Genomic DNA, 52,857 nt, shown 5'->3' with positions numbered 1-52,857 from the left:
GACCTCCCCGGCGCGGTCGGCCGCGCCGCCGCGGAGGGGCTCGTCTCGTCCGAAGTGGACGCTCAGGAGGCGTCGTACTTCCTGTCCCGCGGGGCGTTGCGCCGCACCGACGGGCCGGGGATGAGCCACTGGCGCAAGCAGCTGTTCATCGTGCTGGCCCACAACGCCGGCGACCCGGCCGAGTTCTTCGGACTCCCCCGCAGCCGCACCGTCGTCATGGGTTCCGACGTCGACGTCTAGGTCGACCTAGTAGAAGCTCAGGCGCGCCAAGGGCTCCACGAGCTCGCGCTCCTCGTACGCGAGGTGGCTCAGCAGCGTGTCGGTCAGCAGGTCCGCGGCCGCGCGCAGCTCCTTGATCCCGTCCGGCCCGGCCACGAACGCGACCAGCGCCCGGTCGACCTGCTCCAGCACGCCGTGGATCGCGACGTGCTCCTCCTGCAGGCGGTCGATCACCGGGACCAGCCGCGGGTCGGCCCGGCGCAGGTGCGGGAAGACGCTCTGGTCCTCGATCGTGTGGTGCGTCGTGACCACCCGGCAGTACGACTCGCAGTAGACGCCGACGGTCCAGTTGTTCTGCCGGATCGTCATCTGGTTGATGTGGTCGCGAGCCACGCCCGGGTCGGTCGCGCCGGTGGAGACCTGCTCGATGAGGTCGCGGATGCGGGTCAGTTCCTCACGCAGGCCGTCGTGGACCTGGATCAGGTGCCGGCCGGTGGCGATCTCGTGCGCGGTGTACTCGCGGGCGGGGTCCGGGTTCGGGCCGGCCGGCCTCGCGGACTCGTCCCACACCCGCAGGTCGGACAGCCGTACGCCGTCGTCCGGGGTGGGCGTGACTCGAAAACCGTCCGCATACAGCCGCTCCGCCGCGGCTGTTGCCGGGATCGACTCGGCTGCTTGCCCGACAGCCTGCCCGTCGGCGTCCTCGGCCGACTGCCCGACGGTCTGCCCGGCTGGCCGCCCATCGGCGTCCCTGGCTGACTGCCCAGCCGACTGCCCGGCAGACCGCTTGGCCGACTGCCTGGCGGGCTGCCCGGCAGACCGCTTGGCCGACTGCCCGGCTGGCTGCCCGGCGGCCTGCCGGTCGGCTCGCTCGGCCGCGACCCTGTCGGCGGCCGGCTCGGCCGCCAGCCCGTCGGCTTGCCGGGCCGCCTGCTCGGCGGCTTGCTCGGCAGCTTGCTCGGCGGCGTGCTCGGCGGCTTGCTCGGCGGCGACGAGCTCGCGGACCGCGGGGACGACCTCGCCGGCGTACCGGCGGAGCAGTTCGGGATCGTCGCCCATCACGATGAAGCCGGTGAACCGCTGGGTCAGCGCGAGCTCGGCCAGTTGCTCGGCCCACATCTCGGCCGGCCCCTGCAGGAACCCGGTACCGCGCGGCGCGAACGTCCCGGCGATGTTGTAGAGCCGCCGGATCCCGGCCGGGTCGCGCCCGGCCTCCTCGGCCGCCTCGTCGATCGTGCGGTTCATGCCCGGCAGCACATCCGGCGCCGCGTACGGACTGCTGGGCAGCCAGCCGTCCCCGAGCCGCCCGGTCAGCCCGAGCATCCGCTTCTTGTACGAGCCGATCCAGATCCCGACATCGTGCGCCGGAGCCGGCCCCGGGTGCGCACCCCAGACCCGGTAGTGCTCGCCCTCGAGACGGATCGTGCCGCCGCCGACGTCCCAGACCGCACGGATGATCCGGATGCCCTCGTCGAGCGCGTCGACCGCGGACTTCGCGGTCAACCGCGGGCCGCCGACGGCCGCGATCGCGTCGTAGAACCCGCCGGCGCCGAGGCCGAGCTCGACCCGCCCGCCGGTGAGCAGGTCCAGGCTGGCGACGCTGCGGGCGAGCACCGCCGGCGGCCGCAGCGGCAGGTTGGCCACGTTCGGGGCGACGGTGATCCGCTGCGTGCTGGCCGCGATCACCGACAGCAGCGTCCAGGTGTCCAAGAACCGGGCCTGGTACGGATGGTCCTGCACGCTGACCAGATCCAGCCCGAGCTGCTCGCTCAGCTGCGCCAGCGCGACCACCCGATCCGGGTCGTCGGCGGACGGGGTCAGGAAACTGCCGAACATGAGATCCACACCGAGATCGTATGCCAGACAGACGAGTGGTCGCACAGAACGTCTTCTTGATAGCCTGATCACATGCTCGACGACGACCTCGGCTGGTCCCTCGGCGTGGTCTTCCGCACGTACGTCCGCACCGCCGAGGCGCTGGTCAGCGAGCTGCCCGGCGGCCCGCGCGGGTTCCAGGTGCTGGCGGCGGCGGCGCAGGAGCTGCCGGTCGCGCAGGGCGTGCTGGCTCAGCGCCTCGGCATCGACCGGACCGTGATGACATACCTGGTGGACGACCTGGAGGCGGCCGGCCTGGTCGCCCGCCGGCCGGTGCCCGACGACCGCCGCAACAAGCAGATCGTCGCGACCGAGGCGGGCCGGGCGCGCTGGGAGCAACTGCGGACCCGGCTGGCCCGGGCCGAGGACCACGTCCTGGCGCCGCTGACGGGCCAGGACCGCGACCGCTTCCGCACGCTGCTGCGCACGCTGGCGCTCCGGGCCCAGGAGCTCGACCCGGTCACCGACGCGTGCGCCATGGTCGAGGACCTCGACGGCGCCCGCCCCCGCCACTCCGCCCGCCACTGACCCCGTCTCCGCCACTGACCCCGTCGCCGCCACTCACCCGTCGCCGCCACTGACCCCGTCGCCCGCCGGCGCCGCCTCTCACGCCCTCGGCCGCCTGCGCTGAACACTGTCGTCAGGTCTGCGCGCCGGCGCCGCGCGACGCTCACCGGCCGGGTGTCTGCGGGCGAACCGCGCGCTGGCGGGCGGCCTCGTAAAGGACGACCGTGCCGGCGGTCGCGGCGTTGAGCGAGCTCGCCGCGCCGGTGATCGGGATCCGCGCGGTCGTCTGCGCCGCCTCGCGCCACGCTGCCGACAGACCGTTCGTCTCGTTGCCGATCAGGACAAGCGTGGGCCCGGTCAGGTCGACATCGGCGAGATCTGCGTCGCCATGCTCGTCGGTCGCGACGACACGGGCGTCGCTCCATTCCAGCACTTCGCGATGGCTCGGCACCCGCACCACCGGGATCGCGAACAACGAGCCCGTACTCGCCCGCACCGCCCGAGGATCGTACGGATCGGCGGCGTGCCCGGTCACGATCACCCCGTGCGCGCCGAACGCGTCGGCGGAGCGGACCAGCGTGCCGATGTTGCCGGGCGTGGTGGGACGGTCGAAGACGACCACGAGCAGGTCCGGCCGCGGCGCGATCCGGTCCAGGCGGTCCGCCCGCAGGCCGACGACCGCGATCAGCTCCTGCTCGTCCTTGCCGCCGAGCTCCTGCAACATCTCCGGCGCGAGGGCGACGTGCTCGTACCGGGCCAGCAGGTCCTCGGCCCAGCGCGACCGCGTCCCGCCGGCGTGCAGCAGGGTCCGGATCTCCCACCCGTGCTCGGCCGCCAGCGTGATCGGACGGACGCCCTGAACCAGGAACTCACCCGCCCGCTGCCGCTTGGTCCGGTTGGACAGCAGCGCCTGCCACTGTTGGAAGGCCGCGTTGCGGGTGGTGATCCGGCGCACCGGCCCATTCTGTCGGTGCGGCCCGGCAGGATCCGCAGCATGTTCGCCGACGAGTTCGACGCGCCGGACCTCGACCTGTCCGTCTGGTTGCCGCACTACCTGCCGGCCTGGAGCTCGCGGGCCGAGACCGCCGCCGTCTACGAGCTCCGCGACTCGTGCCTGCGGCTGTTCATCCCGCCCGAGCACGGACCCTGGATGCCGGCCGAGCACCCGACGCCGCTGCGGCTGTCCGGGATCCAGACCGGCAACTTCTCCGGCCCGGTCGGCAGCACGATCGGCCAGCAACCACTCGAGGGCGGCTCGGTGGTACGGGAGGAGCAGGAGTTCTTCGCCGGCTTCACCCCGCGCTACGGCCGGCTGTCGATGCGGGCGCGGATGACGATCACGCCGCGCTCGATGGCGGCCTGGTGGATGGTCGGCCTGGAGGACCAGCCGGAGCGCTGCGCCGAGATCTGCGTCTTCGAGGTCTTCGGAGACGCGGTGCAGCCGGGCTCGGCCGCGGTCGGCATGGGCCTGCATCCGTTCCGGGATCCGAACATCACCGAGGACTTCGAGGCCGTACGACTCCCGATCGACGTGGCCGAGTTCCACGACTACACCGTGGACTGGACACCGACGGCGGCGACCTTCTCCGTGGACGGCGCGGTGATCCGTAGCTGCCCGCGGCCACCGGACTACCCGATGCAGATGATGGTCGCGGTGTTCGACTTCCCGGACCGCTCCGCCGGCGACGACGCCGACGCCGTCCCCGACCTCACCATCGACCACCTCCGCGCCGACTGAGCGGTGCCTCCGCCGGCCGGCAGGTCCTGCTGCCTACTCGTCGGGGTCGAGGAGGGGAAAGAGGCGGGCGACGACCGCGACCGGGGCGGCGCCAGGTGGCCGGTGGGCCGGTGACTCCTCGCGGTCGCCGTACCGGGCGACGGCCCGGCGGATCACGGCGCCGACATCGCGCAGCTCGGCCGGGGTGAGGTAGAGGACCTGGCTGAACGCCTCGTCGTGCTGCCACCGGCGCGGTGCGCGGTCGCGGGCGGCGAGCCAGCGCTGGTAGCTCTCGTCCTCCAGCCCGCGGGCGAGCAGGTCGAGGTCCCGGCGGCCCGATTGGTCGGCCGGGTCCGCGTGCTCGGGGTGGCCGGGACGACTCGGGTCGACCAGGCGCCAGGGCCGTCGACGGCCGGTCCGGCCGGGCACCTCCTCGACCAGCCCGTACCGCTCGAGCTGCCGCAGGTGGAACGAATGCAGCCCCGAGTTCCCGCCGAGCTCGCGAGCCGCCTCGGTCGCGGTCACCGTGCCGACGCGGGTGAGCAGCTCCAGCAGACGGGCCCGCACCGGGTGATCCAGCAACGCGGCCACGGCCCGGTCCCGCGGCTGCACCCACCGCTCCCCGGATCCCACGTTGCAAACTATGCTTGTTTGCAAACCTGCCGTCAAAGTGGCTCCGAGGAGGAGTGTCGATGACCATTCTGCCGATCCGCCTGTTCGGGGACCCGGTGCTGGCGACGGCGGCGGATCCGGTGGTGGCGTTCGATGCGGAGCTGCGGCGGCTGGTCCGCGACCTGCACGACACGCTCTACGACGAGCAGGGTTCGGGCCTGGCGGCGCCGCAACTCGGTGTTGGTCTGCGGGTCTTCACATTCCACGTCGACGGCGTCGAGGGCGGGCTGGTCAACCCCGAGCTCGACTTCCCCGACGACGAGGAGCAGGACGGCCCCGAGGGCTGCCTCTCGATGCCGGGGCTCTACTTCGACACGATCCGCCGGCAGAACGTCGTCGCCCGCGGCTTCTCCGACCGCGGCGACCCGCTACAGATCGTCGGGACCGGACACCTGGCGCGCTGTCTCCAGCACGAGACCGACCATCTGGACGGCGTCCTGTTCATCGACCGGATGGACACCGCCCGCCGCCGCGCCGCCCTGCGCGCCCTACGCGAGGCGTCCTGGGCCCAGGACGGCGTGCCCCGTGTGAAGATCAGCCCGCACGCAGCACCCAACCCGTTCCGCTGACGGGCTCTCGTCAGAGGAGATCGAGGAGCGGTCCGACTTCCTGGTTGGCGTACCAGAGCAGCTCGTAACCCTCGGCTCCGTCGACCACGAACTTCGCGTCGTCGCTGCCGAGGTCGGCCTCCAGCACCACGGCCACCGCCGCCGCCACCGCCTTCTCAGCCTCGGTGCCGTCGATGTGCACGGCCGCGACGAGCTTGAGCGGCACGGTCTGCGACACCCGGACCACCGCCCGGTCGAGGTCGGGCCGCAGCGTGACCTCCTCCTCCGGGATGTCCGCGGCCACAACTGCCCGCCGCGGCACCGCGCCCGGATCCTGGTCGAGCAGCCGGAGCGAACCCCGGGCGGCGTCCAGAAGAGCCGCATACTCCAGCTCGTCCAGGTCGCTGTCCCGATACCACTCCCGCAGCTGCGGGGTCACCGCGAAGCCGGTCAGCGGCGCCGGCCCGAGCTCGCCCGCGTCGATCAGCTCGCGCAGCGTCTGGGTCGTCGCCGGGAAGTAGACCCGCATCAGCTCACCGCCCCCGTTCTCAGTTCCGGCCCGCCATGGCGCAGAGCCGCCGCGCTGGTGCGCAACGCCGTCGCCAGCACGGCTTGGCGCCGCCGCGGGTCCATCAGGTTGGCCCCGATCGACTCCAGATCCTCCGGCCCCGGCCCGAGCAGCGTCACCGCCGTACCCGACCGGCGCAGCGCCTCGGCGTCCGCCAGCACCCGCCTGGTCACCAGCCGCCGCCAGCGCCGCTCCGCCCGCGCCATCGGTGAGCGCGGCCGGTCGTAGGCGAAGGACGCCATCGGCGCCAGCACGTACGCCTCGTCGAGGCCGGCGCCGGTCAGCAGGTCGAGCGAGGTCGGTGACAGCGTCCCGCCGTCCACGTACGGATCCCCGTTGATCACGACCGGTGCATACCACCCCGGGATCGCACAGGAGGCGGTGACCGCGTCAGCGAGCGTGGCCGGCGGCGATCCCGGCCGCCCGAACGCCGTCCGGATCCCGGCGCCGTAGTCCATCGCGACGATCCAGGCCCGCGGCATCGAGGGCCAGCCACCGGCGTCGAGCGGCGCCGAGACATGCTCGATCATCCGGTGCAGCGGCTGGAGGGTGCCGCGCCCGCGCGGCAGCGCGGCCGAGAACGCCGCCATCGGCGGCACCCGCCGCGGGTGCCGGGCGGCCTCAAGCAGCAACCGGGGTGAGCCGACGCCGAGACCCGGCCGAGGCGGCACCGCGCCGCCGCTGTCACGGTCGTAGTCCCAGCTGATGTCCGGGTCGGACGGCAGCGGGGTGCCCTGCTGGTGGCGCAGCGCCACGTCGACGCCGATCCCGCAACCGAGCAGAGCCGCCATGACCGAGCCGGCCGACGTCCCGATGCAGACTTCGACGTCCCGGGCGTCGAAGCCCTCCTCCGCCTCCAGTGCGTGCAGCGCCGCAGTCATCCAGGTGAGGCCGAGCAACCCACCCGCGCCGAGAACCAGACCGCGCCGCACGCCGTCACCCTTCGCCGTCATTCGACCGTGTCCACGAGCTCGGACAGCGACTCCTCCAGCAACGACCCGATCACGTCCACGTCCGGCAGCGAGTCCCGGTCGGCATTGAGCCCGTAGTAGACACGGCCGTTGTAGGACGTCAGCCCGATGCTCAGGCCTTGGCCCCGGGCCAGTGGAACGACCGGGAACAACTCCAGCAGCTGCGCTCCTCCCGCATACAGCGGGAACTGCGGGCCAGGGACGTTGGTGACGACGAGATTGAAAAGGCGGCGGGTGAACCCGTTGGCGGCCCGGGCGCCGAGCGAGTGCAGCGTCGGGGGCGCGAAGCCGCCCAGCGCGACCAGCGCGTCTGCGCCGACCGACTGGCCGGACTCCTTGTGCGCCTTCATCGCGAAGCTGACCTGGGACAGCCGGACCACCGGGTCCGGCTCCCCCACTGGCAGATCCACCAGGTAGGACGAGACGCGGTTTCCCGCCGTACCGCGCTGCTCGTCGGTCCGCACCGACACCGGCACCAACGCGCGCATCGTCGTGGACGCGGTCACCGCCTCGCCCCGCGACAGCAGCCAGCCCCGTAAGGCGCCGGCCACGGTCGCGAGCACGACGTCGTTCACGGTCCCGCCGTGCTGCTTGCGGACCCGCTTGTAATCGTCGAGATCCGTTCGCGCGACGCCGAAGCGACGCTGCTCGCCGATGGGCACGTTCATCGGCGTGGACGGCGCCGGCCGGGCGGCGACCCGGGCCGCGGCGGCCAGACCGCCCACGGCGCCGATCAGCTTCCCCGCAGTGCTGCGGATGTCGAGCACGCCCATCCGGACGGTGTCGGCGACCGCGGTCGGCCGCCGGACCAGCTCGGTCACGGCGTCGGTGACCAGGCCGACCATGCCGGGCGGCGGAGCCGGCATCCAGAGGTCGTCCGGCAGGTCCCGCGGGGTCGGGGAGACGTCCAGGATCACCTGGCCGATGTCGACCGCGCTGACGCCGTCGACCATCGCGTGGTGGGTCTTGCTGATGACCGCGATCCGGCCACCCTCCAGCCCCTCCACCAGGTACATCTCCCAGAGGGGGCGGTTGCGGTCAAGCCGGCGGGACATCAACCGGCTCACCAGCTCACGCAGCTGCGCGTCCGAGCCCGGCCGTGGCAGCGCCGAGCGCCGCACGTGGAAGGTGACGTCGAAGTCGGCGTCGTCCACCCAGACCGGGTTGGCCAGGTGACCGGGCACCCAGCGGATCTTCTGCCGATAGCGCGGGACGAGGTTGATCCGCTGCTCGATCAGCTGCACGAGGCGGTCGTAGTCGAAGCCCTCGGAGGGTGGTTCGAAGACCAGGAGGCCGCCGACGTGCATCGGCGTGGTCGGCTCCTCCATGTAGAGGAAGGAGACGTCGAGGGCGCTCAGGCGATCAGGCATGGGACGCCCCTCCTCGCAGTCCGCCGCGGACCGGATGGCCCGCTGAAGCACGACCATCGTGACATGCAGGCAGGAAGAGCGTCGGTGGCCGTCCACAAGCTGCGAAGTTGTCCACAGATTGCGTATCGATACTTGCAACCGCATGTACCGGTCGAGCACCGTGACGTCCGAACGCCCTCACCGTGCTTGCAGATTGGATTGCGATGACGACAGCGGCACAGCCCCAGGTGGAGACCGACGTCCTCGTGGTCGGGTCCGGACCGGCCGGCGCGGCCGCCGCGCTGTTCCTGGCGACCTACGGGACCTCGACGATGCTGGTCACCAAGTACAACCGGCTGTCGGACAGCCCCCGCGCGCACATCACCAACCAACGCACGATGGAGACGATGCGCGACGTGGGCGTCGAGGCCCGGTTGATGCGTGAGGCGACGCCCTGGGAGCTGATGGGCAACACGACGTTCTGCACGAGCCTGGCCGGCGAGGAACTCGGACGGATCCCGTCCTGGGGCACCGACACCATCCGGCACGCGAACTACGAGCTGCAGAGTCCGTGCACCATGCTCGACGCGCCGCAGACGATCACCGAGCCGGTGATGATGCAGGCCGCTCAGGAACGGGGCACCCGGGTCCGGTTCGACACCGAATACCTCAGCCACACGCAGGACGCCGACGGTGTCACGACGATCGTGCGGGACCGCCTCACCGGTGGCGAATACGCGATCCGTTCCCAATACCTGGTCGGCGCCGACGGCGCGCGCAGCAAGGTCGCGGCCGATCTGGACCTGCCCTTCGAGGGTCCGGGCGCGGTCGGCGGCTCGATGAGCATCGTCTTCGAGGCCGACCTCTCCCGCTTCGTGGCGCACCGCCCGTCGGTGCTCTATTGGATGCTGCAGCCGGGCGCCGAACGTGAGGGCGTCGGTCTGGGTGTGCTGCGGATGATCAAGCCGTGGAACGAGTGGATGCTCATGTGGGGGTACGAGGTGGCCGCCGGGCCGCCGAGCTTCACCGACGACTTCATCCGCGAGCTCGCCGTCAACCTCGTCGGCACCGAGGACTTCGAGATGCGGGTGCAGTCCGCGTCGCCGTGGACGGTCAACCACCAGTTCGCCAAGACCATCGGGCGCGGACGGGTGTTCTGCGCCGGCGACGCCGTGCACCGCCACCCCCCGACCAACGGGCTGGGCTCCAACACCTCGATCCAGGACGCCTACAACCTGGCCTGGAAGCTCGCACACGTGGTGAAGGGCGTCGCCTCCCCCGGTCTGCTCGACACGTACGACGTAGAGCGTGCGCCGGTGGCCCGGCAGATCGTCGAGCGGGCGAACAAGAGCATCGGCGACACCGGCAAGATCCTGGCTGCGCTGGAGCTGTCCGACACCACCGACGTGGCCAAGCTGCAGCGGCAGCTCGACCTGCGTAAGGCGCCGGGTCCGGAGGGCGAGCGCATTCGCGGCGCGCTGCGGGACGCGATCGCGTATAAGGCGTACGAGTTCGATGCGCACGGTGTGGAGCACAACCACCGGTACGCCTCGGCCGCGGTCGTGCCCGACGGCTCTCCCGAGCCCGACTTCACCCGTGACCGCGAGCTGTTCGCGCAGCCGACGACCTGGCCGGGCGCGAAGCTGCCGCATACCTGGGTGACGGAGGGCGGCCTGCGGACCTCGACGCTCGACCTCGCCGGGCACGGCGCGTTCAGCGTGGTCACCGGGATTGGCGGCGAGGCCTGGCTGGAGGCGGCGGGCCAGCTGGCCGACAAGCTCGGTATGACGATCACGCCGATCTCGATCGGCCCGGGCCAGCCGTACGAGGACCCGTACGGGACCTGGGCCGACCTGCGCGAGATCGACGACGGCGGCGTGCTGCTGGTCCGGCCGGACCTGCACATCGCGGCACGCGCGCTGACCGCTCCCGAGTCGGCACAGCACGCGCACGGCTGGCTGTCCGACGCACTGGCCGCCGTCCTGCAGCGGGAGGTCTAGCGCAGAGACGTGCCGAGCAGGATCTCCAGTTCGCCGACGGTCGTGTCGACGTCGACGTGGTGGACGCCGACCATGCCCGCGGCGGCCGCCGCCCGGACGTTGGGCCGCAGATCGTCGACGAAGACGATCTGCTCCGCCGGCAGCCGGAGCCGCTCGGCGGCGAGCACGAAGATGGCGGGGTCGGGCTTGCGCAGCCCGACCTCGCCGGAGATCACGACTGCGTCGAAGAGCGTGTCCCAGCCGTCGCGGACGTAGTCCAGGCCCCAGGAGTTCGACAGCAGACCGGTGCGGATGCCGGCGACCCGGGCCGCCCGGACCGTGTCGATCATGGTCGGCACGACCTCCATACCGGAGAACATGCGGGTGAGCATTCCGGCCGTCCGGTCGGCGTCGGCCGGGGACGACCCGGCCAGCTCGGCCGCGAGCAGCCGTTCGAACTCGGCCGCGTCGACCCGTCCGGTCTCCAGGTCGTGGACGGGGTTGCTGGTGGAGTCGGGGCCGAGCCAGCGTCGCATCAGCTCGGAGAACCGGTCGGAGTCGACGCCCTCCCGCCGCGTCCACGCACCGATGAACTCCGACAGCGGGTTGGTCAGCACGCCGCCGTAGTCGACGAGCAGGCCCCGCAGCTCAGCAGCCACACCCTCACAACTACCTGACGACCGTCCCTCGTGGACAGCCGGGGTCGGCTCATCTGGCCGGCGCTCGGCTGAGCAGCCGGCGACGTTTCGGTGCCGGGTCGGGTGCGCCGGTCAGCTGCCGGGCGAGCTCGGCCATGGCCCGACGCAGCGGGCTCACCGGGGCCGCCTCGGCCAGCGTCGCCCCGGTCCGCATGGCCAGATCAAGCACCGCCGGCGCGGCCGGCAGGTAGGCGGCCGCGTCGATCCCGGCCCAGCGCTGCAACGCGGCGGCGATCTCGCGCTGCGGCTCGCCCGGGAGCACCGTCGCCCGTACGCGATTCACCACGACCAGCGGCGCGGCTCCGGGCAGCACCTCCCGCAGTTCGTCCAGCGCCCGGATGAGCCGCTGCAGCCCGACCGGATCGGCCGCGCCCACGCACACCACCGTGTCGGCCGACTCCAGCACGGCCAGGGTCGAGCCGTTCCGCCGCGGCGCGGCCGTGTCGTACGAGAGTTCCTCGTCCTGTTCCAGGCAGAACCCGCAGTCGACGACGGTGAGCGCGGACAGGTGCCGGGCCTGGGCCAGAGCGGCCTGCACGGCCACGGGCGGCAGCTCGGGCCAGCGGTCGGCGCGGGTGATCCCGGTCAGCGCGCGCAGGTTCGGCCGCAATTGGCGGCTCTGCTGGGCCAGCCGGGTCGGATCCAGCCGGCCGGCGACCGCATCCCGGCAGGCCAACGCCAGCCCGGCCGACTCGTCCAGCAGTCCGAGCGTCTGCGCGACCGTCCCGCCGTACGGGTCGGCGTCCACGAGCAACGTCGAGACGCCGAGCCGGGCGGCTTCGTCGGCGACGCCGATCGCGACCGTCGTACGCCCGGGCGCGCCGGTCGGTCCCCAGACGGCCAGCACCCGGCCCCGCCCGCGAGCCGGCATCGGGGTCCGCGCCGGCGGACCGAGAACGGGCAGCGCGGCCGCCGGATCCGCGAACCAACCGCTGTCGGCGGCGACACCGTCGGCGACCGCCTCGATGACCACCCGGGCCACCTCGGCGGCACCCGCGTCGATCGGCAGCACCCGCGGTACGCCGGCCCGCCGCAGCCGGGTCTCCGCAGCCGCGTCGCCCGCGGCGGTCAGCCCGATCGCGACCACCCCGGAGGAGCCCAGCCGGCTCACCGCCTCGCGGTCGAGCCCGCCGAGGTCCGCCGACAACAGCACCGCCCGGGCCGTTCCGACGGCCGCCGAGGCCAGCAGCTCGGGCAGGTCCACACAGCGCCCGACGACGGTCACACCGTGGTCCCCCCTCTCCAGCGCGACCACCAGGTCCGGTTCCCAGGGTGCGCCCGGCATCGCCGTGACGACCGGTATCCGCATCACGGCTGGGTCCCGCCGTCCCGGTCGCAGGGCGTGACCGATGCGCCGGCCGGTGCACCGTCGACCACCACCAGCCGGATCGTGGAATCGACCCCGAGCACCGCCAGCAGCCGGTCCGCATCCGCCCGGCCGACCCGGAGGACGACCTGCAGCAGCCCGGTGCCGGTAGCCAGCGCGCCGGAGCCGTCGGTGCGGACGTCCTGGACGGCGGCCGAGGCCAGCACCCGGCGCGGACCGCAGTCCTTGGTCCCGGCCCAGACCTCGACGGCCTGGCCGCGCTGTAGGGAGGGCGCGTTCTCCGGCCGGACCGGCAGGTTGACCACGAGCGCCGGGTCGCCGGTCCGTACCGCGGTGACCGGCAGCAGCTCACCGGCGGACAGGGCCCGGGTGACCGTCCGTCCGGCCGGGGACCGCGTGGTGCTCAGGTAGCGCGGCGCGGTGTCGAACAGCCGCACTCGGGCGGGCCGGACGTCCTGGGCCGAGAGCACCGTGCTGGCGGCCACGTCCCGGGTCAGCGCCCACACCCGCACCGAGCGGTCCGCCGCGGTGACGGTCGCCGAGCCCGCGACCACAGAGCCAGCGACCAGTAGGACGCCGACGATCACCCGGGCGTTGATCCAGGTCGGTGGGCGCAGCCGGCGGGCGGGAGGCGAAGGCGGCGGGGTGTCCAATGAGAGCTCCTCTCCGGTGAGTCAGGGATGTTATACACCGGTACGATCCCTTTTGCGTACTACGTCGGACTGGACCGCGGCGACGTCGCTCCGTCACCAGAGCGGCGTCAATGCCACACTGAGCGTGGGTCGACCCGAGATGTCGCCGGAAGGATGCGATGACCCCCGACCGCTTTCTCACCCTCAGTGATGTCGCCGAAGTGTTGAACATCTCCGCGTCGCAGACGTACGCACTGGTCCGCAGCGGTGCGCTGCCCGCCATCAAGATCGGCGGCCGCGGACAGTGGCGGGTCGAGCGCCAGCAGCTCGAGGGCTACATCGAGCGCATGTACACCGAGACCCGCGCCTTCGTCGAGGCCCACCCGCTCGGACGCGACGAGCCACTGCCGCCCGACTGACCCGCGGCTCACCATCGGCGCAGGGCCGCCACGCCGGCCAGCGGCACCGTCCGGACGCCCCGGATCACGCCCGGCCGGCGCGGCTCACCCAGGGGATGCTCGGCGATCTCGACGTAGTCCGCGCCGACGCGATCGAGCGTCCCGTCGACCGGCGTGCCGTCGGTGAGCACCAGCCGGACCGGCGACCGGTCCCGGACGACCCCGCGCAACGCGGAGCGCAGGCCGAGCTCGACCGGGCTCGTCTCGACCTCGGTCGAGTGCCGTCCGAGTCCGCCGACGCCGAGCAGCGACCACATGGGCACGAGCGTCTCGAGGCCGCTCGGCTCGGTGATGAGCAGCCAGTCCCGGCCGACCTGGTCGAGGCGGCCGTTGCAGTGCCCGAGTCCGATGCAGCGCAGGGAGATGGCGTGGCCGACCGCCCCGGTGAGCCGGGCTAGCAGGGTGATCCGGCCGGTCTCGATGCGAACGCGCTCGGCAACCTCGCCGTCACGTTCCGCCTTCGCCGCCGCTGCCGCTTGGGCTTCGAGGTCCGCGAACAAGTACATCCAGCGCATGGCCTTCCACTTTCGTCCGGATTTACGCAGTATCACCCTTGACGAATGGCTTTGCCCAGCCTACAAAGCAAACAGACGCAAACGCATCCGTACGAGGGCAAGCGGCACAGTCGCCCGCCGACCTCGCCACCCGTGGAGGGCTACGCCGTGTCCATGCCTGCGATCGATCCCGCACCGGCCGACCGACCGCGCCGCCCGACCGTCCGGCGCGTGCCCCGGCTCGAGCCGCCGTACGACGACGAGATGCCGGAGGGCCCACTGCGCGTCATCCGGCAGCGGGAGGAGTTGCCGTTCGAGGAGCCGGCGCCGCGCCGGTTCGAGCACGAGATCGACTTCTTCGACCCGCAGCCGACCTCACGGCGCGACCTGCCCGAGCCGGAGGCATGGGCGACCCGGTTCCTGCAGGCGGTGATCGAGACGCTGGCCGGGTCGCGGCCGTCGGCGCAGTTGCAGGAGTGGACGTCACAGGCGGTGCGCGCGCAGGTCTCGCGGATGCGCTTCGACAGCCGGTGGCAGACGCCACCCGGGACGGTGCCGCTCATCCGCTCGGTGCGGGCCAGCGAGCCGGCTGACGGCGTCGCGGAGGTGTCCGCGGTCGTGCTGCGCGGCGCGGCCTACTCGGCCGTCGCGACCCGGCTGGAGGGCTTCGACGGGCGGTGGCGGGCGGTCGCGCTGGAAATCGGGTGAGCCCATAGACACCGCGGCCCCGGACCGTACGGGTCCGGGGCCGCGGTGGCAGCGGTCAGTGGGCGGCGGCCGGAGCCCCGTGGCACCGCTTGTACTTCTTGCCCGACCCGCACGGGCAGGGCGCGTTGCGCCCGGGCTCGTCCCCGGAGACGGAGGCACCGCCCGTCGCGCTCTTCTCCGGCTCGGACGCGTCCAGCGTCGGCGCCGAGTACTGCAGGTTGTCCGAACGGTGGGTGTTCTGCAGGCCCTTCGCGGTCAGCGCCGGTGCGGGCCGGGCCGGGGGGGCCTCCACCTCCGGGACCGCCGGAGCCTGCCCGTCGACGGCGGCCTCGGCCGGATCCTCCTGCTCGACCGGTTGCTGGATCTCGACCGGTTGCTGGATCTCGACCTCGACGTTGAAGAGGAAGCCGACCGACTCCTCCTTGATCGCCTCGAGCATCGCGTTGAACATGTCGAAGCCCTCGCGCTGGTACTCCACCAGCGGGTCGCGCTGCGCCATCGCCCGCAGGCCGATGCCCTCCTGCAGGTAGTCCATCTCGTAGAGGTGCTCGCGCCACTTGCGGTCGAGCACCTGCAGGACGACCCGCCGCTCGAGCTCACGCATGACCTCGGAGCCGAGCTCCTCCTCGCGGGCCTCGTACGCGGCGTGCGCGTCGTCGATCAGGAGCTCGCTGAGCTGCTCGGTGGACAGGCCGTTGCGGTCGCCGCCGGCCTCCTCGATGACCTCGTCGACGGTGACGGAGACCGGGTAGAGCGAGCGCAGTGCGGTCCAGAGCTGGTCGAGGTCCCAGTCCTCCGGGTAGCCCTCGGAGGTGGCGCCCTCGACGTATCCGCCGGTCACGTCAGTGATCATGTGCTCAACCTGGTCCTGCAGGTCGGCGCCCTCCAGAACGCGGCGGCGCTCGTCGTAGATGACGGTGCGCTGGCGGTTGAGGACCTCGTCGTATTTCAGGACGTTCTTGCGGATCTCGAAGTTCTGCTGCTCGACCTGGGTCTGCGCGGACCTGATCGCGCGGGAGACCATCTTCGACTCGATCGGCTCGTCGTCCGGCATGTTCAGCCGGGTCATGATCGCCTCGACCGCGGCGGCGTTGAACCGCTTCATGAGGTCGTCGCCGAGGGAGAGGTAGAAGCGGGACTCGCCCGGGTCACCTTGCCGGCCCGAACGGCCGCGCAGCTGGTTGTCGATGCGGCGGGACTCGTGCCGCTCGGTGCCCAGCACGTAGAGACCGCCGACGTTGACGACCTCCTCGTGCTCCTTCTTGACCTGCGCCTTGACGTCCTCGAGGGCCGTCTCCCACCCCGCCTCGTACTCCTCCGGCGTCTCCGTCGGCGACAGTCCGCGCTCGCGCAGGTGCATGTCGGCCAGGAACTCCTTGTTTCCGCCGAGCTCGATGTCGGTACCGCGACCGGCCATGTTGGTGGCGACGGTGACCGCACCGGCCCGGCCCGCGAGCGCGACGATCGTCGCTTCCTTCTCGTGCTGCTTGGCGTTGAGCACCTCGTGCGGGATGCCCTTGCGCAGCAGCATCGAGGACAACAGCTCGGACTTCTCGACGCTGGCGGTACCGACGAGCACCGGTTGCCCGGCCTCGACGCGGTCGGCGATGTCCTCCACCACGGCGTTGAACTTGGCCGTCTCGGTCTTGTAGACGACGTCGGCCTGGTCCTCGCGGACCATCGGCCGGTTGGTCGGGATCGGCACCACTCCGACCTTGTAGATCTGGTGCAGCTCGGCGGCCTCGGTCTGCGCCGTACCGGTCATACCGGCGAGCTTGTCGTAGAGGCGGAAGTAGTTCTGCAGCGTGATCGTGGCGAGGGTCTGGTTCTCGTCCTTGATCGACACGCCTTCCTTGGCCTCGATGGCCTGGTGCATGCCCTCGTTGTAGCGCCGCCCGTGCAGCACGCGGCCGGTGAACTCGTCGACGATGAGGACCTCACCGTTGGTGACGATGTAGTCCCGGTCCCGCTTGTAGAGCTCCTTGGCCTTCAGCGCGTTGTTGAGGTAACCGACGAGAGGCGTGTTGACCGCCTCGTACAGGTTCTCGATGCCGAGTTGGTCCTCGACCTTCTCGACACCGGCCTCGGTGATCGCGACGGTCCTCTTGCTCTCCTCGACCTCGTAGTCGGCGTCCTTCCTCAGCATCGGCGACAGCCGCGCGAACTCCTGATACCAGCGCGCGCTCTGCTCGGCCGGGCCACTGATGATCAGCGGCGTCCGGGCCTCGTCGATGAGGATGGAGTCGACCTCGTCGACGAGCGCGAACTTGTGCCCGCGCTGGACCAGGTCGTCCTTGCTCCAGGACATGTTGTCGCGGAGGTAGTCGAAGCCGAACTCGTTGTTCGTGCCGTAGGTGATGTCCGCCGCGTACGCCGCCCGGCGCTCGACCGGCGGCATCTGGGACAGGATCATCCCGACCTCGAGGCCGAGGAAGCGGTGGATCCGGCCCATCCATTCCGCGTGGTACTTCACCAGGTAGTCGTTGACCGTCACCACGTGCACGCCGTCGCCGGACAGCGCATTGAGGTACGCCGGGAGCGTGCTCACCAACGTCTTGCCCTCACCGGTCTTCATCTCGGCGATGTAGCCCATGTGCAGCGCGGCGCCGCCCATCATCTGGACGTCGAAGTGCCGCTGTCCGATGACGCGCTTGGCAGCCTCACGCACGACCGCGTACGCCTCGGGCAGGATGTGGTCCAACGTCTCGCCGTCGGCCAAACGCTCGCGGAAGACGTCCGTCTGCGCTTGCAGCTCGGCGTCGGTCATCTCGGCGTAGTCGGGCTCGAGCGTGTTGATGTGCTCGGCGATCGCCTTGAGCCGGCGGACGATCTTGCCTTCCCCGGCGCGCAGGATCTTGTTCAGTACCACGGTGCGACGTCAGCTCCCTCGAAACGGCTCCACACCATCGTAGGCGGCTGGATGACACACCACCCCGGGTGTCGAACGGACGGATGGTCCCTTCCGTGCCGGAAGTAGGGCTCGCACGGCTTCCGCGCGAGCGGGACGAGGAGGAAGCGTGACCGGGTACGCGGGGGTGGGCTGGTCTTCGGCGCAGGTGGAGACCCCACGGCTGCTGCTGCGACCGCTGCGCGCCCAGGATGCCGATGAGCTGCTGCTGGTCCGCGGCGCGGAGTCCTACGGCCGTTCTGCGGCCGACCGGGGAACGGCCGGGGACGGCGGCCGGATGCGGACGGCGGTGACCGAACGCACCACCGGCCGCCTGATCGGCGCGGCCGACCTCTGCCTCGATCCCGCTCGGGCGACGACCGCGCGGCTGGACGTCTGGATCGCCGACTGGGCCCGGCGGCGCGGTCACGGCACCGAGGTGGTCTCGGGGATGTGCGGTTGGGCCTTCCGGCACGGAGTGGTCCGGGTGGAGCTGCTCGCCGCGACCGCGAACGAGCCGGCCCAGCGGGTTGCGTTGGCAGCCGGCTTCCGTCGGGAGGGCCAGCTGCGCGCCGCGCTCCCGGCCGGCCGGACCAGGTCGGACGCGATCGTCTTCGGCCGGCTCGCGAGCGATCCCGCGCTTCCGGTGCGACGGGGGCTGCCGGACGTCGGTGAGATCTCGGACGGGGTCGTCGCGGTCCGGCCGCTGCGTCCGGGCGACGAGGACGCCCTGCTCGACGAGCGGCTGGACCCGGAATCGCAGCGGTGGTCGACCACCACCCGGCTGTGGACGCAGCAGGACGTCCGGCTGTTCGTGGCCGGCACCGCAGCGGCCTGGCTGGCCGGCAACGAGGCCCGGTTCGCGATCGTGGATTGCGCGAGCGGTGCCTGCGCCGGCTCGCTCGGCCTGCGGATGACCGTCCCGGCATTCCGCATCGCCGAGATCGGCTACGGACTGCGCGCCGGATGGCGAGGGCGCGGCCTGACCACCCGGGCCGTCCGGCTGGTCACCGACTGGGCGTTCTTCCAGGCCGGCATCGCCCGGCTGGAGCTCGGCGCCGCGGTCGGCAACCACGCCTCGCAGCGGGTCGCCGAACGGGCCGGCTTCCGGCCGGAAGGGACCGCCCGGATGCGGCTGCCGACCTCGGACGGCGGCCGGACCGACGAGGCCCGTTACGGCCTGCTGCCGCCGGGTTGACCGGCGCGTGCTCAAGTGATCTCGAGCAGCTTCTCGCGTACCGCGTACACCACCGCTTCCATCCGCGAGTGCAGCTGCAGCTTCTCCAGGATGTTGCGGATGTGGTTCTTCACGGTGTTCTCGCTGATGAACAGCTCGCGGGCGATGTCGCGGTTGTTCATCCCGCGTGCCACGAGCCGGAGCACCTCCATCTCCCGGGCGGTCAGCCGCGGGCTCGGTGGTACCTGCACGGTGTCGCCGCGCTTGGCCATCGCGGCGAACTCGGTCAGCAGCTTCGAGGCCAGGGACGGGCTGATCAGCGACTGCCCGGTCATCACCTGCCGGATCGAGTGCGCCACCTCGTCGATCGGCAGGTCCTTGAGCAGGTAGCCACTGGCTCCGGCCCGGATCGCGTCGTAGAGGTCCCCCTCGTCGTCGCTCATCGTGAGCATGACGATCCTCGCCGACGGCACCGCCGCCTTGATCGCCGAGCACGCCTCGATCCCGCCACGACGGGGCATCCGGACGTCCATCAGCACGATGTCCGGCAGCGTCTCGATCGACCGCTCGACCGCCTCGGTCCCGTCCCCTGACTCCCCCACCACGACCATGTCGGGTTCCAGGTCCAGCGTCACCCGTAGACCGCGCCGGAACAGCGCATGGTCGTCCACCAGCAGCACCCGGATTGCCTCCGGCCGGCCAGCCGAATCCGGCTCCATGTCCTCGGTCACCGATCGCCCCCGCATCGTGCGACTCTGTCGCGCCGGTCACCCGGCGCCCCCGAGACGCAGTCTGCCAGAACCAGGGCATCGCGACCTCGACCGGACCCTGGAGCCGGCCGGCCGGAGACGCCCAGGTCAGTCGACGAGCCGGATCACGCCGTAGTCGTAGCCCTTGCGCCGGTAGACCACGCTCGGTCGCCCGTTCTCGGCGTCGGCGAACAGGAAGAAGTCGTGCCCGACCAGCTCCATCTCGAACAGGGCACGGTCGATGGACATCGGCTCGGCCGGGTGCTCCTTCTCCCGGACGACGAGACCGCCGAACTCCTCGCGCTCCTCGGCCTCCGCCCGTTCGAGTGTCGCCAGGGAGGCGTCGCCGTTCGCCCCGAGACCGCCGGTCGCGGCGGCCACGGAGGTGGGGGTCCGTGAACCGCGATGCACTCGCCGCCGGTCGGCGGCTCTCCTCATGCGGCTGTCCAGCTTGGCGACCGCGGCGTCCAGTGCGCGGTAGAAGTCGGAGGCACAGGCCTCCGCCCGTATGACCGGCCCGCGGGTCGCGCAGGTGACCTCGACCCGTTGACAGGATGGCGACTGACGTGGGTTGCGCTCGTGGTAGAGCTCCACGTCGACACGAATTATTCGGTGGTCGTACCGCTCGACTCGTTCGATCTTCTCCGCGACGTGCTGCCGGAAGTGCTCCGGCACCTCCACGTTGCGGCCCCTGACCACGACGTCCACGCGACCTCCTGTGCGGTGATGGACGCCCGCCGCTCTCGGCTCCGCACCGCGACGAGTTCCGCTCGCCGCGGGCGGCACACCACCGGTACCAGAGCCGGTTACGGCGTGACGCCTCCTCTACCCAGGTCCTGCTTGACGGTAGCCGAGCCGGGTCGGGTGAGAACACCCCCCGGCCGCCCAGATGCGCTACCCGGCTCGCGCTCCTCCTACGCGCCATCTGCCCTCGAAGATGCTGAGAACTTGATGTTGTGTACGGTCTGACAGCCACGAATAGTAACGCCTCGCGGTTATTTGGATACCCAGGGTTCCTACGTTGGGTGCCCGCGACCGCAGCGCCGCCGGCCACCGCGAGTCCCGCCGTCCGCAACGCTCGGGCGGCATCCGCGATGGTGCTGCCGGTGGTCACCAGATCGTCAACGATCACCAGCAGCCGAGCAGTTCCGCCGATAGCCGCGACTCGCTGAGGGTCAGCGGTGAACTTGCCGGCCGCGGCAATCTCCCGCTCCGCCGCGCTCAGGCTCGCGGTGTCCGGCCGGACTGCGGTGAGCCGGAGCAGCGGCGCGACCTCGACGACCATCCCGGTGCGGCCGAGGATCCGGGCGGCGCCCGCGGCCAGCCGCTGCACGTGCTGCCCGCCGCGTTTCCGGGCGACCACCGCGGCCGAGGGCACCGGCACCAGCCAGACCGGCCCGTCGGCCAGCTCCTGTACGGACAGGGCCAAGGCGCCAGCCAGGACGCCGGCCAGGTCCCGCCGGCCCCGCTCCTTATAGGCGAGCAGGGCGGCGCGAGCCGGTCCGGCGTAGTCGGCGGCAATGGCCAGTGGCGGCAGTCCTTCCGGTGCCGGATCTGGCCGGTGCCGCCGCGGCCGGCACAACGACGGCTCGCACCGGACGCACAACGGCCCGCGGGCGTCGACGCATCCGGCGCAACGGCTCGGGAGGACCAACTCGGTCAGAAGCGAGATCACGCGATGACCGTCGCCGTCGTGCGCCGGCCGCGGAAGGCCGGATCCGCGATCTGTGGATGACGCTCCGGCCTGTGGACAACGGTTTGGGGCCGTGACACGGGGTTGGTACTACTGGTCCTGCGAGCGACGTGAGGAGGTGCGGGATGAATCGGATACGGCGGTGGGCCGACTCAGCCGGGGTACGCGGGCGCCGACTCGCCCGTGCGCTTCTCAACCGCCCTCGTCCAGGCGTCGTCCGTGGTCGGGGTGCGCCACAGCCCGTCCGCCGCGATCGTCAGCAGCGGCAGCGAGGGGCCGGCGGCGATGGCATCAGGCGGACCGGGGAGACCGGTGGTGGGGATCAGCCTCGGATCCGTCGCGCCACTGACGTCGACGGAGTAGAGGCTGCTGTCCTGGCCGCTGGTGTGTGTCAGCGCGACGACGCTGAGCGAGTCCGACCAACTCGCGTCGATGACAGGATCGTCGCCGACGTTCATCTGCCGGGCCAGGTCGATCCGGGTCTGTCCGCCGCCCCGGATGACCACACCGATCCAGAGCCTCTCCTTGCCCTTGGCGCCGCCGACGATCGCCACCCGCGAGCCGTCCCGGGACAGCGCCAGCGTGCGGATGTTGCCGATCTGGTCGAGCCTGGTCACGTCGACGCGGGCGGCCCCCCCGCTCAGCGGAACCAGCAGCACGTCCCGGCCGTCCTTGACGGTCCAGACCTCCCGTGTGCCGGGACCCCACGTCGGTCTGGTCAGCGACTTGCCGATCACGGTCGTCGGATGCAAGGAACCGGCGTCGCCCACGTAGAGCACCTCGCCACCGGACGTCTTCCGGACGATGGCCAACGAACGCTGGTCGACCGACACACCTACGGAAAGTGCATCGAACGTGCTGCGTCCGGCCGCACCGGAAATCGGCTTGTCCGCCGTGGTCCACACTGCGCCGCCGCGGATGTAGTACCCGATGGCGGCGGCGCTCAGGCCGTCCGGGTTGAAGGACCGCCAGTCGCTGAGTTGTTGCATGGTCCGGCCGGGCGCATTCCGCGGGGCCAGCAGCCGGCCGTCGGAATACACCTCGACACCGCCGACCCCTACCTGGTCGAGCGTCCAGACCAGTTGCGCGAAGCCGCCGGCGGTCAACGTGTCGGCCTGATCGTCCAGGCCCGTCAGGTAGACCTTGACCCGGTCGCTCTCCTGCTCGATGTTGTTCTTCAGGACGATGCCGGCCAGGTCGGACAGGACCGCCGACTGGAGCCACTGCGAGGGACCTCGCTCGATCGCGGTCACGAGCAGGCTCGGCAGGGTGTCCTGGGCCGCGGCGTACCAGCGGACGTCGGGGACGACGTGGGTGCGGGTCGAGTCGAGGAAGTAGATCTCGTAGGGGCGGTAGGCGACGTCGAAGGTCGCCGACTCGATGAGGAGCCCGGGCGGTGGGTTGTCGATCCGCCAGTTCCCGTTGACCTTCTTCAGCCGGAAGGAGTATGGGTACGGAGCGGTGCCCGGGACGTACGAGCCGGCGTCGTCCAGGCGCCCCTGCTGCTGGGCGGTCATCAGGACCGCGCCGCCGTTGCGGGTGTCGAGATACGGCGCGTCCTCGAGGATCGAGGCGCCGCTCCCGTCCTTCCAGCCGGCGTTGGCGACGCTAGTGAGATACGCCCGGGCTCGCGCGTGGTTCCGGTCGAAGCTGCCGCTCGCCCGCAGGAAGTCGCGGACGATGTCCTCGGGCGTCTCGCCCTGCCGCGGCACGATCTCGTCGTAGCGGGGATCGTCATCGACAGTCGGCGAGGCCGCGGGCACCGACTCGGCGATGACCTGCGGCCGGGAAGAACTCGGGATGCTCGCGCAGCCGGTGCTGACCAGCATCGCTGCGACGAGGGTCAGCAGCGCGGCGCCGGCGCGGCGACCGGCGAGGTGCCGGCTCATGCCGGCCACGGCGCGATGATCCGCCGGCCGGGGCCGGTGGGGCGGGTGACGTCGGCCGGCTCGATGGGCAGCGGCGAGGCGACGACCTTCTCGCCGCTGTGCACCGGCAGCGTGAGGCGGAACTGCGCACCGTGTCCCGGACGTCCCCAGGCGTGCAGCCAGCCGCCGTGCAGCCGCGCGTCCTCCAGGCTGATCGAGAGGCCGAGGCCGGTGCCACCGGTACGCCGGTCCCGGGACGGGTCGGCCCGCCAGAACCGGTCGAAGACCAGCGCGGCCTCGCCCGGCCGCAGCCCCACGCCGTGGTCCCGCACGGTCACCGCCACCGCCTGTCCGTCCCCACGCAGCGCCACTTCGACCGACCCGCCCTCGCCGTGCTCGACGGCGTTGACCAGGAGGTTGCGCAGGATCCGCTCGACCCGCCGGCCGTCCACGTCCGCGACCACAGGACCGTCGGGCATGTCGACGTGGACCTGGACCGACGCGCGCTCGGCGACAGCGGCCACCGCGTCGACCGAGCTGCGGACCAGGCCGCGCAGGTCGATCGGATCAGGTTCGAGGACGGCGACGTGCGCGTCGTACCGGCTGATCTCCAACAGGTCGGCCAGCAGCGACTCGAATCGGTCGAGCTCGGCCTGCAGCAGCTCGGCCGAACGGGCGACGTGCGGCTCGAAATCGGACCGCGCCGCGTGCAACAGGTCGGTGGCCATCCGGATCGTCGTGAGGGGGGTGCGTAGCTCGTGAGACACGTCGCTGGTGAAGCGGCGCTGCAGCCGCGACATCTCCTCCAGCTTGGTGATCTGGCCCTGAAGGCTGTCCGCCATGTCGTTGAATGCCGCTGCCAACGCCGCCAGGTCGTCCTCGCCACGCACCTGCATCCGCTCGCGCAGCCGGCCGGAAGCGAACTGCTCGGCGACCTCGGCGGCGACCCGGACCGGCCGGACAACCTGGCGGGTCACCATCAACGCGACCGCGGCGAGCAACACGACCAGCAGGATCCCGGTCAGCAGCACGGTGTTGCGGACCAGCGTGAGCGTCCGCTGCTCGGCCTCGAGCGGGAACAGGTAGTAGAGCTGCACCGAGTCGGGCTGCCGGGTCACCGGCGCCCCGACGACGAGCCCCTTGGTGAAGGTGCCGTCGCCGGCCTGCACCGGCGAGTACATGTCGGCGAAGCGACCCTGCTCGACCTGCTGACGCAGGTCCTCGGGTATGTCGCCGGCCGAGGCGAAGCCAGAGACGTACGGCGGGGAGCTCTTCGAGATCACGACGATGGAGAAGAGGCCGGCGGCGGCACCGCGGCTGGCGACCGAGCTGCGGACCGCTTCGCCGGAGCGGTCGAGGCTGCGGCTGTCCTGCGGCGCCGAGGCGGCCAGCTGCCCCTGCGCCACCCGCACGCCGTTGGCGACCTCGGCGTGGGCGGCCTTCCGCTTGCCGTCGAGGACGCCGGCGCTGATGGCGCCGACCGAGAGGATGCCGACGACGACCACCACGAAGCCGGACAGCAGCACTGTCGTCGCGGCCACCCGGAGCTGGAGCGACCGGCGCCAGCGCTCGACCGCCCAGCGAACCCAGTTGGCGACCGTGTAGCGGGTGGCGATCCACGCCCGCCGGAGCCGCGATGCCGGTCGGTCCGCATCGGGATCGCCGAGCACGTCGATCCGCGGCGGTCGGGCCGCCGTCGTACCACCGAGAGCCGAGAGGGAGCGCACGATCGACAGGGCGGCCTCGAGCGGAACCGTCCGGCCAGATGGCCTGGACGCCCCAGGTGGTTGTGGAGGCACCGGGTCGGCGTCCGCCCGCGGCTCCACGGTCATGGCGGGCCGGCTTTGTACCCGACGCCCCGGACGGTGAGCACGATCTCCGGGTGCTCGGGGTCGCGCTCGACCTTCGACCGCAGCCGCTGGACGTGCACGTTGACCAGCCGGGTATCGGCCGCGTGCCGATATCCCCACACCTGCTCGAGCAGCACCTCGCGGGTGAAGACCTGGCGCGGCTTACGGGCCAGCGCCACCAGCAGATCGAACTCGAGCGGCGTCAGCGGGATCGGGACGCCGGCCCGGGACACCGAGTGGCCGGGAACGTCGATCGCCACGTCCCCGATCGCGAGCGACTCGGCTGGCGGCTCGTCGGTCCGGCGCAGCCGGGCCCGCATCCGGGCGACCAGTTCCTTCGGCTTGAAGGGTTTGACGACGTAGTCGTCCGCCCCCGACTCCAGGCCCAGCACGATGTCGACAGTGTCACTCTTGGCGGTGAGCATGATGATCGGTACACCGGACTCGGCCCGGATGAGCTTGCAGACGTCGATGCCGCTCAGCCCGGGCAGCATCAGGTCGAGCAGTACCACGTCCGGCTTGACGTCCCGGAACGAGTTCAGGGCACGGCCACCGTCCGCGACGAAGGCGGGGTCGAAACCCTCACCGCGCAGAACGATGCCGAGCATTTCTGCGAGAGCTGGGTCGTCATCGACGACCAGAACGCGTCCCTTCACACCTACATGTTGTCACCCGACCGCCCGGGTGTGTCGGACTACACCGCAGCGGGGTGCCCACGGGCTGCCTACGGAGGTCAGCGGCAGCGTGACACCATGGTCCGACCGGCGCCCAGGCGCACCGACCGGCACGGGAGGCGGAAGAGCGCCGATGAGCCAGGAGCAGGGCCTGGACGGTGCCGTCCACGGCCCGGATTCGGCGTCGCCGGCACCCTGGTCGGCGCCCGACACCAGCGGCGCACCCGGGGCAGCACCAGGCGGATTCCGGCCTTCGCCCGGTTCGGTGCAGGCACCCGAACCGATCTATCGCGCCCAGTCCGACGCCATCCCGCTGCGGCCGCTCAGTATCGGCGACATCCTCGACGGGACTTTCACCACGATCCGCCGCAACCCGCGGGCGACGGTGGGGCTGGCAGCGCTGCTGGTGACCGTCCAGCAACTCCTGTCGCTGGTGGTCGAACTGGTGACCAACGGGCTGCCCACCTTCGGCAGCTTCGAGGACCAGGCCCTCTCCATCCAGGCGATCGGCGGGTTCGGCGGGATCGTCGGCACGCTGCTGGCTGCGGTCGTCGGGGCGGTGCTCACCGGGATGCTGGTGGTCGTCGTCTCCGAGGACGTCCTCGGCCGGAGCGTGAGCGCGGCGGACGTCTGGCGCCGGATCCGGCGGCGGGTAGGCGCGCTGGTCGTGGCCGCCGCGATCGCCGGGATCCTGCCGTACGTCGGGCTGATCGTCCTCCTGGTGCCTGGCTTGATCCTCTGGGCCGCGTGGGCGCTCACCACGCCGGCCCTGGTGCTCGAAGGCATCGGCCCGTTCGCGGCGCTGGGCCGGTCCTGGCGGCTGGCCTGGCCGAGTCTCATCCGGGTGTGGTGGGTCAGGACGCTGTCGGTCCTGATCGGCTTCCTGATGAACTTCCTCATCGCGGTGCCGTTCGAGATCGCCGGCGCCATCGTCGTGTTCGCCACCGGGGCGGACGACGACGACCAGCCCGTCGTGACGGTCGTGGTGCTCGCGCTGACGGTGATCGGCGGGATCGTCGCCGGGATGATCACCGCGCCGTTCCTGGCCGGTGTCCTCGCGCTGCTCTACATCGACCGCCGGATGCGCGCGGAAGGGCTCGACCTGGTGCTGCGCCGGCAGGAGCGCATGGTGGCAGCGCGCCGGCCCGCGCCGGGTGGTGCGCCGTGAGCTGGGCGGGGATCGCCGCGCAGGTCGCCGCCGCCGCGCCGGTCGGCCGTGACGAGGCCCGGCGAGCAGCCGAGCGGGAGCTGTCGAAGGGCATCTACCACCAGAACGAGCCCGGGCCGATCGACCGCGCGATCAACGCGGTGATCGACTGGATCTCGCGGCTGCTGGATCGGATCACCGGCGCGACCCCGGGCGGTTCCCTCGGGCTCCTCGTCCTGCTGGTGATCGTGGTCGCCGTCGCGGCGATCGTGATCTGGCGGACGGGACCCGTACGGCGCGGCGTCCGAGCGGGGTCCTCTCTCGTGGAGCTGTCCGGGCATCTGGATGCGGCCGAGCACCGGCGGCGGGCCGACGAACACGCGGCCGCCGGCCGGTTCGCCGAGGCTGTCCGGGAACGGATGCGCGCGATCGTCCGCGAGCTGGAGACGCGAGGAGTCCTCGAACCGCGACCCGGCCGGACGGCGGACGAGGTCGCCCGCGAGGCCGGCACGGCGGTGCCCGCCATCGCCACCGACCTCCGCACGGCGACGACCGTCTTCGACGAGATCTGGTACGGGGGGCGCGCGGCGACCGCGCAGGCTGACGCGCTGGTCCGGCAGGCCGACGACCGGATCCGGGACGCGCACCTGGTCGTCACCACCAGCTCCGCACCGGCCGTGGCCGGCTACCAGGCGCCGCGATGAGCATCCAGGAAGCGCCGCCACCGGCGATCGAGGACCGACCCGTCGAGGAAGAGTCCGCGGGCGGCGCCGCGCCGACCGTCACGGGCGCGTCGACCCGGACGCTGTGGCGGCGGTACCGGGTGGTGGTCGTGGTCGCCGCCGTGATCATCATCGTCGCGACCGCTGTCGCCCTGGCGCAGTCGCGTGGCGCCGGCGGGCGCCTCGATCCGGAGGCCGCCGGTCCGGACGGCGGCCGGGCGCTGGCGACGCTGCTCGGCGACCGCGGCGTACAGGTGCGACGGGTGACCGATCCGGACGCGGCCGCGACTGATCTCGGTTCTGGTGACGCCGTGTTCGTCGGCATTCCGGGCCAGCTGACCGACAGCACGGCGCGGGTGCTCGGTGACGCCTCGCAGGGGACCGTCGTCCTGGTGAGCCCCTCCACCGACGTGCTCGACACGATCGCCGGCGGGATCCGGACGTCCTCGTTCGAGACGACGGACGTCCGGTCGCCCGGATGCGACGACGCGGCCGCGACGGCGGCGGGAGACGCGCTGATCGGCGGGCGTACGTACGAGTCGGAGACCGGCACCCGCTGCTACGGCGACGCGGACGCGGCGCCGATGGTCGTCGCGGCGACCCGTGGTGGTGCGCGGCTGGTCGTGCTCGGGACCGGCGAGATGCTCACCAACGACCGGCTGGACGAGGACGGAAACGCCGCGCTCGGGCTGAACCTCCTCGGCGGTGACGGCAGCGCGAACCAGCTGCGTTGGCTGGTCCCGTCGCCGGGCGCGTCGTCGGACGGGGAGTCGACGTCGTCGATTCTCCCGGACTGGGTCCTGCCGGCCCTGCTGGAACTGGCGTTCGCGGGGTTGCTGCTCGCGCTCTGGCGCGGACGTCGGCTCGGGCCGCCGGTGGTCGAGCCGCTGCCGGTCGTGGTTCGAGCCGCGGAAGCGGTCGAAGGCCGATCCCGGTTGTACCGCCGGGCGCAAGCACGAGACCGGGCCGCTGATGCGCTGCGCTCGGGCGCGCTGGCGCGGATGGTGCCGCGGCTCGGCATCGACGCCCCGACCGGTGCGGAACCCCCGCCTGGAGCCGTGGTGGCCGCGGTCGCTTCGCGGTCGGGCCAGCCGGATGCCGCCGTCTTCGCCACCCTGTTCGGACCGCCGCCGGTGGACGACGCCGGGCTGGTGGCGCTCGCCGACTCACTCGACTCGATAGTTCGCGACACGCTCGACCCGGAGGGACCGCACCAGTGAGCCAGCAGCCGACCTCAGGCCACGACGCCTCGCCCGACCCGTTCCGGGTCGGACAGGCGACGCCCGCGACCGGCGCGACACCGGCGGACGGAAACGGCAGTGCCGCGGCCGGCGGAACGGGGTGGTCGACGGGCGGGACGCCGTTGGGTGGGACGACGACGGGGAGAGAGACGAGCAACGGCGGACAGTACGGCGGGACGAATCCGGGAGATGGGTCCGGTTCGCCCCAGACCGGGTCGGTGCCGGCGGCCGCGTCCGGCTCCGGCCCGAGCGCAGGCCGCGGTGGGGAGGCGGACGGACGGGGTGCGTACGGCGACGGCGCCGCGCCGCCCGCAGGCACGGGCGGGTACGGAGGTACGACGCAGCCCCCGGCCACGGGTGGCGCGTCGGCCCGGCCTCCGGCGACCGGCGGTGCCGCGGCGCCACCGGCCGCCGGTCCGTACGGCGGCGCGCAGCCCCCGACCACCGGTGGTGCTGGCGCGCCCTCGGCTGGCGGTGCGCACGGCGGAGCGCAGCCCCCGACCACCGGTGGTGCTGCGGCGCCCCCGGCTCCCGGCGGGTACGGCGGCACACGGCCCTCGACCACCGGCGGTGCTGCTGCGCCCTCGGGCGTCGGTGGGCATGGCGGCGCGCAGCCCCCGACCGCCGACGGGTACGGCGGCGCGACCCAGCCCCCGTCGTACAGCGGATCCACGGCGGGACAGCCGGCGGGAGCGCAGGGCGGGTACGGCGGCACCTCCGGCGCTGCGGCCGCGGACAGCGAGCGGGCGCGGGCGGCGCTGAACCGGTTGCGGGCCGAGGTCGGGAAGGTCGTCGTCGGTCAGGACGCCGCCGTGACCGGCCTGGTGATCGCGCTGCTCTGCCGCGGGCACGTGCTGCTCGAGGGCGTACCGGGGGTCGCGAAGACGCTGATGGTGCGGGCGCTGTCGGCGTCGCTGGCGCTGGAGACCAAGCGGCTGCAGTTCACCCCGGATCTCATGCCCGGCGACGTGACCGGCTCGCTCATCTACGACGCCCGGACGGCCGAGTTCTCGTTCCGGCCCGGACCGGTGTTCACCAACCTGCTGCTGGCGGACGAGATCAACCGGACGCCGCCGAAGACCCAGGCTTCGCTCCTGGAGGCGATGGAGGAGCGGCAGGTCTCGGTCGAGGGTGAGCCGCGGATGCTGCCGGACCCGTTCGTGGTGGTCGCGACCCAGAACCCGATCGAGTACGAGGGCACCTATCCCCTGCCCGAGGCCCAGCTGGACCGGTTCCTGCTCAAGCTGACCGTTCCGCTGCCGTCCCGGGACGAGGAGTTCCGAGTGCTCAACAACCACCACCGCGGGTTCGACCCGCGCGACCTGCGGGCCGCCGGTGTGACCAAGGTGGCCGATGCCGCCGACCTCGCCGCGGGCCGGGCAGCGGTCCGGGGAGTGCAGGCGGCGGCCGAGGTGCTGGCGTACGTGGTGGATCTCTGCCGGGCCACCCGCCAGTCCCCATCCCTGTCGCTCGGGGCGTCGCCGCGCGGCGCGACCGGGCTGCTGTCGACCGCGAAGGCGTGGGCCTGGCTGTCCGGGCGGGACTACGTGACCCCCGACGACGTCAAGGCGCTCGCCCGCCCGACGCTGCGGCACCGGGTCGCGGTCCGGCCCGAGGCCGAACTCGAGGGCGTCACTGCGGACGGCGTGCTGGACAGCGTGCTCGCCTCGGTGCCGGCGCCCCGGTAGCGAACCGGTCATGGCCATCACCGGACGCACGGCGCTCGTCGCCGCCCTGGCCGCGCTGCTCGCGCCGGTCGGGACGGTGTGGGTGCTCGCCGTCGTGGCGCTGCTGCTCGTCGGCATCGCGGTCGACGTGGCGCTGGCCGGACGCATCGCCGACCTGCAGCTGGAACGCACCGGCGCCACCAGCACCCGGCTCGGCCAGCCGGTCGAGGTCACGCTGCTGGTCACCAACGGCGGCCGGCGGCGGGTCCGCGGACTGGTGCGGGACGCCTGGCTGCCGTCGGCCGGAGCGTCCCCACGGACGCAGCGGGTCGACATCCCGCCGGGCGAGCGGCGCCGGCTGGTCAGCACCCTCACCCCGACCCGCCGCGGAGACCGGACCGCCGCGCACGTCACCGTCCGGTCAGTCGGCCCGCTCGGGCTGGCCGGCCGGCAGCGGCGGCACCGGGTGCCCTGGTCGGTTCGCGTGCTGCCGCCGTTCGCGTCCCGGAAGTTCCTGCCCGAGAAGCTGGCGAAGCTCCGCGAGCTCGACGGCGCGGTCGCGCTGAACCGCCGCGGGCAGGGGACCGAGTTCGACTCGCTGCGGGAGTACGTCGACGGCGACGACGTCCGCTCCATCGACTGGCGGGCGACAGCACGACGCGGTGACGTCGTCGTACGCACCTGGCGACCGGAGCGGGACCGGCGGCTGGTCTGCGTGCTCGACACCGGGCGTACGTCGGCGGCGCGGGTCGGGGACACGCCGCGACTTGATGCCGCGCTCGATGCCTGCTTGTTGCTCGCGGCGGTGGCCGCGCGGGCGGGAGACCGGGTCGACCTGCTCGCCGCCGACTCGGTGGTCCGCGCGTCGGTGGAAGGCGCCTCCCGCAACGAGGTGCTGCCGAGGCTGGTGCAGGCGATGGCGCCGCTGGAGCCCGCGCTGGTCGAGTCCGACGCCCGGCTCATCGTGGCCGAGGTGCTGCGGCGGGAGCGGAAGCGCGCTCTGGTCGTGCTGTTCACCTCTCTCGACGCCGAGCCGATCGAGCAGGGGCTGCTGCCGGTGCTCGCCGGGCTCACCGCCCGGCACACGGTCGTGCTCGCCGCGGTCGGCGACCCGCGGGTGGCGGAACTGGCCGGGCGACGCGGCGACACCGAGGCCGTGTACGACGCGGCCGCCGCGGAACGGACCCTGGCCGAGCGGCGGCGGGTGATCAGCCGGCTGCGGCGGCGCGGGGTGCTGCTGGTCGACGCGCCGGCGGATACGTTCGCCTCCGCCGTCGCCGACGAGTACCTGGCCCTCAAAGCGGCCGGCCGCCTCTGAACCAAGGGCGAGCCAGGAACGCGTCACGGGTCAGAGGCGGGTGGCGAGGACGGTCGGCAGCGTGTGAGCGGCAGCGGCACGGGCGACGCCGGTTGCGCAGGTGTCCGGGTCGCCGAGCGACGTGTCGACCTCGACGTCGTACGCGGCGTAGGCGTGCACCGACTCGAACTGGGCCCGGGCCTGGCCGAGCGTCCGGTCACCGCGCGCCGCCTCCCGGCGGACGATCTCCTCCAGCGGGCACCGCACCCCCACCGACAACACCGGGAACCCGTCCAATGCGACGGCCAGGTCCGAGACCCACGACGGCGACAGCAGCACATGGTCGACGACCACGTCGAAGCCCTGGCCCGCGAGCGCCGCGACCGAACGGTGCAGCCCCGCGATGAGCCGGTCCCCCAGCGGGCCGGCGGTGATCCGCAGCGAGTCACCCGAACCGGTGTAGACGAAGACCTCGTGCCAGCCCGGCGGGTTCAGCCACCGGCCGGGCAGCGCGAACACCACGGTGTCCATCCCGACGGCCAGCAACGGTCCGTCCCAGCGTCGCTGCAACGCCTTCGCCAGGCTGGTCTTCCCGGCCGAGGACGTGCCGTTCAGGACGATGATCAAGAGACCGGAACGATGATCATGAGACCGGCGCGACGTCCTCACGCAGGCCCAGACCGAGGTCCCCGGTCTCGCCCGCCAGCGCCGCCCGCCGGCCGTAGCGGAAGACATAGGTGAAGAACGCCGCCTCGGCCAGTACCCCGATCCCGATCCGGGCCCAGGTCGGCAGCGGCGACGGCGTCACGAACGCCTCGATCGCCCCGCTGACCAGCAGCACCCCGACCAGTCCGATCGCGACCGTGATCGCCTCCCGGCCGGCCGCGGCCAGCGACTGCGCCCGCGGCAGTCGCCCGGGGTCGACCCAGGCCCAGCCCAGCCGCAGCCCCGCCCCGGCAGCGACGAAGACCGCGGTCAGCTCCAGGATCCCGTGCGGGCTGATCAGGCCGAAGAACACGTCCGCGCGGCCGCTGCCGATCATGAGGCCGCCGGTCAGCCCGACGTTCGCCGCGTTCTGCAACAGGATGAAGACCGAGCCGACCAGCGTGATGCCGAGCACCAGTGTGCCGCCGGCGACCAGCGCGTTGTTGGTCCAGACCTGGAAGGCGAAGGACTGCGCCGGGTGCTCCGAGTAGTACGTCGCGAAGTCGCTGTTCACCAGTTGCTGGATCTGGTCCGGTGTCGCGATCCGGTTCCACAGCTCCGGGTGCGACGCGACCCAGCCCATCAGCGCGAACGAGATCGCCGAGAACACCGTGGCCACGCTGCACCACCAGGGCCACGCCCGGTAGACGGTGACCGGGAACGTGACCGCGACGAACCGCCGGACCTCCGACCAGGCCGGCGCGGACCCGCCGGCGACCGCGCTGCGACCCCGGGCGACCAGCGAGGACAGCCGCCCGACCAGGGCCGGGTCGGGCGAGCGGGTGCGGACGAGGGACAGGTGCGTCGCGGTCCGCTGGTAGAGCATGACCAGCTCGTCGGCCTCGGCACCGGTCAGCCGCCGCCGCGACACCAGCTCCTCGAGCCGGCGCCACTCCCCCGAATGCCGGGCGACGAACGCGTCGATGTCCACGGCCGAAGACTATGCGGGAGGATGTACGCGTGTCCGACGTGGTGACCGGTGAAGCTGTCGCGCTCGACCTCCGCCTGGCCCAGCTGCCGTCGCGGTTGACCGCCGCGGTGCTGGACCTCGCGGTGATGGCCGCCGCGTACGGGGTGATCCTCGTGATCATGTTCCAGGCCGGCCTGTCCGGCGCCGACGACGCCCTGCTGGGCGGCGTCGCCGTCTCGCTGCTCGTGCTCGTCTTCCTCGTCTACCCGGTCGCGATGGAGACGCTCACCCGCGGCCGCTCGCTGGGCAAGATGGCGCTCGGGCTGCGGGTCGTGCGCGACGACGGCGGCCCGATCACGTTCCGGCAGGCGCTGGTCCGCGGTCTGGTCGGGCTGGCGCTGGAGCGGCCCGGGATCTTCCTCGGCACGATCGGACCGGCGGTCGGCATGGTCGTCGCGATGTTCTCCAGCCGCGGCAAGCGGCTCGGCGACATGGCCGCCGGAACCGTCGTGCTGCAGGAGCGGGTGCCGACGCGTCCACTGTGGACACCGGTGATGCCGCCGCCGCTGGCCGCGTGGGCCCCGACGCTGGACCTGGCCGGGTTCGACGACGCGCTGGCGCTGTCGGTGCGGCAGTTCCTGGACCGGGCCGGGGAGCTGGTGCCGATGGCGCGGGAGGCGCTGGCGGCCGAACTGGTCGACGAGGTGCGCTCGCGGACCACGCCCGACCCGCCGCCGGGCACGCCCGGCTGGGCCTACCTGACCGCGATCCTGGCCGAGCGGCGGCGCCGCGAGGAGGACCGGGCGCTGCGGGCGGCTGGCCGTCCGGGGCTGCCGCCGGGCTGGTATCCGGGCTGGCCGATGCCGAGCGGCGGGTACGCCGGCGGCCCCGGTCCGTACGGGGCGCCGGGTCCGGGGCAGGCGGCTCCGTACGGCGCCGGTCAACCCGGGCCGTACGTGCCGCCCTCCCTCTACGACAGGCAACCGCCGCGGTAGCTCAGCTCCCGGTCTCCCAGGAGATGAGGTACTCGGCCTGCGCGGGGGTCAGCTCGTCGAGGCTGATGCGCATCGACGCCAGCTTCAGCCGGGCGACCTCCTTGTCGATCTCCTCCGGCACGTCCAGGACGCCCGGGGCCAGGGAGGCGGCGTTGGCGGCCAGCCACTCCGCGGTCAGGGCCTGGTCGGAGAAGGACATGTCCATCACCGCGGCCGGGTGCCCCTCGGCGGCGCCGAGGTTGACCAGCCGGCCCTCGGCCAGCAGCAGCAGCCGCCGCCCGTCGGCCATGACGTACTCGTCGGTCTGGTGGCGGACCTTGGAGTTCTTCGAGGCGGCGTTGTCCTCGAGCCACTTGACGTCGATCTCGATGTCGAAGTGCCCGGAGTTGCAGAAGATCGCGCCGTCCTTCATCACCTCGAAGTGCTCGGACCGCAGGACGTCGCGGTTGCCGGTCACGGTGATGAACACGTCGCCGAGGCGGGCGGCCTCGGCCATCGGCATGACGCGGAAGCCCTCCATGGTCGCGTCCAGCGCCTTGGTCGGGTCGATCTCGGTGACGATGACGTTCGCGCCCATGCCCTTGGCCCGGCTGGACACGCCCTTGCCGCAGTAGCCGTACCCGGCGACGACGACGGTCTTGCCGGCCAGCAGCGTGTTCGTGGACCGGAAGATGGCGTCCAAAGTGGACTGTCCGGTGCCGTACTTGTTGTCGAACATGTGCTTGGTGTCGGTGTCGTTCACCGCGACCATCGGGAACTTCAGCGCGTTGCCGGCAGCCATCGCGCGCAGCCGGATCACGCCGGTGGTGGTCTCCTCGCAGCCGGCCTTCACCGTCTCCAGCAGCTCCTTGCGGGAGGTGTGGACGGTGTTGACCAGGTCGCAGCCGTCGTCGAAGACGAAGTCGGGGCGGCTGTCGAGCGCGGCGTTGATGTGCTCGTAGTAGCCCCTGTTGTTCACGGCGTTGCGGGCGAAGACGCTGATGCCGTACTCGGCGACCAGCGCGGCGGCGGTGTCGTCCTGAGTGGACAGTGGATTGGACGCGCAGAGCGCCAGCTCGGCACCACCGGCCTTGAGGGCCCGCATGAGGTTCGCGGTCTCGGTGGTGACGTGCATGCACGCGGCGAGCGTGACGCCCTCGAACGGGCGCTCCTTCTCGAACCGCGCACGGATCTGGCGCAGCACCGGCATCGAGCGCTCCGCCCACTCGATGCGCGCCTTGCCCTGGGCCGCCAGCGACAGGTCAGTGACGTCGTGTTTCGGGTAGTCGGTCATGTCTGTGACGCTAACTCCGGATCAGCGAGGTGCCCCCGTTCTTGACAGCACAATGTCAAGAAGGTTCATTGGAGGGGTGTTGAGCATCACCGCTGCGGCACAGCAGCTCCGGACGACACCCCGCATGCTGCGCTATCGGGAGGCGCTCGGGCTGCTCCCCGCGCACCGGTCCCCCGGCACCCACCGCCGGTACGACCAGGAGGCGATGCGGGCGGCGGCGTACGCGATCACGCTCGAGCAGTCGTACGACGTGACCCCGTCCGCGCTGGCCTTCGCGCTGCGGGCGATCACCGACCCGGTGGTCAACGCCGACGTGCGCCGGCTGTCCGAACTGACCGGTCCCGGCCGGTCGTCGCTGGCCGCGCTCGACTTCGACCAGGAGAAGGCGCGGCGACTGCTGCTGTCGCGGAATTCGATCTTGCCCCGGGCTTGAACCTTGGCCCGGCGGGCGCGAGAGTATGCCGGACACCCGGGACTTCCCGGCCCTTCCCCGACCGCGACGGGAGCGACGTGCAGGAACGCCTGAGCGACGTGCTCGGCTCGGCCGCCGACGATCCCGCCGGGGTGGTCGGATCCGACGACGAGGCGTTCGAACAGGTACGGCAGCGGGTGCAGGCGCTGATCAGCGCGGCCCGGACGCTGTCGGACACCTGCGCCGACCTCGCCGACGCGCTGCGGCCGGTGCCGGGGCACCTGCCCGAGGACCCGATGATCGCCGGGTTCGGGCGGTTGCGGGCCGAGCGCACGGCCGCGCTGCTGGACGAGGCGGCGTCGGCGGCGCGGGGCACGCTCGGGCTGCTGCACTCGGCGTACGGGGCGCTGGACCGGGGGACGCGGGTCGGGCCGCCGGCACCGCGGTCGGGCGCGACGACGTGGCCGGACGCGTTCGTCGAGGTGCCGCCGCGGGCGTTCACCGTCGACGACGAGGCGGGTACGGCGGTGGCGCCGCGGCCGAGGGGTCGGCCGGGTGCTGCGCACACCGGCGCGGCGGATCCGCTGTCCGGAGCCGCGCCGGCCACGGACCCGCACGGAATCCCCGCACAGAGCGCTGTATTGCCGCCCCCGGCTGACACCGACCCCCACGGGATTCCGGCGCAGAGCGCGGCTCCGGCCGCCGCCGACACGGATGCGCACGGGATTCCGACGCAGAACGCTGTGGCGGCACCTGCGGCTGACACCGACGCCCACGGAGTCCCCGTCCAGAGCGCGCCTCCGGCCGCCGCCGACACAGATGCGCACGGGATTCCGGCGCAGAACGCTGTGGCACCTGTGGCTGACACCGACGCCCACGGAATCCCCGCACAGAGCGCGATGCCTCCGGCGTCCGCCGATACCGACGCCCACGGCCCCGCACAGAGCGCGTCTCCGTTCACCGCCGGCACGGATGCGCACGGGGCGCAGGGGGCTAGGCCGGAGCCCGCGGCGGACACGGGCGCCCACGGGATTCGCGCGCAGAGCGTGCCTATGGGCGCCTCCGACGCGGATGCGCGCGGAGTCCCGGCGCGGAGCGCCGTGTCGTCCCCGGCGAGCGACACCGACGCGCGGGGGGTTCCGGCGCCGAGCGCCGGCCCGCTGGCTTCCGCGGGTGCTCCGGACGTGGCATGGGTCGGGTCTGCTGACGAGATCGCGACTCTGGACGGTTCCACCCAGGCCGCGAGCACCGACGCGCCCGGGATCCCGGCGCAGGGCGCGGGAGTGCCGGGTGCTGCCGATCGACAGGACGCCGAGGTCGGGCTCGGGCTGGGGGCGCCGACGGCCGCGGAGGAGTCGGTCGAGGAGCTCGACGACGATCCGGCGGGTCTCGCCGACGAGGGTCCGGCGATGTTGGAGGACGTCGACGGTCTTGGCCTTGCGGCCGCCCAGCCGCCGGACGAACCGCTGGGCGAACCCGACCCGGAAGCCCTCGATGGCGCGGGCCTGCGCGCCTGGGCGACTCCCCTGCGGAGGCCCCGTCCGGTCCCGGCGACGGCAGACGACACGCGCTCCACAGGACCGGCCCGCCACGGAATCCCGGCGCCCGTGGCTGCTGGGAGGGGCGAGACAGCAGCGGCCCCGGAGACCGCAGGGTCAGGCGAGACGCCCGCGCCCGGGGTCGCCGAGCCCGAGCCGTCCGGACGGACGGCTGAGCAGTCCGAGGGCGAGGCGCGAGAAACCGCTGAGCCTCCTTCAGAGACCTCAGTTCACGGACAGACCTCCGCGATCCATGAAACGGCAGCGCCGCAAGAGATCTATGGGACCCCAGAGGTGCCTGCGCCTTGGGGGATCGCTGGAACCGAAGAAACCACTGCGCCGCAGGGGATCAGTGGGTTCGACGAGATCGCTGCTCCGCAGGGGATCTCCGAGACCGAAGAGACCGCCGCTCCGCAGGGAATCCGCGAAAGCGAAGGCGCCGCTACGCCCCGAGGTGTCGGCGGATCCGAAGAGATCCCTGCGCCGCAAGGGATCAGTGAGTTCGAAGAGACGCCTGCTCCGTGGGGAACCTCCGAGACCGAAGAGACCGCTGCTCCGGAGGAAATCCACGGGACCGAGGAGACGCCTGCGCCGCAAGGGATCGATGAGGTCGAAGAGGCCCCTGCTCTGTGGAGAACGCTCGAGACCGAAGAGACCGCGACGCCGCGAGAGATCGGCGGATCCGAGGACAGCCCTGCGCCGCAGGGGATCAGTGAGGTCGGAGAGGTCGCTGCTCCGCGGGGGAGTGCCGAGGCCGTGGAGGCGACAGAGCCCGTCGCGAGCATCGGGGAGCACGCGCGGGCCGACGAGCCGCAGGACGAGGCGGAGCCGGAGGTCGAGGACGCCCCGGCCGACCCGTACACGCCGGAGGATGTCGACGGCGAGGGACTGCGCGGCTGGGCCTCGCCGGCCAAGACCGCCGCGCTCGCCGGCTGGATCGTGGTCGACCCGGACGACGAGGACGACCCCGGCCACCCGATCCGTACGGTCGCGGCGGCCCAGGCGGCCGAGCGGCTGACGGTCCCGGTCGAGGACCCGGACGGCGCGGGCTGGCACGGCGACACCGTCTCGGCCGAGCCGCGTTCACTCAGCCTGGTCCCGCCGGTCCGTGAGGACGAGTCAGCCCCGATGACAGGAGAGGTCCGGATGCCGGCAGCCGCCGACCCGTGGGCCGCGGAACCGTCCGGCGAGTGGAGCGATCCGCTCACCGGTGCCGATCTCAGTGGCGCCGCCGCGTTCGCGCGGCCCGACCTTCCGGTCTGGACGGCCGAGCCGGTGCCGGGGGCGTCGGCTGCCGGGGACGGCGTCGCGGTGTATCCGATCGGTGCGCCCGAGCCCGCGCAGGCCGCGCGGCCGGTCCTGGAGGCGCCGCTGGACGAGCCGGCCGCCGCGGTGATCTCGCGGCAGGTCGAGGCCGCCCGCCGGCACCTGCAGGCCGCGCTGGTCGTCGCGAACGGGCCGTCCGCGCCGCAGCGGCTCGGCGCGTTGCTCACCGCGGTCGAGCAGGTGCTCACCGCCGTCACCGACCTGGCCCGGGAGACGCGCGGGCTGCTCGAGTCCGGCCTCGCCGACCGTACGTTCCCGGGTGAGGCACGCTTCCTCTGCAGCCCGCCCTGGGAGGGCGCGACCCTGGTCAGCCGCGACTCGTACGGCGACGACGTCGCGTCGCCGGCCGGGCTGGCCAGGCTGCTGCGGTCGCTGGGGTACGAAGCCCACTCGATCACCTCGGCCGGCGGCGTCGCCGGTGTCCAGATCCGATCGGCCCGGTATGCGATGCAGGTCGCGCTGGTCGAGCCGGCCGGCGGTGGGCGACAGCGCTGGAGCGGCGCGCTGGAGTGGGCCGACAGCACCGGCGCGAAGCGGACCTGGGCCGAGACGCTCGGTCCGGTGGAGCTGGAGGACGAGGAGCTCGCGCGCCGCGTCGACGAACTCGTCCGCCGCTCCGTCGGCTCGGTCTAGCTCAGTAGCCCCGAAACTGAGCGGCAGTCAGAGGTTGGTGGTGGCGGCGACGAGCGTGCCGGTGCCGTGGACGGTTGCGTCCAGTCCGGCCGGCAGCCACGCCGACGCCCCCCGCGGCAGCGTGAGCAACTGCGGCCCGGCCTGCACGACCGCCTTGCCCTCGACGGTCAGCACGATCCGCGGCCCGGTGACCCCGATCTCGACCGGCTCGGCCGCGAGCTGGAGCACGTCCAGCCGGAAGTCCGGCACGGGCGGCCGGTACGCCGCGTGCCCCGGCCCGCACGGCTTCGGCGTCATCGTCGGCGCGGGCCCGTCGCTGACGTCCATGGCCCGCAGCAGCTCGGGCACGTCGATGTGCTTGGAGGTGAACCCGCCGCGCAGCACGTTGTCGGAGTTGGCCATCACCTCGACCGCCGTGCCGCGCAGGTAGCAGTGCACGTTGCCGGCGGCCAGGAACATCGCCTCGCCCGGCCGCAGCGTGAGCCGGTTGAGCAGCAGCGCGAGCACCACCCCGGGATCGTCCGGGTACGCCTGCCCCAGCTCGACCGCGGTCGCGAACTCGACCGGGAACTCCGCCGACCCGCCCGCGCAGGCGGCCACGACTGAGTCGACCAGCCGGCGGCGCCGATCCGCCGGCACGGTGAGCAGCCCGGTGACGACCTCCCGCAGACCCTCGTGGTCGGGCCGGGCCTGCAACGCCTCGACGTACTTGCCGAGCGCGGGCACGGCCGGCGCCAGCGACGAGAGCAGCCGCATCGTGTCCGGCAGCGCGCGGAAGCCGCACAGCGCCTCGAACGACGTCAGCGCGCAGAGCAGCTCCGGCTTGTGGTTGGGGTCGACGTAGCTGCGCTCGGGGGAGTCGAGCGGGACGCGGCGCTGCTGCTCGTCGGCGTACCCGGCCTTGGCCTGGTCGAGGTTCGGGTGGGCCTGCAGCGAGAGCGGGCGCTCGGCCGCGATGATCTTCATGAGGAACGGCAGCCGGGCGCCGAACCGGCGCACCACCGGGGCCGAGAGCATCCCGGTCGGGTCGGCCTCGATCCGCTTGGTCAGCGAGCCGCCGGAGCGCAGCAGCGACGGCGTCGCGGGGTGCGCACCCATCCAGAGCTCGGCCTGCGGCCGGCCGGTCGGCGGGACGCCGAGCAGGCGGGGGATCTCGGTGGTCGAACCCCACGCGTACGGCCGAACCGGGTTGTCCAGCAGGTCCGCGGTCCGGGCGTCGACTGGTGTCGTCCGCACGGCGGACGACCCTACCCGACCGCCCTTACCGACATTACCCATTTCGGGCCGTACCGGGCTGTTCACGGCGAGTGCTCGAACTCCGGCGTGTCGGGGTCGGCGCCGACCGCCCGGCGGCCGGCCGGGCGTTCCAGGTCGGGCTCCAAGTAGATCAGCCGGGCCTCCGGGACCGCCTGGCGGACACGCCGCTCCGCGTCGTCGATGGCGGTGGCGACCCGCTCGATCACGGTCGTGCGGGGCACCGCGATCTTGGCCGCGACGAGCAGCTCGTCCGGCCCGAGGTACTGGGTGCGCAGGTGGATGACCCGGTCCACACCCGGCCCGACCAGCGCCGCGACGATCGCGTCCAGCGTCTGCGGGGACGCGCCCTCGCCGATGAGCAGGCTCTTGGTCTCGATGATGAGGATGATCGCGATGACGCCGAGCAGCAGCCCGATCATGATCGTGCCCCAGGCGTCCCAGACGACGTCGCCGGTGGCCCAGGACAGCCCGACGCCGGCCAGCGCGAAGACCAGGCCGAGCAGCGCCGCGGTGTCCTCCAGCAGCACGACCGGCAGCTCCGGCGCCTTGGCCCGGCGGATGAACTGGAACCAGCTCGACGTGTCCCGGATCTCGTTGGACTCGTGCACCGCGGTGCGCAGCGAGAAGCCCTCCAGGCCGATCGCGACCAGCAGGATGATCACCGCGATCAGCGGGCGGTCCAGCTCGGCGCCGTGGTCGCGCAGCTTGTGGTAGCCCTCGTACAGGGAGAACAGCGAGCCGAGGGTGAACAGGACCAGGGCGACCACGAACGCGTAGAAGTATCGGTCGCGGCCGAAGCCGAACGGGTGGTTCTCGGTCGCCTGCCGCCGGGCCCGCTTGCCGCCGATCAGCAGCAGGCCCTGGTTGCCCGAGTCGGCGACCGAGTGGGCCGACTCGGCCAGCATCGACGACGAGCCGGTGAGCAGGAAGCCCACGAACTTCGCGACGGCGATGCCGAGGTTCGCCCCCAGCGCCGCGATGATCGCCCTGGTGCCGCCTTCAGCGCTCACGGACTCTCCTCTGTCGTGCCGGAGGCGATCCCGACGTACGCCGCGGTGAAGTCGAGCAGGGCCACGACCGAGGCGAGCCGGCCGACAGGGCCGGCCGCGTCCTCGGCCATCACCTCGGTGACCGGGACGCCGCGCCGGCCGCAGTCCGCGACCAGCTCGTCGACCTGGGCCCGGACCTGCTCGGGCTCGTCGCCCGCCCGAACCAGCACCAGCCGGGACCGGACCAGGCCCGGGTCGTCGACCCGGTCCCGGAACAGGTCGTCGTCCGGGCCGGCGTCGGCCGGCGCGGTGACCAGGCCGGCCAGCCGCTGCGGCCCGACCGGCAGGGCGCCCCAGACCGCGGGTCGGCCGGCCGCGGCCAGCAGACCGGCGAGCCGGCGGGCGGCCGCGCCCCCGGGCGGGGTGCTGCCGATCACCACCGGCACCGACTCGGCCAGGTCCAGGGCCAGCGACTTGGCCGGGTTCCCGTACGTCTCCGAGCCGGGTCGGCAGCGCTCGGCCAGCGCGTCGAGCAGGTCGGCGCAGCCGCGCAGGTCCGGCCCGGGGTTCGGGACCACGCCGAGCTCGCCCGCGGCCAGCAGCAGCGGGACCAGCGGGGCCCAGAGCGCGGCCCGCGGGTGCCGCCCGCCCGGGAGCGGCACGTACGCCGCCCGGTTGCGGCCGCAGGCCTCGTGCAGCAGCGAGTCGGCCGGGCCGGTGCCGAACACGGTCAGCCCGCGCCGGGCCGCCGCCTCGACCAGCGAGGGCGGCGCGGCCGCGGTCGCCGAGGCGCTGACCGCGAGCAGGACGTCCACCGGACCGGCCCAGACCGGCAGCACCGGGCCGTCCTGGCGCACCATCGGCGCGACCGAGTCCGGCCGGTCGGCGAGCGCCGCCAGCATGACCGCGACGTCGTCGGCGCCGGGGTCGGCCGTGACCAGCACGGCCCGCGGCCGGAGGCCGGCCAGCACGGCCGGGACCTCGGCCTCGGCGGCCAGCGCCAGGCTCTCCCGGACCTGGGCGCCGGCGGTCGCGACCGACCGCAGCAACCCGCCGCGGTCGGCCTCGGCCAGCCGGCGCTCGTCGTCCAGGAGCGACTCGTCCAGTGCGATGCTCATGAAACCTCAGACGTCCTGCGCAGCGGGGCAGTTCACGGTGCGGGCACGCCCCGGCGCCGGGCCTCATCCAGCAGCAGGACCGGGATGTCGTCCTGCACCGGGTAGGCCCGGTCGCACTGGGTGCACCAGAGCTCGTTGGTCTCCTCGTGCACCTCCAGCGGCGCGTGGTCGTCGGGGCAGGCCAGGATCTCCAGCAGCGTCGGGTCGAGGTTCATCGCCATCTCCTTAGGCTCGCACCAGGGCCAGCACGGCGTCCCGCAGCTCGGCCAGGGTCTTCTCGTCGGGGGCTTCCACGTTCAGCCGCAGCAGCGGCTCGGTGTTGGACGGACGCAGGTTGAACCAGCTGCCGTCGGGCAGCGAGACGGTCAGCCCGTCGAGGTGGTCGACCGATACCCCGTCCCGCTTCCCGTACGCCTCCTCGACCGCGGCGGTCCGCCCGGGCGCGTCGGTGACGGTCGAGTTGATCTCCCCGGAGGCCACGTACCGCTCGTACGCCGAGGCCAGGGTGGAGAGCGGGACGTCGGCGGTGCCGAGCGCGGCCAGCACGTGCAGCGCCGCGAGCATGCCGGTGTCGGCCCGCCAGAAGTCCTGGAAGTAGTAGTGGGCCGAGTGCTCGCCGCCGAACACCGCGTCGTTCTCGGCCATCTGCTGCTTGATGAACGAGTGCCCGACCCGGGTCCGCACGGGGACACCGCCGTGCTCGCGGATGATCTCCGGCACCGCCCGCGAGGTGATCAGGTTGTGGATGATCGTGCCGCCCGGGTGGTCGGCCAGCGCGCGCACCGCGACCAGGGCGGTCACCGCGGACGGCGAGACCGGGACCCCCCGCTCGTCGACCACGAAGCAGCGGTCGGCGTCGCCGTCGAAGGCCAGCCCGAGGTCGGCGCCGACCTCGACCACCTTGGCCTGCAGGTCGCGCAGGTTGGCCGGCTCCAGCGGGTTGGCCTCGTGGTTCGGGAACGTCCCGTCGAGCTCGAAGTAGAGCGGGACGACCGCCAGCGGCGCGGTCAGCACGGCCGGGGCCGTGTAGCCGGCCATCCCGTTGCCGGCGTCGACGACCACGGTCAGCGGCCGGATCCCGGACAGGTCGACCAGTCCCCGCAGGTAGGCCGCGTATGCCGGGAGCAGGTCCCGCTCCTCCACCCGGCCGGGCGGGCCCACCGGCGGCAGGTCCTGCTCGGCCAGCGCGCGGATCTCCCGCAGGCCGGTGTCCTGGCCGACCGGCTTCGCCCCGGCCCGGCACATCTTGATCCCGTTGTAGCGGGCCGGGTTGTGGCTGGCGGTGAACATCGCGCCGGGCAGGTCGAGCGAGCCGGAGGCGAAGTAGAGCAGGTCGGTCGAGCCCAGCCCGGCGTCCACCACGTCGGCGCCCTGGCTGGTTGCGCCGTCGGCGAACGCGGCCGACAACGGCACGCTGGAGTCCCGCATGTCATGCGCGAGAACGATGCGCGGTGCGCCGGTCACGCGCACGAAGGCGGCCCCGAATGCCCGGGCGACCTGCTCGTCGAGCTGGTCGGGCACGGTGCCGCGCACGTCGTACGCCTTGACTAAGGAGGACAGATCTCGCACCCGACGACCCTATCGGCCGGGCGCGACCGCCCGTGCCACCTACTGGGGGCTGGGGATAACTCGGAGATGGCCGCGGCGGCCGGTGCCGGGGTCCTGCTTCGCGCCGGTACTGGCACCCGCGTCGACCGCGAGCGTGCGCCGCTCCGGACGGGCCGCCTCGCGGACCGCGTCGGCCAGCGCCTCGAGGTCGTCGCTGCTCGGCATCGGCAGGCTGAACTCGCCCTCGTGCCGGACGACCTCCCAGCCCTTGGGCACGGTCAGCCGGCGGGCGTGCTCCTCGCACAGGTCGTACGAGTGGGGCTCGGCGTAGGTCGCGAGCGGGCCCACGACGGCGGTCGAGTCCGAGTACACGTACGTGAGAGTGGCCACGGCGGAATCCGGGCAACCGGTACGAGAGCAGCGGCGCACATGTCTGACCATGCCTACCGCGCCTCCCACGCTGAGCCGATCCCACCCACGGCGGCACCATAGCCCCGGATTCGCCCGCCGGGCGGCACCTACGACACCCGCCGGCCGTGTCGTGCCACGGTTCACCCGGGCGTGTCGCAGCATCTCCTCTCCGGGGCGTCCACCCGGGTACGATCCCGCTTATGAGCCCGCCGCCTGGTGACCGGCTCGCGCCGGCCCGCCGCCGGACCCGGCCGGGGATCCGGCGGGACCGCCGCGGGCGTGGGTTGCGCGGCCTGCTCGTGCCGAGCGGGGTGCCGCTGTCCCGCAGCCGGGCCGAGCAGTTCGACGACCTCGTGCTCGACGCCGTCGAGCACCTCGAGGCCCGCTGGGCCACGAAGCTGGAGTCGGTCGAGTTCGCGGTCGAGGACGTGCCGGCGGTGCCGGACGGGCCGCCCGAGGCGCTGGTCTGGGGCACCGACGTCATCGAGGACGGCGCGGTGCCGCTCGCCCGGCTGCTGCCGGCCGGGTCGGACCCGGCCGGACGCCCCACCCCACCCCGGATCGTGGTCTACCGGCGCCCGCTGGAACTGCGCGCCCTGGACCGCACCGAGCTGGCCGACCTCGTCCATGACGTCGTGGTCGAACAGGTCGCCAACCTGCTCGGGCTCGACCCGGACGAGGTCGACCCGCCGACAGAATGATCATCGGGCCGGGACACGCCCCGGATGCTCCGCACCGCACGGTTGCCACCCCGTACGCTGATCATGTCGCGGTGCCCCGTCTCGACCAGACCGGGGCACCGTCGTGGTTGTGCGCCCGGGATCGACACCTGCCTCCCGTGGGTACGTTTCCTGGTACGGGATCGTGGCGGATCGGAGGTGGACCGGTGAGCGACGTCGGCGTCCCTGACCGCCTGGCGTGAGCGACATGCGTCCGCTCGCGATCGTGGTGGTCATGGTCGGCGTGGTTCTGCTCGCTCTCGGCACCTGGTTGATCCTGCGTGCGTCGCTCGGGCGGCAGGCGCCGCCCGCGGCTCGGAAGAAGGCGCCGCGCCCGCCGCCGTCCCCCTCGGTGACGCCGCCCTCGCCGCGGGCGTCGGCGGAGACGACGCGGGAGCCGGTGGTGTTCCCGCCGGCCGCGGCGGCGCGGACCGGGGCGGGGAATCGATGGGCGGCGCCGACCTCCCCTTCCTCCCCCTCCTCGTCGGAGGATTCCAGCCGCTGGCAGCGCCCGAGCGCGTCGCCCGACCGCGAACCGGCCTCATCGCAGGCATCGGCCGGCGAGCCGTCGGAGGCCGCGCGCGAGCCGTCGGAGGCCGCGCGGGCCGCGCGCGAGTCGTCGGGATCCGCGCGGGAGCAGACGGGGGCCGCGCCGGAGCAGATCGGGTCCGGGACCGAGCCGATCGGGTCCGGGCCGGAGCCGATGGTGTCTCCGGAGGAGCCGGTCGGGGGGCTGTCCGAGCCTGTTGCCGGGGCTCCCGGCGCCGAGAGGTCGAGCGACTCGGGCGGGTTGGAGCCCGTCGCCTTGGAGCCGCTCGGAGCGCAGCCGGGCGAGGAGAGCGCGCCGCTGACCGAGCCCGCCGCGGCGGCGCCGGTCTCGCGGCCCGACGAGCCCGCCGTAGTCGAGGCTGCCGAGCCGGTGGACGAGCTGGTGATCCACGAGCCGGGTGAGCACGAGGACGAGCCGGACATCGACGGGCTGCCGATCGCCGGCGCCGACCACGCCGAGCCGGACGCCTCGGAGCCGGACGGCCTCAATGCCGACGACGAGCCGGACGCCTCGGAGCCGGATGGTCTTGATGCCGCCGACGAGCCTCTGGTCGACGAGCCGGACACCGCGGCCGAGGCCGCTGCGCAGCCGGTCGCCATCGACGAACCCGAAGCGGACGAGGCGGCGACCGATGAGCGCGGGGCCGGGGAGCGGGGGGCCGGGGAGCCTGTCGTCGAGGAGTCGGATGCCGCCGAGCTGTCGGCTGCGGAGTCCCCCGCGGAGTCGGACGCCGCCGAGCTGCCGGCTGCGGCCGGGGAGGCCCGTGAGGAGCCCGTTCCCGCGGAGTCGGACGCCGCCGAGCTGCCGGCTGGGGCCGAGCCTGTCGCTGCGGAGTCGAAGGACCCCGGGGAGCCGGTAGCGGCTGAGGAGCCCGTCGACCAGTCGGTCGCCGAGGGATCGGAGGCCGCTGAGCTGCCGGCTGGGGCCGAGGAGCCCGTCGGGGAGGCGCACGGCGAGCCTGCGGAGGAGTCGCGGTCGGTCGGGGCGTTGGAGCTGGGTGCTGAGCCGGCGCGGGACGACCAGACCGCGGCCGAGCTGACCACGCCGATCCCGGGTCTGCCGCTGACCGGGCTGGACCTGCCGGCCGGTGCGGCCGCGTGGGGGGTTCCACCGCTCGCGTCCGAGACCCCACGCTCGCCGGCCCCCACGTCCAGCTTCGCGCAGTCCCTGGCTGCGCGCCCGGACGAGACGGCGCCGCCGGCTCGTGCCACGCCCCCACCCGTACCTCGTGGCGACGCGGTCACCCCCATGGGCACCGTCCTCGGCGGCGCGACCGGCCACCCGCCGCTGCCCGCGCCGCAGATGCCGCTGCCGGCGCCGGCGCCGGCTGGTGCCGCGGCCCCGGCTGCCGGGCCGCCGCCGGACCCGTTCGAGGACTGGGCCCGTGAACACCCGCGCGGTCCGCAGGCCGGCCGGTCCGGGCACGAGATCCAGCCCGGGGCGCAATTCGGCCCGCCCGCGGACACCCGCTTCGGCCTGGGCGTCCCGCCCCAGACCCCCGCCCGGACTCCCCGCCCGCAGGACGACCCGTCCCAGGACCGACCGTCCCAGGACCGACCGTCCCAGGACCGACCGTCCCAGGACCGACCGTCCCAGGACCGACCGTCTCCGGACCGGCCATCCGACAGCCGGCCGACTCAAGACGGTCCGCCCCAGGCCGGCCCCCAGGGCGGCTCGTCCCAGTCGGGTCAGCCCCGGTCGGGTCAGCCCCAGGACTGGTCGCCCCAGGCACCCCCGCAGAGTCCGCGCCCGCCGCAGGGCGCCCCCTCACAGGACTGGCCGCAGCAGGGACCCGGGCCGGCGGATCGGTCACGGCAGGGACGCCCGTCGCAGGGTGACCGGGCTCAGGACTGGCCGCGGCAGGGACCGCCGGAAGAGCGGCTGGGCGGGGATCGGGGTGGGGCGGGGCAGGAGGCTTCGCGGTCGGGTCCGCCGCAGTGGGATCCGGAGTTCAGCGCGCTGGCGGACCAGTTCAACCGGCCGGCCGAGCCCGAGCCGCAGCCTCCGTTCGGCCAGCCGTACGGGACGACGCCGCCGCCGCAGTTCGACCGGCCCCAGTTCGCCCCGCCGGGACGCCCGGCCCCGAACGCCGGTCCGCCGGCGGGTCCCCGGGCCGCATCGCAGCAGGCCGGCCCGCGCAGCCGCCGCGGCCGCCCCGAGGACCCCCGCCAGGCCGCGGTCTACGACGCGCTCACCATCAACGAGCAGGTCCTGGACGAGGTCTGGACCAGCCCGTCGGTGGACGTGCTCAAGGTCGTGTCGAGCATCGTCGTCAACGCCCTGGACGCGTACGAGGACGACCCGGCCGAGTACGCGGACTGGGTCGCCGTGCACCGCACCGGCAACTGCGACTGCCACTGATCACATAAGGATCAGTGGGCCGGCCGCTTGCGCGGGTTCAGCACACCGTTCCGGATGCGTTCCACTCCGGCCGGACCCGGACCGGGTGGAACGGAATCAACCGGCGGGAACGGATTCCCGTCGTTGTAACGCTGCTCCAGTCGGCGTACCTCGACAGCAAGCACCCGTCCCACGAGCTCGCTCAGGTTGTAGGCCTCGCCCGGGGCCCCGGAGGTCGCCCGGACCGCCGCTCGCGCGCGATCGACCAGATCTCGCGGCAGATAGAAACTACGTTGCACCCGATCGGGGCTCGTGCGATTGCGCCGCTTAGGCGCAGAATCCCCGGGCTCCCCCATTACGGAGTCCATCGCCCGCTCCTCCCCGTCGATGGTCGGCGCCGGAGGCAGTGGTTTAACCCCAAGGATGTGACAGTGACAAACTGACCACCGAACGTACTATAAGTGAAACAGAGTGTGAGTGACTTCCGGAGACGCATCGCAGGCGTCATCTGCGCGTACGGTGTGGACCGATACGGGGCGGCAGGGGACGGTTTGCCATTTCTCCTGGTCAGACCGGCCGAGGCGACGTGATCATTGAGTCGCATTAGACTTGCACTCACGAGATTCGAGCACGTGCCGTAGTGTCGTCGCAGCGTCGCGTTACCGCCGAAGGGAGCACTGGGCGTGCAGCATCTAGCCGTCCACGTCCTGGCCGCCGAGCCCACCATCAACACGACCGGTGTCGTGGCGTGGATCGTCAAATACATCATCCCACTGCTGTTCGCCTTCGCGGCAGTGGTGATCATGTCCCGCGCCCACCAGGGCCGGACGCGGGAGAACGCGGTCGTGGCCGTGAACCTTTTCCTCGGCATCATCCTGATTGCTGCCGGCGGCACCCTCTTCGCCTTCGGTCAGCAGCTGGTCAACCTGATCCTCGGCTGAGTCCGAACACGCACCGGCCGGCGGAGGGAGACAGATGGCGCTGACCGTACGACCGGACGACGAGGTCTACCAGTTCGACACGGTCTGGCTCGGGCCGGACGAGTACACGCTGCCCATCCAGGCCCGGTACGTGGCCTGGGGCACGTGGCTGGCCTGCTTCCTCGTCGCCGCGGTGGTCCTCATCCCGCTCGGCGGGGGTGGGCCCGCCGGCGTGCTCGGGTCGCTGATCTGGTCGCTCGGGCTGTCCGTCGTGCTCTCCCGCGCCGTCATGCTGGTCGTCGACCATGAGCGGCCGCTGCGGTCGCTGCCCGCGCTGTTCAACGCGGAGGCGCGGGCGGCGCTGCAGGCACGTCGCCGGGGCGAGCGGTCGCTGCTGGTGCGTCCGGGCAAGATCCGGGTCCGGGAGACGCCGCCGAAGGTGCTGGCGATGCGGGAGCGACAGCGGTCCCGGACCGCCGCGCGCGTCGGTCGCAAGCACAAGCCGGTCGCCGAGCCGGCGGTCGAGTCCACGCTCGACGTGCTGGACTCCGACGGTCCGGCCTGGACGCCGGACGTGCCCGCCGACGAGTGGTACGTGGAGGCCGCGCCGGCCTGGAGCATCGCCAGCGACGAGCGGTACCAGGCCGGTCGGGCGCAGGTCGAGCACGACGAGGTGCACGGGTTCGTCCGCGCCCCCGATCCGGAGCCGCACGATCTCCCGGTCGCCGAGGTCGCCCAGCCGGTGCCGGCGTCGGCCGTGGCCCGGGCGAGTTCGGCGCTCGGGTACCCGACGCCGCCGCCCAGCCCGCAGCCGGCGCACCGACCGTCCGCCGACGCCCAGCCGCCGCAGGGCACTCCGGTCCGCCCGCCGACGCCCGCCCGAGCCGACGCGACACCGGTCAGCCCGCCCGCACAGGCCGGCGCGGCACCGGTCCGTCCGCCCGCACCCGCCCGGTCCAACGGGCAGGGCAACGCAGCGCCGGTCCGCCGGCCAATGCCCGCCCGGTCCAACGGGCAGGGCAGCGCGGCGCACGTCCGGCCGCCGGCACAGACCAATGGACAGGGGACGCCGGCCGTGGCCGGGCCGGCGGCACAGACCAATGGACAGGGGACGCCGGCCGCGGTCCGGCCGGCGGCGCAGACCAACGGACAGGGCACGCCGGCCGCAGCCCGGCCGGCGGCGCACGCCGGCGGCGACGGCGCGGCGGCGCAGGGCCCGGTCCAACACCCCGCGCACGCACGCCCGGCGCAGGAACGGCCCGAGTCGCGCCCGGCCGCACAGCACCCGGCCCAGGACCGGCCCGCCGCGCAGCACCCCGCCCAGGACCGGCCCGCCGCACAGCACCCTGCGCAGGAGGGTTCGGCCGCGCAGCACTCGGCGCACGCGCGCCCGGCCGATCCGCAGCACGCAGAACCGCAGCACGCAGAACCGCAGCACGCAGAGCAGCAGGACGCGCCTCGCAGCCCGTTCCGGGCCGACCCGCACGAGGCTGAGTACCAGGGCCCGCTCACCGTCAGCCCGACCGGCGGCCGGCACGCCAAGCCGGCGAAGGACGAGAAGACCGACCCGCACGCCGCGCTCGAGGCGCGGATCCTGCTCCCCGCGAGGAAGGACCGCTGATGGCCCGCCGTCGCGAGGAGCCGCGCACCGCGCCGCTCGCCCTGTCCCTGCGTGAGATAGCCGGGAACATCACCCTGACCAAGCGCTCCGCGTACGCCTGGTACGTGGTGCCGCCGGCCCGCTGGGCCTGGCGTGCCGACGGCGACCGCCGCGGCATGGTCGACGCCGCCGGCATCGGCTTCGCCGGCCTGGCCGGGCGCCGGATCCGTATCCGCGTCACCTCCCGGCCGTACCCGGTCGCGGCCTGGGCCCGTGGCCTGCACGCGCGCACCCCGTCCCCGCTGCCGGGGTCCGAGGACAGCACCTGGTCGGACAACCTGCTGGCCCAGCAGCGCTACCTGCGGACGTCGGCCACCGCGGAGAAGGAGGTCTACCTCGGCGTCGAGATCGCGCCGCGGGGCCGACTCACCGCGATGATGGAAAGCCTGATGGGCAAGGCCGGCAACCGCGAGCTGGCGCACCTCGACCGCGACGTCGAGCTGATCGGCGAGGCGGTCGGCTCCCCCGGCATCGGCGGCCACCCGGCCGACCCGCGCCGGATGGAGTGGCTGCTGCACCGCTCGATCGGGCTCGGGCTGCCGGCGCCGGGCGGGCTGATGTCCCCGTCGGGGCTGTCCGCGGACTGGGAGACCACCGACCTGCACGCGTTCACCGAGGGCGTGGTGGTCCGTCCGACCCCGCTGGGCCGGTGCGTGCAGATGATCGACCGCCGCCCCGACCACGACCCGCTGACCTCGTACGTGGCGGTGGTGACGCTGGGGCGGATGCCGGAGATGATCGTCCCGGACCCGCGCGGCCCGTGGCTGTCGGCGACCGACGCGCTGCCGTTCCCGGTCGAGCTGAGCTCGACGGTCGACGTGCTGGCCGGCACCGCGACCCGCACCGGCGTGACCAAGGCGCTGCTGCGCATCCGCGACCAGCAGCGGCAGTACCAGATCCACGACGTGGACGAGCCGGCCGCGCTGACCCGGCAGGCCGAGCATGCCCGGCGCATCGAGGACGAGATGAGCCACGGCGACGACCTGGTCTCCACCCGTACGGAGGGGTGGTATCGGCTGGCCGTCGCGGGCCGGAGCGAGAACGAGTGCATGGAGCGGGTCCGCGCGGTGCGCGACCTCTACAAGCGCCGGCACATGGACGCGGTCCTGACGAAGGGCCAGGCGTCGCTGGTCCGGGAGTTCGTGCCGGGTGAACCGGTGGCGTCCACCGCGTACCGCCGCCGTCTGCCGATGCGGTATTTCGCGGCCGGGCTGCCGCAGGTGAGCACCCGGCTCGGCGACCGCCGCGGGCCGCTGATCGGCATCATCGCCAGCTCCGTACGGCGGCCGGTGATGTTCGACACCCACTACTCGACCGAGGTGAAGAAGGCGTCCGGGCTGGTCCCGATCGTCGGCCGGCAGGGCGCGGGCAAGTCGGTGCTGGAAGCGACGATCTGCTACCAGGCCGCCCGGCGCGGGATCCGTACGGTCATGCTCGACCCGTCCGGACCGCTGGCGGCGCTGTGCGAGATGCCGGAACTGCGGGAGTTCTCCGAGCACATCGACCTGGCCAAGGCGCCGGCTGGCACGCTGTCGCCGTGGGCGGTGGTGCCCGAGCCGCAGCCGAGCCACTTCGACTCGCAGGAGCAGTACGACGAGGCGATGGACGAGGCCCGGGCCGAGCGCAAGACCCTCGCCATCGACATCGCCCGGATGCTGCTACCGGCCCAGATCGACCACAACCCGCACACCGAGCCGCTGCTGCTGCGCGCGATCCGCGAGGTCGGCGCCGAGCCGGCCAGCAACTACTGGGCCGTCATCTGGCGGCTGCGGGAGTATGCGGGGCTGCGCTTCGACGGCGCCCCGATGGAGGCCGAGGACGAGGGCTACAAGCGGCTGCGGGACGAGTCCGCGGCGATG

47 protein-coding genes and 1 pseudogene are annotated in these 52,857 nt (G+C 73.0%); 22 read left to right on the top strand and 26 right to left on the bottom strand.

Annotation, left to right across the window (positions count from 1 at the left end):
• On the top strand, positions 1–240 hold a 240-nt coding region (locus VGP36_19400), incomplete at its 5' end, for a potassium transporter Kup (protein HEV7656881.1).
• A 6-nt stretch (positions 241–246) separates the two neighbouring features.
• Here VGP36_19400 and VGP36_19395 read toward each other — a convergent pair.
• Positions 247–2,055 (bottom strand): LLM class flavin-dependent oxidoreductase, encoded by a 1,809-nt coding sequence (locus VGP36_19395; protein ID HEV7656880.1) that lies wholly within the window; start codon positions 2,053–2,055, stop codon positions 247–249.
• 72 nt (positions 2,056–2,127) lie between these two features.
• Between VGP36_19395 and VGP36_19390 the strand changes: the two genes are divergently transcribed.
• Complete coding sequence (locus VGP36_19390) at positions 2,128–2,622, top strand: MarR family transcriptional regulator (GenBank protein HEV7656879.1); 495 nt, start codon at positions 2,128–2,130, stop codon at positions 2,620–2,622.
• A 142-nt stretch (positions 2,623–2,764) separates the two neighbouring features.
• Here VGP36_19390 and VGP36_19385 read toward each other — a convergent pair whose 3' ends face one another.
• A complete protein-coding gene (locus VGP36_19385) occupies positions 2,765–3,556 on the bottom strand; it encodes a TrmH family RNA methyltransferase (GenBank protein ID HEV7656878.1) in 792 nt (263 codons plus the stop codon).
• 39 nt (positions 3,557–3,595) lie between these two features.
• On the opposite strand from VGP36_19385, the gene VGP36_19380 reads away from it, so the two are divergent.
• The gene (locus tag VGP36_19380; GenBank protein HEV7656877.1) at positions 3,596–4,339 is read left to right on the top strand and encodes a glycoside hydrolase family 16 protein; all 744 of its coding nucleotides are present in this window, start codon (positions 3,596–3,598) and stop codon (positions 4,337–4,339) included.
• Between the two features lie 33 nt (positions 4,340–4,372).
• On the opposite strand, the gene VGP36_19375 is transcribed toward VGP36_19380, so the two are convergent.
• Entirely contained in the window at positions 4,373–4,951 is a 579-nt protein-coding gene (locus tag VGP36_19375) for a helix-turn-helix domain-containing protein (GenBank protein HEV7656876.1), read from the bottom strand.
• Between the two features lie 59 nt (positions 4,952–5,010).
• On the opposite strand from VGP36_19375, the gene def reads away from it, so the two are divergent.
• On the top strand, positions 5,011–5,559 hold the full coding sequence (def, locus tag VGP36_19370) for a peptide deformylase (protein ID HEV7656875.1): 549 nt from the start codon (positions 5,011–5,013) through the stop codon (positions 5,557–5,559).
• A gap of 10 nt (positions 5,560–5,569) precedes the next feature.
• Here the strand turns inward: def and VGP36_19365 are convergent, their stop codons facing one another.
• Genes VGP36_19365 through VGP36_19355 form a run of 3 tightly spaced genes read right to left on the bottom strand, consistent with a single transcriptional unit; the run spans position 5,570 to position 8,447 of the window.
• A complete protein-coding gene (locus VGP36_19365; GenBank protein ID HEV7656874.1) occupies positions 5,570–6,067 on the bottom strand; it encodes a hypothetical protein in 498 nt (165 codons plus the stop codon).
• The gene (locus VGP36_19360; GenBank protein ID HEV7656873.1) at positions 6,067–7,038 is read right to left on the bottom strand and encodes a patatin-like phospholipase family protein; all 972 of its coding nucleotides are present in this window, start codon (positions 7,036–7,038) and stop codon (positions 6,067–6,069) included. The genes VGP36_19365 and VGP36_19360 overlap by 1 nt, the downstream gene beginning before the upstream one ends.
• 17 nt (positions 7,039–7,055) lie before the next feature.
• Positions 7,056–8,447 carry a wax ester/triacylglycerol synthase family O-acyltransferase gene (locus VGP36_19355; GenBank protein ID HEV7656872.1) on the bottom strand — a complete coding sequence of 464 codons (1,392 nt, stop codon included), beginning with the start codon at positions 8,445–8,447 and terminating at the stop codon, positions 7,056–7,058.
• Positions 8,448–8,650: 203 nt separating this feature from the next.
• On the opposite strand from VGP36_19355, the gene VGP36_19350 reads away from it, so the two are divergent.
• Positions 8,651–10,426, top strand: coding sequence for an FAD-dependent monooxygenase (locus tag VGP36_19350; protein HEV7656871.1), 1,776 nt, complete (start codon positions 8,651–8,653; stop codon positions 10,424–10,426).
• Here the strand turns inward: VGP36_19350 and VGP36_19345 are convergent.
• From VGP36_19345 to VGP36_19335, 3 genes are read right to left on the bottom strand one after another with little or no spacing between them, the layout of a single operon-like run.
• Positions 10,423–11,064, bottom strand: a complete 642-nt coding sequence (locus VGP36_19345; protein ID HEV7656870.1) for an HAD family phosphatase — start codon at positions 11,062–11,064, stop codon at positions 10,423–10,425. The two genes, VGP36_19350 and VGP36_19345, sit on opposite strands and share 4 nt — an antisense overlap.
• A gap of 49 nt (positions 11,065–11,113) precedes the next feature.
• Positions 11,114–12,412 carry a hypothetical protein gene (locus VGP36_19340; GenBank protein HEV7656869.1) on the bottom strand — a complete coding sequence of 433 codons (1,299 nt, stop codon included), beginning with the start codon at positions 12,410–12,412 and terminating at the stop codon, positions 11,114–11,116.
• The gene (locus VGP36_19335; protein ID HEV7656868.1) at positions 12,412–13,083 is read right to left on the bottom strand and encodes an SAF domain-containing protein; all 672 of its coding nucleotides are present in this window, start codon (positions 13,081–13,083) and stop codon (positions 12,412–12,414) included. The genes VGP36_19340 and VGP36_19335 overlap by 1 nt, the downstream gene beginning before the upstream one ends.
• A 158-nt stretch (positions 13,084–13,241) precedes the next feature.
• On the opposite strand from VGP36_19335, the gene VGP36_19330 reads away from it, so the two are divergent.
• The gene (locus tag VGP36_19330; protein ID HEV7656867.1) at positions 13,242–13,481 is read left to right on the top strand and encodes a helix-turn-helix domain-containing protein; all 240 of its coding nucleotides are present in this window, start codon (positions 13,242–13,244) and stop codon (positions 13,479–13,481) included.
• Positions 13,482–13,489: 8 nt separating this feature from the next.
• On the opposite strand, the gene VGP36_19325 is transcribed toward VGP36_19330, so the two are convergent.
• A complete protein-coding gene (locus tag VGP36_19325) occupies positions 13,490–14,035 on the bottom strand; it encodes a hypothetical protein (GenBank protein HEV7656866.1) in 546 nt (181 codons plus the stop codon).
• Positions 14,036–14,245: 210 nt separating this feature from the next.
• On the opposite strand from VGP36_19325, the gene VGP36_19320 reads away from it, so the two are divergent.
• Positions 14,246–14,722 carry an Rv3235 family protein gene (locus tag VGP36_19320; GenBank protein HEV7656865.1) on the top strand — a complete coding sequence of 159 codons (477 nt, stop codon included), beginning with the start codon at positions 14,246–14,248 and terminating at the stop codon, positions 14,720–14,722.
• A 55-nt stretch (positions 14,723–14,777) separates the two neighbouring features.
• On the opposite strand, the gene VGP36_19315 is transcribed toward VGP36_19320, so the two are convergent.
• Positions 14,778–15,014 carry an SEC-C metal-binding domain-containing protein gene (locus VGP36_19315; GenBank protein HEV7656864.1) on the bottom strand — a complete coding sequence of 79 codons (237 nt, stop codon included), beginning with the start codon at positions 15,012–15,014 and terminating at the stop codon, positions 14,778–14,780.
• A 90-nt stretch (positions 15,015–15,104) separates the two neighbouring features.
• Positions 15,105–17,591, bottom strand: a pseudogene (gene secA / locus VGP36_19310) (preprotein translocase subunit SecA).
• A gap of 148 nt (positions 17,592–17,739) precedes the next feature.
• On the opposite strand from secA, the gene VGP36_19305 reads away from it, so the two are divergent.
• Complete coding sequence (locus VGP36_19305; protein HEV7656863.1) at positions 17,740–18,807, top strand: GNAT family N-acetyltransferase; 1,068 nt, start codon at positions 17,740–17,742, stop codon at positions 18,805–18,807.
• 11 nt (positions 18,808–18,818) lie between these two features.
• Here the strand turns inward: VGP36_19305 and VGP36_19300 are convergent, their stop codons facing one another.
• The gene (locus VGP36_19300; GenBank protein HEV7656862.1) at positions 18,819–19,532 is read right to left on the bottom strand and encodes a response regulator transcription factor; all 714 of its coding nucleotides are present in this window, start codon (positions 19,530–19,532) and stop codon (positions 18,819–18,821) included.
• Between the two features lie 111 nt (positions 19,533–19,643).
• Positions 19,644–20,243, bottom strand: coding sequence for a ribosome-associated translation inhibitor RaiA (gene raiA, locus VGP36_19295; protein ID HEV7656861.1), 600 nt, complete (start codon positions 20,241–20,243; stop codon positions 19,644–19,646).
• Between the two features lie 313 nt (positions 20,244–20,556).
• Between raiA and VGP36_19290 the strand changes: the two genes are divergently transcribed.
• The gene (locus VGP36_19290; GenBank protein HEV7656860.1) at positions 20,557–21,270 is read left to right on the top strand and encodes a hypothetical protein; all 714 of its coding nucleotides are present in this window, start codon (positions 20,557–20,559) and stop codon (positions 21,268–21,270) included.
• Between the two features lie 110 nt (positions 21,271–21,380).
• Here the strand turns inward: VGP36_19290 and VGP36_19285 are convergent, their stop codons facing one another.
• From VGP36_19285 to mtrA, 3 genes are all read right to left on the bottom strand, one after another.
• Positions 21,381–23,117, bottom strand: a complete 1,737-nt coding sequence (locus VGP36_19285) for an LpqB family beta-propeller domain-containing protein (protein HEV7656859.1) — start codon at positions 23,115–23,117, stop codon at positions 21,381–21,383.
• The gene (mtrB, locus tag VGP36_19280) at positions 23,114–24,823 is read right to left on the bottom strand and encodes an MtrAB system histidine kinase MtrB (protein HEV7656858.1); all 1,710 of its coding nucleotides are present in this window, start codon (positions 24,821–24,823) and stop codon (positions 23,114–23,116) included. The genes VGP36_19285 and mtrB overlap by 4 nt, the downstream gene beginning before the upstream one ends.
• Before the next feature lie 101 nt (positions 24,824–24,924).
• Positions 24,925–25,602: an MtrAB system response regulator MtrA gene (mtrA, locus tag VGP36_19275; protein ID HEV7656857.1), complete on the bottom strand. Its 678-nt coding sequence runs from the start codon at positions 25,600–25,602 to the stop codon at positions 24,925–24,927.
• A 283-nt stretch (positions 25,603–25,885) separates the two neighbouring features.
• On the opposite strand from mtrA, the gene VGP36_19270 reads away from it, so the two are divergent.
• From VGP36_19270 to VGP36_19250, 5 genes are all read left to right on the top strand, one after another.
• Positions 25,886–26,788 carry a hypothetical protein gene (locus VGP36_19270; GenBank protein ID HEV7656856.1) on the top strand — a complete coding sequence of 301 codons (903 nt, stop codon included), beginning with the start codon at positions 25,886–25,888 and terminating at the stop codon, positions 26,786–26,788.
• On the top strand, positions 26,785–27,471 hold the full coding sequence (locus VGP36_19265; GenBank protein ID HEV7656855.1) for a DUF4129 domain-containing protein: 687 nt from the start codon (positions 26,785–26,787) through the stop codon (positions 27,469–27,471). The genes VGP36_19270 and VGP36_19265 overlap by 4 nt, the downstream gene beginning before the upstream one ends.
• Positions 27,468–28,709 (top strand): DUF4350 domain-containing protein, encoded by a 1,242-nt coding sequence (locus VGP36_19260; protein ID HEV7656854.1) that lies wholly within the window; start codon positions 27,468–27,470, stop codon positions 28,707–28,709. The genes VGP36_19265 and VGP36_19260 overlap by 4 nt, the downstream gene beginning before the upstream one ends.
• Positions 28,710–29,488: 779 nt before the next feature.
• A complete protein-coding gene (locus VGP36_19255; GenBank protein HEV7656853.1) occupies positions 29,489–30,418 on the top strand; it encodes a MoxR family ATPase in 930 nt (309 codons plus the stop codon).
• Positions 30,419–30,428: 10 nt separating this feature from the next.
• A complete protein-coding gene (locus tag VGP36_19250; GenBank protein HEV7656852.1) occupies positions 30,429–31,715 on the top strand; it encodes a DUF58 domain-containing protein in 1,287 nt (428 codons plus the stop codon).
• Between the two features lie 30 nt (positions 31,716–31,745).
• Here VGP36_19250 and VGP36_19245 read toward each other — a convergent pair whose 3' ends face one another.
• Positions 31,746–32,321: an AAA family ATPase gene (locus VGP36_19245; protein HEV7656851.1), complete on the bottom strand. Its 576-nt coding sequence runs from the start codon at positions 32,319–32,321 to the stop codon at positions 31,746–31,748.
• 16 nt (positions 32,322–32,337) lie between these two features.
• Positions 32,338–33,330 carry a stage II sporulation protein M gene (locus tag VGP36_19240; protein ID HEV7656850.1) on the bottom strand — a complete coding sequence of 331 codons (993 nt, stop codon included), beginning with the start codon at positions 33,328–33,330 and terminating at the stop codon, positions 32,338–32,340.
• A gap of 29 nt (positions 33,331–33,359) precedes the next feature.
• On the opposite strand from VGP36_19240, the gene VGP36_19235 reads away from it, so the two are divergent.
• Entirely contained in the window at positions 33,360–34,304 is a 945-nt protein-coding gene (locus VGP36_19235) for an RDD family protein (protein ID HEV7656849.1), read from the top strand.
• A 1-nt stretch (position 34,305) separates the two neighbouring features.
• Here the strand turns inward: VGP36_19235 and ahcY are convergent, their stop codons facing one another.
• Entirely contained in the window at positions 34,306–35,577 is a 1,272-nt protein-coding gene (gene ahcY, locus VGP36_19230; protein ID HEV7656848.1) for an adenosylhomocysteinase, read from the bottom strand.
• Between ahcY and VGP36_19225 the strand changes: the two genes are divergently transcribed.
• Positions 35,576–36,010 (top strand): MerR family transcriptional regulator, encoded by a 435-nt coding sequence (locus VGP36_19225; protein HEV7656847.1) that lies wholly within the window; start codon positions 35,576–35,578, stop codon positions 36,008–36,010. The genes ahcY and VGP36_19225 overlap by 2 nt on opposite strands.
• A gap of 2,273 nt (positions 36,011–38,283) precedes the next feature.
• Positions 38,284–39,486 (top strand): hypothetical protein, encoded by a 1,203-nt coding sequence (locus VGP36_19220; protein HEV7656846.1) that lies wholly within the window; start codon positions 38,284–38,286, stop codon positions 39,484–39,486.
• Positions 39,487–39,513: 27 nt separating this feature from the next.
• Here the strand turns inward: VGP36_19220 and manA are convergent, their stop codons facing one another.
• From manA to VGP36_19190, 6 genes are all read right to left on the bottom strand, one after another.
• Positions 39,514–40,722: a mannose-6-phosphate isomerase, class I gene (gene manA / locus VGP36_19215; protein ID HEV7656845.1), complete on the bottom strand. Its 1,209-nt coding sequence runs from the start codon at positions 40,720–40,722 to the stop codon at positions 39,514–39,516.
• Between the two features lie 62 nt (positions 40,723–40,784).
• Positions 40,785–41,753 carry a cation diffusion facilitator family transporter gene (locus tag VGP36_19210; protein ID HEV7656844.1) on the bottom strand — a complete coding sequence of 323 codons (969 nt, stop codon included), beginning with the start codon at positions 41,751–41,753 and terminating at the stop codon, positions 40,785–40,787.
• Positions 41,750–42,850 carry an SIS domain-containing protein gene (locus tag VGP36_19205; GenBank protein HEV7656843.1) on the bottom strand — a complete coding sequence of 367 codons (1,101 nt, stop codon included), beginning with the start codon at positions 42,848–42,850 and terminating at the stop codon, positions 41,750–41,752. Before VGP36_19205 ends, VGP36_19210 begins: the two co-directional genes overlap by 4 nt.
• 32 nt (positions 42,851–42,882) lie before the next feature.
• Positions 42,883–43,065, bottom strand: a complete 183-nt coding sequence (locus tag VGP36_19200) for a Trm112 family protein (GenBank protein ID HEV7656842.1) — start codon at positions 43,063–43,065, stop codon at positions 42,883–42,885.
• Between the two features lie 10 nt (positions 43,066–43,075).
• Complete coding sequence (locus VGP36_19195) at positions 43,076–44,419, bottom strand: phosphomannomutase/phosphoglucomutase (protein HEV7656841.1); 1,344 nt, start codon at positions 44,417–44,419, stop codon at positions 43,076–43,078.
• Positions 44,420–44,458: 39 nt separating this feature from the next.
• Positions 44,459–44,839, bottom strand: a complete 381-nt coding sequence (locus VGP36_19190; GenBank protein ID HEV7656840.1) for a DUF3499 domain-containing protein — start codon at positions 44,837–44,839, stop codon at positions 44,459–44,461.
• A 170-nt stretch (positions 44,840–45,009) separates the two neighbouring features.
• Here VGP36_19190 and VGP36_19185 point away from each other — a divergent pair, with 170 nt between their 5' ends.
• The 5 genes from VGP36_19185 to VGP36_19165 all read left to right on the top strand — a co-directional run.
• Positions 45,010–45,510 (top strand): metallopeptidase family protein, encoded by a 501-nt coding sequence (locus VGP36_19185; GenBank protein HEV7656839.1) that lies wholly within the window; start codon positions 45,010–45,012, stop codon positions 45,508–45,510.
• 217 nt (positions 45,511–45,727) lie between these two features.
• A complete protein-coding gene (locus VGP36_19180; protein HEV7656838.1) occupies positions 45,728–48,439 on the top strand; it encodes a hypothetical protein in 2,712 nt (903 codons plus the stop codon).
• Between the two features lie 662 nt (positions 48,440–49,101).
• Positions 49,102–49,359, top strand: coding sequence for a hypothetical protein (locus VGP36_19175; protein HEV7656837.1), 258 nt, complete (start codon positions 49,102–49,104; stop codon positions 49,357–49,359).
• A gap of 34 nt (positions 49,360–49,393) precedes the next feature.
• Positions 49,394–50,959 carry a hypothetical protein gene (locus VGP36_19170; GenBank protein HEV7656836.1) on the top strand — a complete coding sequence of 522 codons (1,566 nt, stop codon included), beginning with the start codon at positions 49,394–49,396 and terminating at the stop codon, positions 50,957–50,959.
• Positions 50,959–52,857: hypothetical protein (locus VGP36_19165; GenBank protein HEV7656835.1), on the top strand; the 1,899-nt coding region annotated here is incomplete at its 3' end. The genes VGP36_19170 and VGP36_19165, both read left to right, overlap by 1 nt.

Source organism: Mycobacteriales bacterium, assembly GCA_035995165.1.
Lineage (GTDB): Bacteria > Actinomycetota > Actinomycetes > Mycobacteriales > CADCTP01 > CADCTP01.
This window is presented reverse-complemented; position numbering and strand designations above follow the sequence as displayed.

Bases quoted from the DNA above. Each gene is read 5' to 3' on its own strand.
- VGP36_19395 (HEV7656880.1), bottom strand. From the start codon at position 2,055: ATGTTCGGCAGTTTCCTGACCCCGTCCGCCGACGACCCGGATCGGGTG.
- VGP36_19390 (HEV7656879.1), top strand. From the start codon at position 2,128: ATGCTCGACGACGACCTCGGCTGGTCCCTCGGCGTGGTCTTCCGCACG.
- VGP36_19380 (HEV7656877.1), top strand. From the start codon at position 3,596: ATGTTCGCCGACGAGTTCGACGCGCCGGACCTCGACCTGTCCGTCTGG.
- def (HEV7656875.1), top strand. From the start codon at position 5,011: ATGACCATTCTGCCGATCCGCCTGTTCGGGGACCCGGTGCTGGCGACG.
- VGP36_19365 (HEV7656874.1), bottom strand. From the start codon at position 6,067: ATGCGGGTCTACTTCCCGGCGACGACCCAGACGCTGCGCGAGCTGATC.
- VGP36_19355 (HEV7656872.1), bottom strand. From the start codon at position 8,447: ATGCCTGATCGCCTGAGCGCCCTCGACGTCTCCTTCCTCTACATGGAG.
- VGP36_19350 (HEV7656871.1), top strand. From the start codon at position 8,651: ATGACGACAGCGGCACAGCCCCAGGTGGAGACCGACGTCCTCGTGGTC.
- VGP36_19340 (HEV7656869.1), bottom strand. From the start codon at position 12,412: ATGCGGATACCGGTCGTCACGGCGATGCCGGGCGCACCCTGGGAACCG.
- VGP36_19330 (HEV7656867.1), top strand. From the start codon at position 13,242: ATGACCCCCGACCGCTTTCTCACCCTCAGTGATGTCGCCGAAGTGTTG.
- VGP36_19325 (HEV7656866.1), bottom strand. From the start codon at position 14,035: ATGCGCTGGATGTACTTGTTCGCGGACCTCGAAGCCCAAGCGGCAGCG.
- VGP36_19300 (HEV7656862.1), bottom strand. From the start codon at position 19,532: ATGCGGGGGCGATCGGTGACCGAGGACATGGAGCCGGATTCGGCTGGC.
- VGP36_19285 (HEV7656859.1), bottom strand. From the start codon at position 23,117: ATGAGCCGGCACCTCGCCGGTCGCCGCGCCGGCGCCGCGCTGCTGACC.
- VGP36_19260 (HEV7656854.1), top strand. From the start codon at position 27,468: ATGAGCATCCAGGAAGCGCCGCCACCGGCGATCGAGGACCGACCCGTC.
- VGP36_19250 (HEV7656852.1), top strand. From the start codon at position 30,429: ATGGCCATCACCGGACGCACGGCGCTCGTCGCCGCCCTGGCCGCGCTG.
- VGP36_19225 (HEV7656847.1), top strand. From the start codon at position 35,576: ATGTCTGTGACGCTAACTCCGGATCAGCGAGGTGCCCCCGTTCTTGAC.
- ahcY (HEV7656848.1), bottom strand. From the start codon at position 35,577: ATGACCGACTACCCGAAACACGACGTCACTGACCTGTCGCTGGCGGCC.
- VGP36_19205 (HEV7656843.1), bottom strand. From the start codon at position 42,850: ATGAGCATCGCACTGGACGAGTCGCTCCTGGACGACGAGCGCCGGCTG.
- VGP36_19200 (HEV7656842.1), bottom strand. From the start codon at position 43,065: ATGAACCTCGACCCGACGCTGCTGGAGATCCTGGCCTGCCCCGACGAC.
- VGP36_19190 (HEV7656840.1), bottom strand. From the start codon at position 44,839: ATGGTCAGACATGTGCGCCGCTGCTCTCGTACCGGTTGCCCGGATTCC.
- VGP36_19185 (HEV7656839.1), top strand. From the start codon at position 45,010: ATGAGCCCGCCGCCTGGTGACCGGCTCGCGCCGGCCCGCCGCCGGACC.
- VGP36_19170 (HEV7656836.1), top strand. From the start codon at position 49,394: ATGGCGCTGACCGTACGACCGGACGACGAGGTCTACCAGTTCGACACG.